A 57,671-nucleotide genomic window follows, 5' to 3' on the forward strand; every position below is an offset into this window, starting at 1 on the left:
TAAAAAAATAGGAAGGTTTAAAGCCTTCCTAAATTTAATTAACTCAATTTTAATTATCAAACAATTTTTGAAATTTAGTTGTAACCTTCTGTTTGTTCTAATAAAGGATTTCTACCAATCATATCTACTGTAATAGGAAGTTTTAATAAATAACTTTTTGATGATGAAATATAATCGTTGTTATCATATACAAAGCTATCTCCAGCTCTACGTAAATCCCACCATCTTTTACCTTCACCAATAAACTCTTTGTAACGCTCTTCTAAAATTGCATTAGCATTGTCGACTTTTGAACCATTTATATATCCGTGAGTAGCTGATACATAATTATCTCCATATGCTCTTGCTCTAATTTGGTTAATTTCACCCGAAGGATCTTCTCCTAAATGATTTTTTGCTTCAGCTAATAATAATAGTACATCTGCATATCTATAAATAGGTGTATCACTTTCAAAAATTCTTCCACCTGTTCCATCTTCATCACCTAAAAATTTATTAAATATAGCTCCAAAGTAATTTGCAGCATCATAATTTGGATATCCTGCACCATCATTATCATTTGAATATAGGTAAATAAAATTGGTTGCTTTACGACTGTCATCATTATCATCTAATAACACCAACGTTTTTTCTGATGGACCGTATCTATTAGCACCACCTACAGTTGCTCCATTCATTGAATTTCCTTTATCATCAAAGTTTGGATAAATTTCAGTTGATCTACCAACCATATTATTAAAAAAGTTAGTAGCTTCGTTTTCTTTATATTGAATAGCAAAGATGAATTCATTATTATTTTCATTTCCACTACCCCATAAGTTTTCGTAACTGCTTTCTAAAGTAATACCCATAGAAGCAATTTGTTGAAGTGCAGTTTTTGCAGCTGTAAAATCTGCATTACCACCTCCTAGTACATTTCCAGACCAGATATAAACATCTCCTTTTAATGCTAAGGTTGCTGCTTTAGACCAATATACTCTGCTTCCTAACCAAAAACTATTGTCTGATCCGAAAAGCCTTAAAGACTCTTCTATATCAGATTTTATAAGAGTCATAACTTCTGCTTCTGGAGATCTAGCTTTACCTAAGTTTGATGGATCTACAGTTGTTAAAGGTTCTAATACAATTGGTACATCTCCCCAAGTTTTTGTTAATGTGTAATAATAGAATGCTCTAAGTCCATAAGCTTGACCTAATAAATGATTCTTTTCGCTTTCATTAACAAAATCTACTTTTGGCACGTTAATTATAAAATCGTTTAATCTGTGTAGTCTTGTATAAAACCCTCCCCAAGCTCCAAAAGGCGCTGTAGTTGCGTTAAAATTAGACTCAATAAAACTAACATTAGATGGAGACTCAAAAGTTACACCACCCCAAATATCACTTCTTAATTCTCCCAACATCCATAACGCACTGTTACTCCCTCTTAAGGTACCATATAGACCGGTATGTCCTGCTTTTGCGCCCGTTTCTGTATTCCAAAAACCTGCGGCTGTTAATTCACTAGGGCTAAATAATTCAAGTTCACTTTCACAAGAACTAAAAATAACCGTAGCTAATAGTATGTAAATATATTTTTTCATTTTATTTAATTTTAGAATATTAAGTTAAGACCTAATGTTACTGTTCTAGGCATAGGGAATTCTCCATATTGAAAACCACCTACTTCAGGTGAATCACCTGAATAACTTTTAAAGTAATGTAGATTACTTCCTGTTACATACACATTAAGTTTTTGCACAACATCATTAAAATATTTTGTTGGTACACTATAACTAAATGTAATTTCTCTAAGAGCTAAATAATCCCCTTTTTCCCAAAAACGACTACTTGCTGTTCCTCCTCTATAAATATTACTTTGTGCATCTACAAATATAAAACGTGGTAAATCTGTATCAGTATTAGTAGGTGACCAAGAGTTTAATACTTCAATTGGTTGGTTTAAGTTACCTTGCGTTTGTGCCAAACCTTTTCCTCTAATATGATTATGAACCATATGACCAGTAGCAAAATCTGTTTTAATGAATAAGTTAAAGTTTTTATAACTTACACTTGATGTTAAACCACCAATTAAAGTTGGTGTAGCTCTACCAATTATTTTTCTATCTAAACTATTAATTACATTATCACCATTTTGATCTACCCAAGCAACATCTCCTGGAAAACGTTGAGTTGGATTACGTAATAATTCATCTACTCTAGATGCGTGTGCATCAACAGCAGCTTGATCTGCATAAATATAATCTTGCTCGTATGCTACAATATAATCGTTTATACGTTTCCCTTCTTGTAACCCTCCAACATATTCATTTTGTCCTGTTTTAGGGTTGTAAATTTCTGTACCACCTTGTCTGTTTAAATCAAAATCATTGTCAGGTAGTTTAATTGCGTAATTTTTGTTAGTAGAAAATGAAGCTCCTATATTCCAAGTGATTTCTTCTTTTCTAATTACATCGGCATTTACTTCCAATTCGAAACCTTTATTTCTTAGCGTTCCATTGTTTGTTAATATACCACTAAACCCTGTCCAGTATGGTAAGGTTAAATTTGCTAATTTCCCTTTAACATCTCTTGAATATACATCTGTAATAAAGTTAAGTCTGCCGTCTAAAAATGATATATCTAAACCAGCATTAAAAGTTGTTGAACTTTCCCAAACAAGGTTTAAAGTAGGTAATCCTGTATTTGCATAACCTGTTTGACCATTATAAACACCTTGCGATCCATAAGATCCAAAAACACCATAATTACTAAGTACATCTTGGTTTCCGTTAGAACCATAACTTAATCTTGGTTTTAATTTAGAAACAAATTTGCTAATTGGTGAGTCTTGTATAAAGTCTTCGTTATGAGCATTCCACCCAACAGATAAACTTGGGAAAACTTCAAATTTTTCATTTCCAATTCTAGAAGTACCATCACGTCTAAAAGTTGCAGATAAAAGATATCTACTATCAAAATCATATAATAATCTACCAAAAGTAGATACCAGTGCATATTCTGTTTCAAAACTATATGCATCAGTTGGCTCCGCACCAGCGTTTAATGTTTCAATTAAATCTGTAGGTGAACCCTTTGTTGCAGCACTTGAATAAAATTTATTTTCTTTAAAATACTCTGCACCAACCAAGGCATTAAAACTATGATTTCCAATAGACTTAGTGTAATTTAATGTCCCTGTTAATTGAGTTACTAAATCTCTTCTTAAGCTAGTTGAAGCATTTCGTGATGTGTTTAATGGGTTTGTACTTGCCCCAGTAGTATATGCTCTATTAAAACTCTCGTTATGGTTGTTAATAGTAGTATGACTACCTTGCACAGATGCTTTTAAGTTTTCTAAAATATCCCAATCAAGACTAACTGTAGCAGCTAAACGTTGTTCTAAATTTTTTCTAATAAACTTATCTTGATAGTATAATGGGTTTCCAAAACCTTGATTTGTTCCTGGACTTAAAATATCAGATAATGTACCGTCTAGATTATTATCATACGTTCTAGAAGTTGGTGCTTGCCCTTGAAATCTTCTAAACACAGTATCATCTCCTCCAAGTGGACTTAAACTTAAATTAGAGTGAGAATATAAAACACTAGAGTTAACTTATACATTCTTTACAACCTCATAAGATCCAGTAAATTTACCTGAATATCTTTTAAATCCAGAACCTAGAATTAATCCGTCGTTATCTAATATACCTAAACCAAGGTAATAAGTACCTTTTTCATTACCGCCATCAAAAGATAAATAATGATCTTTAGATGCACTGTCTTGGTAAATATTTTTACTTACATCGTTATCTAAGTATAAAATTTCTTTGCCTGGGTTTAGCGGGTCAGCTACAGTTTTCCAACCTGGCTGATTTAATAAATATTGATTATCAGCAGTTAAAAACTGAGTTGTAAATGCTGAAGTTGTTGTGTTATTTCCAGTTGAAAAAGCAGTTGCTCCATTATTTAAAAACCCTGAATCAAAATTTGTTCTTCCAGTTACTTCAGTATAATTAGCTACAGCTTGTCTGTTGTAAGTAATAAAGTCCGCTGCACCTAAATATTCCATATCAGCCCTTTCGTGGTTTACACTATACTTATATTTATAAGAAATAGAAGATCTACCTACTTTACCTGTTTTTGTTGTTACTAAAATAACACCATTTGCAGATCTAGCTCCATAAATAGCAGTTGCCGCAGCATCTTTTAATACTTCAATAGATTCAATATCATCAGCATTTAAAGCGTAAAACGATCCTGGAACACCATCAATTAAAATTAAAGGAGAACCTCCTCCACCAAATGTTGTTCCTCCACGTAAAATAATAGAAGGTGTAGAACCTGGTTGACCAGTATTGTTGGTAACTCGTAAACCAGCAACTTGCCCTTGTAAAGCTGTTGCCGCGTTTGACCGTGTCGAAGTCTCTAACACTTGTGTGTCAAGCTTTGAAATAGAAGTTGTTAGTGTGGTTCTAGCTTGTGAACCATATCCAGTTACAATTACCTCGTCTAACACGTTAGAATCTTCGCTCAATGTAACATTAATTAATGTTGCATTAGCTACTTTAATTTCTTGTGTTTTATATCCTACGAAACTAAAAACAAGAACATCTCCTGTTTTAACATTTATAGAATAGTTTCCGTCAAAATCACTATTAACACCTGTCACTGTACCTTTAATTAGGACACTTGCTCCAGGCAGCGGTTGATTGCTGCTATCTGTGATTGTTCCACTTATGACCTTCTCTTGTCCTGTTGCGGATAAGCCATAGATCATAAAAACAAGCATTATAACATACTTTTAAATAATTTGTACTTCATAGTTAAGTTAGTTTTATGTATTACATAAGGCAATATTATAATAAAATATTTAAATTTCCAAAGAAAAAAATGCATATGTATAACATAATAAAATTATTAGATTGTTTTTATAATGGTTTTAGTATAGATTATAAAATACTGTATATTATAGTTTATAAAGTTTTTGATATATTTTGTCAATAAATTTAAAATGCATAATATTGCATATGTAATACATAATACTTTTTTATTATATGGAAGTGAATAATTTAATAGCAGCTACATATGCACCTATGCATATTGATGGTTCCTTGAATGTTAATATTATTAAATCTTATAGCGAATTTTTGATAAAAAATAAAGTTGAAGGAGTTTTTATGAATGGCTCCACTGGAGATTTTGTTTCATTAACTACAGAGGAGCGGAAACAAATTACACTAGCATGGTCAAAAACTAAATCCTCAAATTTATATTTAATAGATCACGTAGGAGATCCTAGTTTAAAAGTAGCTAAGGATTTAGCTGCACATGCTTCTAACAAAGTTGATGCTATAGCAGTACTAGCACCATTTTACTTTAAGTTAAATAGTGTACAAAAGTTAGTAGAATATTGTAAAGAAGTAGCAGCAAGTGCTCCAAATTTACCTTTTTATTATTATCATATACCATTATTGAGCGGTGCTAATTTAAATATGTTAGAATTTTTAAAATTAGCTTCTAATCAAATTCCAAATTTAAAAGGTATTAAGTTTACAAATAACAACTTAATTGATTATTTACAGTGTAAAAATTTCCAAGGTGGTAAATACAATATTTTATTTGGATTTGATGAAATTTTTATTTCAAGCTTATCGTTAGGTGCTACAGGATGGGTTGGAAGTACTTACAATCATATAGCTCCAATTTATTATAAGATTAAAGAGCTGTTTGAATTTGGAAAAATCGCAGAAGCTTCAGAACTGCAATCTAAAGCTATTCGGTTTGTTCAAATACTAGATGAAAAAGGAGGTTTTAATGGAGTTGGAAAGGGGTTTATGAAAACTTTAGGGATTGATTGTGGTCCAAGTAGGTTTCCACACAGTACTCCAACTAAAAAAGTTTATGAAGAAATTAAGTATGAACTTGATCAATTAGGAATATTGGATTATTTAAGTAAATAACGTTTTAAATTTTCAAGTTAATTTTAAAAAACGAGAGGTCTATTTGGTGTTGGATGCAACTAAATAAACCTCTCGTTTTTATTGAAAATTCTTAGTTTAAATACATTTTAAAAATCTTCAAAAAATAAATTAATTTTTAAATTGATTAACGTATAATATTAGTAAAAGTGTTATAGTGTATTTTGTTATGGCTTCATTAATTATTTATAATAGTTAACTGCAAATAATATCAATTTCAAAATAAAAGAAAATATAACAGTTAAGATTTAAAGGTGGCGTTTAAAACCCTATCAAAATGAGGTTCTAAATGTTGTCTCATACCTTTTCTAAACCCTTTTAAATTGTCTTCTTTTAAATAATTTAGAAGCTCCCTATGAGTAACAAATTTTTTAGAGTATTTATAACTATCATAGTTTTTTAATTTGTGCTCATGAAAATACTGAAATACAGGTAGTAGTAAATTTTGAAATCTTTGTAATGTGTTATTTCCAGACATTTCATATAGTTTTCCATGGAAAGCAATTTCGGCATCTAAACTAAATATTGCGGTATCAGTATTGTCTTTTTCCATTTGTGTAACAATAGCATCTAGTTCAATCAAATCCTCTTCGGTTTTTCTTTCAAATAATAATTCAATCATTCCCATTTCTAGAATTAAACGAAGTTCAAATATGTCTTTTAACATTTCTGCTCCAAGTAAATTTGAATCTAGTGCTTTTTCAATATTTAAAATTATGTCAGGTTCTGTCAAAACCATGCCTTTATGTTTTTTAGACTCAATAATACCAATGGTTCTAAGCCTTAAAAGTGCCTCTCTTACCACTGTTCTACTTACTCCTAAAGCTTCGGCAAATTCCAATTCTTTTGGAATAGAATCACCTATTTTCAGTTTATTTTCTTTAAAAAAATCTATTAGGCGTATTTCAACTTTATCAACTAATGATAAATTTTTTAAGGGTTCTAATTTTGTTAAATATTTCATTAAATATAAATTGGTGAGTATGAATTTGTTTGAATTCAAAAGCAACAGCTAATGTAATAACAAAAATTCAAAAATAATAATTTTAGTTTCTTTCAAATATATATAAAAAAAACTATATTTGTATTATGTTATACATAAAAAAATGAAAAAATATTCAAATTTATATAAAGATACATTATTGAAAAATGTTATTCCTTTTTGGGAAAAAAACTCAATTGATACGGTTAATGGAGGTTATTTTACTTGTTTAGATGATGAAGGTAAAGTTTATGATTCCGATAAATTTATGTGGCTTCAAGGAAGGCAAGCTTGGTTATTTTCTATGCTCTATAATAAAGTTGAAAAAAATAATAAATGGCTTGAAATAGCTAAAATTGGTGTTGATTTTATATGTAAACATGGGATGGATAGTAATGGTAATTTTTATTTTTCAACTACTTGTGATGGTAAACCATTAGTGCAACCATACAACATTTTTTCAGATTGTTTTGCCGCAATGGCTTTTAGTCAATATGCGATAGCTACAGGAGATGAGAAAATAAAAGAACTTGCAAAACAAACTTATAGAAACATATTAAAAAAGAAAAAAAATCCAAAAGGGGTATATGAAAAAACAACCAATGCAAGACCTTTAAAAAATTTTGCGTTACCTATGATCTTATCTAATTTAGTTTTAGAATTAGAAGATGTTTTAGAAAAAGAAGAAGTTGAAGACACAATAGATTTTAGTATTCGAGAGGTTATGGATGTTTTTAGAGATAAAAACTCTGGTTTAATCTATGAATTTGTTGGCTTAGATGGAACACATGAAGATAGTTTTAATGGGCGTCTTTTAAATCCAGGACATGGTATAGAAGCTATGTGGTTTATGATAGATATTGGTGTTAGAAGGAATGATGATAATTTAATTAAAAAGGCTACAGATACAATTTTAAAAATTTTAGAATATAGTTGGGATACAAAGTATGGAGGAATCTTTTATTTTATGGATGCCTATGGCAAACCTCCACAACAATTAGAATGGGATCAAAAATTATGGTGGGTTCATTTAGAAACATTAGTGGCGCTTAGTAAAGCTTATGAACATACTAGAAGAGAAGAATTAATAACTTGGTATGAAAAAGTACATGATTATACTTGGTCACATTTTTCTGATTCAAAAAATGGAGAATGGTTTGGATATTTAAATAGACAAGGAGAAGTTTTATTAAATTTAAAAGGAGGTAAATGGAAAGGATGTTTTCATGTTCCTAGAGCTATGTTTCAATGTTGGAAATCATTTGAAAAAATTGAAACATCAATTAAAACAAATAAATAGCAGTGTGATTTTACGCAGTATTTAAAAATTAATTTAGCTTTTAAAAAAACTAAAACATTTAAAAATGGAATCTAAAATTAGGCCATATATTTTAGCAGAAACAAATTGGAAATTTGTTAAAAATGAGAATTTTAAAGTTGCTGTTTTACCTTGGGGTGCTACAGAAGCTCATAATTATCATTTGCCATATGCTACAGATAATTTTCAAGCTACATATATTGCTGAAGAAGCAGCTAAAATTGTTTGGGAAAATAATGAAAAAGTAATTGTTTTACCTACAATTCCTTTTGGTGTAAATACTGGACAAATGGATATTTCGTTATGTATAAATATGAACCCATCTACACAATATGCAATTTTAAAAGATATTGTTCAAGTCTTAAATAATCAAAATATTGAAAAGTTGGTAATTGTAAATTCACATGGAGGAAACAACTTTAAACAAATTATTAGAGAACTAAGTTTAGAATTTCCAAAAGTATTTATATGCTCACTAAATTGGTGGCAAGTCGAAAATGCAAATAAATATTTTGAAACCCCAGGTGACCATGCAGGTGAATTAGAAACATCAGTAATGTTGCATATTAAACCAAACTTAACACTGCCTCTTGAACAAGCAGGAAACGGAAATGAAAAAAAGTTTAAAATTGTTGGACTAAGAGAAGGGTGGGTGTCTGCTCAAAGACAATGGGGTAAAATAAGTAACGACACTGGAGTTGGAAACCCTCAAAAAGCAACTAAAGAGAAAGGAGCTAAATTTTTAAAAATTGTAACTCAAAAAGTAGCAAATTTTTTAGAAGAACTTTCAAAAACTGATTTAGATAAAATGTATGAATAATTTAATATGTATAAAACTTTTAAAATGAATAAAATATCCTTACTACTAATTTCAATATGCTTATTGAGTTGTAATTTAAAAAAGCAAAATGAAACACATAAAGAAGAAATTGAAAAGGAAACATTAGTATTTCAAGATTTATTTAATGCTTCTATGAATGAAAATGTAGAATGTTATAGAATTCCTTCAATTGTTACTGCTCCAAATGGAGATTTAATTGCTTCAATAGATGAGCGAGTTCCTGGTTGTGGAGATTTAAAATGGAGTAAAGACATTAATATTATTGTTAGAAGAAGTTCTGATAATGGTAAAACTTGGTCTGAAATTGAAACTGTTGTAGATTTTCCCTATGGAAAATCAGCCTCAGACCCTTCTATGATTGTTGATAGTGTTACCAATGAAATATTTCTTTTTTATAATTATATGGATTTAGATGCTGAAAAAGACATCTATTATTTACATGTTGTAAAAAGCTCCGATAATGGTAAAACTTGGAGTGACCCAACTGATATTACAAGTCAAATTGCAAAACCTGAATGGCATAATGATTTTAAATTTATAACTTCAGGCAGAGGAATTCAAACCAAAACAGGTAAATTATTGCATACAATGGTAAATTTAAATAGTGGACTGCACGTATTTGGAAGTGATGATCACGGAAAAACTTGGTATTTTATTGATGTGCCTATTCAACCAGCAGATGAATCTAAAATAATAGAACTTGCAGACGGAACTTTAATGATAAATGCCAGAGTAAATGGAAAAGGTCTACGTTATGTGCATACTTCAACAGATGAAGGCCTAACTTGGCAAACCAACGCAGCCCCAGAATTAATTGACCCAGGTTGTAATGCCAGTATTATTCGCTATACTGCTATTGAAGATGGTTATAAAAAAAACAGATTACTTTTTTCAAATGCAAAAATGGAAAAAGGAAGAAAAAATATGACCGTTAGAATAAGTTACGATGAAGGAAAAACTTGGAGCGAAGGAAAAACTATTTATGCTGGCTCATCTGCTTATTCATCTCTAACCATTCTAAAAAATGGAGATATAGGGTTGTTTTTTGAACAAGATGAATATACCAAAAATCCATTTGTAAGTTTTTCTTTAGAATGGCTAACCGATGGAAAAGATACTTTAAGTCCATAAATTTTAATAATCCATTGTTTTTAAATTATAAAAAGCATAGGTCATGAATTCAAAAAAAATGAAATACTTTATTGTTATTTTGGCTTTTGTTATTTCATCCATTTGTAAAAGTCAAACTATTAAAGTAGCCTGTATTGGAGATAGTGTTACATATGGCTATGGTATAGAAAATAGAGAAAATAATAGCTATCCAGCTCAATTACAACAATTATTAGGTGCTAATTATAAAGTAGCTAATTTTGGTTTTTCTGGAGCTACTATGTTAAAAAAAGGCCACAAACCATATTGGGATAAAGAAGTTTTTAAAAAATCATTAGAATTTGAACCAACTATTGTAATTATACATTTAGGATTAAACGACCAAGGGAATAACAATTGGCCACAACATAAAAAAGAGTTTGAAAGCGATTATTTAGATATGATTGCTACCTATAAAAATCTCCCTTCCAAACCGACTGTTATTATTTGTAAAATGACTCCTACTTTTTCTGGACATCATTGGTTTGAAGAAGGAATGAGAGAAAGTTTTAAAGAAATTCAAACTAAAATTGAACAGATTGCTGTTAAAGCTAATGTTAAAGTTATTGATTTACACGAACCCTTATATCGTTTTCCTGAATATTTTCCAGATGATTTGCATCCGACAAAAGAAGGTGCTAAAATAATTGCAAAAAAAGTTTATAGTGCTATTTCAGGTAATTATAGCGGTTTAAAAGTGCCTTTATTATATGGTGAAAACATGGTATTACAGAGAAATAAAACTATAAATTTCCAAGGAACAGCCAATTATAATGATAAGATCACGATTGAATTTAACAACAAAGTAAAAACGACAATAACTGACTTTAATGGAAATTGGAAATTAGCTTATGAGCCAATGCAAGCAGGTGGTCCATTTCCTTTAAAAATTACTTCACCAAACACCTCAAAAAGTATTGAAAAAGTATTTGTTGGTGAAGTTTGGCTAGCTTCTGGACAATCTAATATGGATTTTAAGGTGCAATCAATGGAAAGTGCTGCAACGGTTTTAAAAGATTCTTTAAATAAAAATGTTTTCTTGTTTTCAATGGATGGAAAAGCTTTGTCTAGTCAGAAATTTACAGAAGATGAACTTTTAAATTGCAATGCAACCAATTATTTTGAATCATCTGGCTGGCAAAAAACAACAACTAAAAATCTTGAAAATTTTTCAGCAGTTGCATATACCTTTGCTTATAATCTTCAAAAAAAAATAAATATTCCAGTTGGTATTATTTGCAATGCTATTGGCGGCTCTCCCATTCAAAGTTGGATTAGCAGAGAAACTATGGAGCAAACACATGCAACAGTAGATTTGCTAAACGATACACATTTAAATCCGCTTGTTGATAGCTGGGTTGCTAAAAGAATTGTGTTAAATATGAAGAACGAAAAAAATACAAACATAAAAGCAAGACATCCTTATCAACCTACCACCTTATTTGATGCTGGAATAATGCCTATTAAGAATTATGGAATAAAAGGTGTTATTTGGTATCAAGGTGAATCGAATGCAGAACAACCTGAATTACATTCCAACTTGTTTAAATTATTAGTAAAAGATTGGCGGTTTCATTTTAAAAATCCTGAATTACCTTTTTATTTTGTACAATTAAGCAGTATTGAAAGACCAACTTGGGGAGCATTTAGAGATTCACAAAGAAGATTATTAGAAATACCAAATACAGGAATGGCTGTTTCTTTAGATGTTGGCAATAAAACAGATGTACATCCAAAAAAGAAATGGGTTGTAGGTGAACGCTTGTCAAAAATTGCACTTCATAAAAATTATAATTTCTCAAACGAATTTTCAGGACCACTACTCGATTTTGTAAATGTAAAAGGAAACAAATTACAGGTTTATTTTAAACATGCCGAAGGATTAACAACTTCAAATGGAGAAAAAGTAACCGATATTTTTATTGCTAATTCAGAGAAGTTATTTGTGCCTGCAAAAGCTAAAATTAATAAAAATATATTAGAAGTTTGGTCTTCAGAAATTAAAAATCCGAGGTATGTAAAATATGGCTATACACCATTTACAAAAGGAAACTTAATAAATAAACAAGGTTTACCAGCATCTACATTCTCAAATCTAGTAGAATAATCTAAAATTAAATAAAATGAAATTTAAATCTTTTTTTTTAGTATCAGTTTTACTAGTCACAAGTACTATTTTTGCACAAAAATTTGAAAATTTAGCACAAACTCCACCAATGGGATGGAATAGTTGGAACAGTTTTCAATGTGAAAATGTAAATGAAACAGTAATTAAAGAAATGGCAGATGCCATGGTTGAAAATGGCTTAAAAAATGCTGGTTATGAATATATTGTAATTGATGATTGCTGGCAGATTGGGCGTGATAAAGATGGTTATATTATTGTAGATAAAGAAAAATTTCCTTCTGGAATTAAAAGTTTAGCAGATTATATTCACTCAAAAGGACTAAAATTTGGGATTTATTCAGATGCTGGAACAAAAACCTGTGCTGGTCGCCCTGGAAGTAAAGGCTTTGAATTAGAAGATGCAAAAACGTATGCTAAATGGGATGTGGATTATTTAAAGTATGATTGGTGTTTTACTGAAGGCCAAGATGCTAAAATTTCTTATAAAAAAATGCGTGATGCTTTATATAAAGCTGGCAGACCAATTGTTTTTAGTATGTGCGAGTGGGGCGAAAACAAACCTTGGGAATGGGCAAAAAACGTAGGACATTTATGGAGAACTACACTAGATATTGATATGAAAGGTAGATTTGATGGAGATGTTTGGGACAATCATATCGGTTGGACAAATATTGTAGATATGCAGGTTGGATTAGAAAAATATGCCGGACCAGGACACTGGAACGATCCCGATATGTTAGCTGTTGGAAATAATGATATGCCACAAAATGAAGCCAGAGCCCATTTTAGTATGTGGTGCATGTTAGCAGCTCCGCTTATGGCAGGAAACGATTTAAGAGCAATGTCTATAAACGATCAAGATATTTTAACAAATAAAGCTTTAATTGCTGTAAATCAAGATATTTTAGGTAAACAAGGCTTTAAGATTGAAGATTTTGGAAATTTTGAAATTTGGCAAAAACCCTTAGAAAATGGTGATATTGCAATTTGTTTGTTTAATAGAGACATTACTAATAAAAAATATAAAGTAAATTGGTCTACCATTAAAATTAAAGGTTTTTCTGGTAATTATCAGGTAAAAGATCTTTGGAAAGATAAAGTTATTGGATCTAGTAACAAAGAATTTACTATAGAAATACCTAGCAGAGATGTTGTTGTTTTTAGATTAATTAGAACATAAGATTCTCTCAGCATGCGTCTTTTTTTATTCAACTTTTTGTTTATAGTTATTGGTAGCTTCGGAACTATATTTAGTTTAAATACTTGTACAACAATTGAATCTGATAGTACAACTTTACAAGTAAAATATCCAATTATTCCATCGCCTCAAGAAATTAGTTATGGTGAAACTGAAATTTCTTTTAAAACTATTACATTTTCAAATACAGTTTTTGAATCTGAAACGAACAAATTAGTTGCTTTTTTTAAAGAAAATGGTATTGAAGTATCTAATAATGGTTTAAAAATTAACTTCATTAAACAAAACATTGCGAAAAACAATAGTGAAGAAGCTTACAAAATTCAAATAAATTCAGAAATTACAATAACTGCAAATACTGGAAAGGGTGCATTTTATGCCATTCAAACTTTAAAACAAATTTTCAGGAAAAATAACAATAAAGGTGAATTCCCTACACTAACTATTACCGATTGGCCAGCATTTAAAATTCGTGGATTTATGCATGATACTGGAAGAAACTTTCAGTCAGTTGCACAATTAAAAGAGCAAATAGAAGTCCTTTCAAACTATAAATACAATATTTTTCATTGGCATTTAACAGACGATCCTGCGTGGAGATTGGAAAGTAAATTATATCCGCAATTGCAAGATGAAAATGCAACAACCAGACAAAAAGGAAAGTTTTACACACAAGAAGATTTTAAAGAAATTGTGGCTTTTTGTAAAGAAAGACATATTACTGTAATTCCAGAGTTTGATATACCAGGGCATTCTAGAGCCTTTAGAACAGCCTTAGGTTTTGAATCTATGCGAGACAAACAAGCATTACCTGTTTTATTAGCTCTTTTTAAAGAATTAATGAGTTTAACAACTCCAGAAGATATGCCATATATTCATATTGGAACCGATGAAGTACGTAATAAAGAAGAGTATGTTTCAAAAGCGTTTATTTTAGAAATTATGAACTTTATCAAACCCAACAATAGAGAATTAATTGTTTGGAAAGAAGGTATTGAAATAGCCGAAGATTCAACATCAATAAATCAACTTTGGGCACAACATGCACCTAGAAAAGGACATCGATTTATAGATTCTAGAGCAAATTACATCAATCATTTAGATCCATTTGCAGGAATGTCTCGCTTATTTTTTCAGCAACCCTGTAGGCAACCACAAGGAGATAAAATTGCTTTAGGCGGCATTTTATGTGCGTGGCCAGATAATAATGTAGCACATGAAAGAGACATTTTAAAACAAAACCCTATATATCCATCAATGGTATTTTATTCGGATGCTATTTGGAAAGGACGTACAAAAAATTACAAAGAGTATTGGGCAAAATTACCAAAACAACACACAAAAGAGTTTAACGATTTTAAACAGTTTGAAGAAAAAGTAATTGCGCATAGAGATTTATTTTTTGAAGGAAAGGAATTTCCTTATGTAGCACAGACTAATATTAATTGGAAAATTATTGGTCCTTTTAACCATCATGGAGATTTTAACACTACTTTTGAAGTAGAAAACAACATAAAATTGGGCTACAAAACTGAAGGTAAAACTTTTACTTGGAACGATTCTATTGTTGGCGGTACTATTCATTTAAAACATTTTTTCGGATTTCCATCATTTACAGATAAAAATAGTGGAACGTATTATGCATATTCAGAAATTTATTCGCCAAAAGATCAAGTTCAAGATTTCTGGATTGGTTTTCAAGGTTGGTCGCGTTCTGGAGGAAGACGTATTGGTCCATTTCCAAATATTGGAAAGTGGCATACCACCAATCCTAAAATTTGGGTAAACAAACAAGAAATTGAACCTCCCGTTTGGAAACAACCAAATTTAGCAACCAAAACTGATGAAATACCATTTATAGATGAAGATTATTTTTATAGAAATCCTACTAAAGTAAATCTTAAAAAAGGATGGAATACCATATTATTAAAAATTCCTCACGGAGAAAACTCTTGGAAATGGATGTTTACTTGTATTCCCATTAATATTAATGAATTGGGTATTAAGGAAGTAAAGGATTTAAAATTTAGAACAAATTAATAAATTATTTTATGAAAAAATACATTCTCCTATTAGTTGTTTTTTGTTTAACAATTAACAGTTATTCTCAAAAAAAATATTCAGAACATTATTACAAAAGGTATGAACTTTTTAAAAGTGAAGCTGATACAAAAAATGAGATCGTTTTTTTAGGAAACAGTATTACGGAGGGTGGCGACTGGAAAGGTCTATTTCCAACTATAAATGCTGTAAACCGTGGAATTAGCGGAGACGTAACCGATGGTATTTTAAATAGATTAGATGAAGTACTTTCTTCTCAACCTAAAAAAATATTCATACTGATTGGAACAAACGATTTGGCAAGAGGGAACAATACGAAGCATGTAATTGAAAATTGCAAAAAAATAATTGAACATATTCTTCAAAACTCTATAGAAACTGAGTTATATATTCAAAGTTTATTGCCTGTAAATCCAATGATTGGAGAAAAATTTTATGGACATAAAAATAAACAACAAGAAATTAAACAAGTTAATTCACATTTAAAAAGTTTAGCAAATACATTTAATTTGGTTTATATAAACCTTTATAAGTCATTTAGAAATTCTAAAGGTTTTTTAAAGCCTAAATTTACTTATGATGGATTACATTTATCGGATAAAGGGTATAAAAAATGGAGAAATAAAATAAGAAAACATGTACTATAGATGAATTTTAATAAATGTTATATGTTGTACATAATACATTTTTTGATATATTTGTATTTCATCTAAATAAATATAAAAGAGTTACTTAGAATATGAGATTGCCAAAGATTTTTACAAGTTTAGTATTTAGCATATTTTTAATGTCAATATGTAATTCTCAAACACAAAATATATTTTCATTTACCAATGAAATAGATATTCCAAATACTAAAGGTTTAAATGGCTCTTTTATAGGAGTGCATAATGATGTATTAATACTTGCCGGAGGAACCAATTACCCTGATAAACCTGTATGGGAAGATGGCGTTAAAAAATGGTATGATGTAATTTATGTTTTAGAGAAAACAGTAGATGCTTCTAAATGGTATAAAGTATCTTTAAAACTTCCTAGACCATTGGCTAATGGAGTTTCAATCACTACATCAAAAGGAGTTTTATGTATTGGAGGTGATAATGAAAAAGGAATTTATAACGAAGTGTTTTTTCTTAAGTGGAATAAAGAAAGGAAAACGGTTGAAATAGAATTTTTACCTCCAATGCCCATTCCTTTGTCAAATATGGGAGGAAGTGTTGTTGGAGACTTGGTTTATCTTGTAGGTGGGCAACAGTTAAAAGATCAAAAATCTACATCAAAATTTCTTTCTTTTAGCTTGTCTTCTTCTATTATTAAAAAAGCATATACATGGGAAATACTTCCAAATTTTCCTGGAAAAGGTAGGATCCAGCCTGTGGTAGTAGGGCAAAGTAATGGACATCAAAATTGCTTGTATGTTTTTAGTGGGTTATATGTAAATCCTACAGCAAAAACTAAGTATGAAATGTTATCTGATGTGTATGAATATGATCCTCATAAAATTAAATGGACAAAGAAAAAATCAATTCCAAGTAATTTAACCCCAGGAATAAAAAAAGGTTATTTAGCTGCTGCGCCTGCAATTAAAAATGGAGATTCGCATATTCTTATTTTTGGAGGTGCTGGAGGAGAAAGGCAATTCTTATCAGAAAGAATATCAATAATAGAAGAAATAAACACATTAAAAGAAAATAAAGATCAAACTTTAGAAAATAAATTACAACAACTTGAAATCAAATCTAAAGAACTTTTAAAAAACACCTCATTTTCTAAAACAATTTGGGTTTATCACACCATTACCGATACTTGGGTAAAGAAGGGTGAATTAGATGATGAAACTCAAATTGTAACACAAGCTGTAAAATGGAGAAATAATATTATAATTCCTGGAGGTGAAATAAGCCCTGGAATTAGAACCAATAAAGTTAAAGTTTTAACTTTTAAACCTTATAAAGCTAGTTTTGGTATAGTAAATTATCTTACTTTAATACTCTATTTATCTTTGATGATTTTTATGGGGTGGTTTTTTTCACGAAGAAATAATACCACTAACGATTATTTTTTAGGAGGAGGACGTATACCTTGGTGGGCAGCTGGGTTAAGTATTTATGCAACTATGCTAAGCGCAATAACTTATTTATCGCAACCAGCACTTGCCTATTCATTTGATTGGCAAGCTTATTTAGGTTATTTTTCAATTTTATTAATTGTACCCATAATTATAACTTTTTATCTACCATTTTTTAGAAAGCTGAATTTAACTACAGCTTATGAATATCTTGAAAAAAGATTTAATGTAACGATAAGAATTTTTAGTAGCTCAACATTTGTTTTATTTCAATTAGTAAGAATGGGAGTTGTTGTTTACTTACCAGCTCTAGCATTGTCAACTGTAATGGGTATGGATATTTATTTAGCAATAATTGTAATGGGTGTTTTGGCAATACTCTATACTTATATGGGGGGGATTGAAGCTGTTATTTGGACAGATGTTGTACAAGTTATAGTGCTAATTTTAGGGTTAATTGCAGGGTTGGTATTTATTGTTATTGAAGTTGGCGATATTGGCTATATTTTTAAAGTGGCGGTTGAAGATAGCAAGTTTAAAATGATTGATTTTAGATTTAGTTTTACTGAAATTGTTACTTGGTCTCTTTTTTTAGGTTCATTTGCTTTAAATTTTTCATCTTATACAACAGATCAAGCAGTAGTTCAGCGATATATGACAACCTCTAATGAAAAAGAGGCTAGAAAAAGTATATGGTTAAATGGTATCATTGCAATACCTTTTGGAATATTAATTTTTGGAATGGGAACTTTTTTATATGTATATTTTAAAGAGCACCCAGAGTTTTTAACAGTTGGAATGCAAAACGATAGTGTTTTTCCATTATTTATAACAAATCATTTACCTCCAGGAGTTGCAGGGTTAGTTATTGCTGGAATATTTTCAGCATCAATGTCTAGTTTAGATAGTAGTATGCATACGGTATCAACAGTAGTTACTATTGATTATTATAAGCGATTTTCAAAATCATATTCAGACAGTAAAGGGTTAATATTAGCAAAATATATTACGCTAATTGTTGGTGTTTTTGGAACAGTAATAGCTTGTTTAATGGCTGCTTTTCCAGTAAAATCAATATTTTTCTTTTTTCAAGAAATAATTGGGCTATTTGGAAGTGCAATTTCCGGGATATTTATCTTAGGGATTTTTATAAAAAAATCAAACTGGATAGGCGCCTTAATTGGAGCAGTATTGAGCATTATAGTATTAGTAATAATTAAATATAATACCCCTTTAAATTTCTATATTTATCCATTAATAGCTATACCTACTTGTGTTATTACTGGTTTTATGTTTAGTTTATTTTTTCCAATTAAACAAAATAATATTAGTAATTTAGTTTATCAAAAAAATGTGAAATAGAATAAGGAATCACATGAAGAATAAGTATTTTATCATCTTATTATTTTTTTTATTAATTGCTTGTGAAACAAAAAATAACAAACAACAATCTAATTCGGAAAATGATTTAGAAATAGAAAATAAAAATCATCCTTCAGAAAGCCCTATAATGGGATGGGCAAGTTGGAATAATTATAGGGTAAATATTAGTGAAGATATCATAAAATCTCAAGCAGATGCCATGGTAACATCTGGACTTAAGGATATTGGATATACTTATATTAATATTGATGATGGGTTTTTTGGAGGTAGAGACAAAAATGGAAATGTATTAGCCCATAAGAAAAGATTTCCAAATGGGATGAAATCACTTGCGAGTTATATTAAATCAAAAGGGTTAAAAGCAGGTATCTATTCTGATGCAGGTATAAACACTTGTGCTTCATACTGGGATAAAGATACTATTGGTGTTGGTATGGGACTTTATGGACATGATAAGCAAGATTTAAATTTATATTTAAAAGAATGGAATTATGATTTTATAAAGATAGATTGGTGTGGTGGTGATTGGTTAGGACTTGATGAACAAAGTAGATATACAGAAATAGGGAACATTATAAAATCAATAAAACCAAATGCTATTTATAATATATGTAGGTGGAAATTTCCAGGTAAATGGGTGTCTCAAATAGCTGATTCTTGGAGAATTTCAGGTGATATTGATAATAATTTTGAATCAATTTTAAATATAATTGATTTAAATGCTGATTTGTGGATGTATAGTTCGAAAGGACATTATAATGATATGGATATGTTACAAATTGGTAGAGGGATGACTTATGAAGAAGATAAAGCTCATTTTTCTATGTGGTGTTTAATGCATTCTCCTTTATTGTTGGGAAATGATTTAACTCAAATGTCTGAAAAAACTATTAAAATAATTACAAACGAAGAAATTATTGCGCTTAATCAAAGCTCATTTGTTTATCAAGCAAGGAGAATTATTGATTATGGTGAATTAGAAGTTTGGGCTAAACCACTAATTTCTACAGTTAGCGGTCATGTTGCTGTTGGCTTATTAAATAGATCTAATACAATGGATACTATTTCTTTTAATTTAAATTCGATAGGAATTGATGCTTCAAAAGGATATTTAACAAAAGATTTATGGACAAAAAAAGAATATTCAAGATCAATAAAAGAACAAATTAAAATGGAAGTGCCTTCTCATGGTATTGTAGTGTTAAAAATAGAAGGAGAGTCACTTCCTTTTAATGTCTTTCAATTTAAAGATAAAAAGAATATACCTTAAAATAAAATCATTTTAAGGTATACTCATATTTCAAAATTGCAGCATTATCAAATGTCTATTCTGAAATTACAAAGGTTTGAAGCATATTTTTACTTAAAGCATTTGGAACTTCTGAAATAAGAGCATATTTTCCTTTTTCTAGAGTAGCTGTAAAATAGCCTATACTACCAGCGGGCATATCATTAACGCCTCCTAAAAAAGTAATATGAGATGGGGCAGGTTCTATTAAGCCTTCTGGATTAGCCCAATTCATCCAATGCTCTAACTTATCTATATCTGCGTTTTCTTCTAATTTTACAAGATGTATATCATGTCCTACAAAATTTTCATGTACAATTTGATCTTTAAAGTAAACTGAAAAAGTATGTTTACCCGAACTAATGGTGTCGTTAATAACTATTCCATCTGTACTAGAAATATTAATTGAAATGTCAGCTTTAGGTTCTTTATAACCAGAATCATTATTTGTTACAACAAGATCTTTAGTCATACCCATTGAGGTATGAAATACACCATTTTCCATTTTTACATAACATTCAATAATGTATTTGCCTTGCTTTAAATTTAAATTGGTAATACTCACTTGATTTGGTGATAATAGACCAGATCCACCAACAAATATAACATCATTAAACCATTCTGGAAGTTTTGAAAACTCAGCATAACCTTCTTCTGTTTTTCCTTCCATTATTAGTTTCATAGCATTATCAAATACAGGTGCTATAAAATTTTCAGCATCTTCTGAAGTCTTCCCTTCAGGATATTTATCAATAAGAAAAAAGTGTGTTTGAGGAGATGAATTTTTATAACGAAATGTATTCCAGCCAGAAGAAATTGTATCTGGCATTTGAAAATCCATATTTTCAGTTAAAATTTCTACTACTTTTTCTTTTTCAATTTTTTCTTTTTCAATATTCGTTTCAGATTGTTTTTTGTCAGTTTTACAGGAATAAATTAACAAAAAAACAGGTAAAATGAAAATTGACAAAATAACAAAGTTATAAGCGTTCTTGTAATTTTTAAATGGTTTCATAATATTAAATATTTAGTTAGTAGTAAATACTTTTAGGTACAACGAACTCTTTCAAGTAATTTTTAAGAGTTTTTATAAATAAAGTATTTTTGTTACTAAATATAGTAAAATTTTAAACTTAGTAAAATTCCCAGTTTAAACCTTTCTTAATAATTGTTGATTTTAGATTTTTTCTATTGATAAAATAAAAAGCTTTTTGTTTGATTTTAAGCTGATTATAATCAATCATTTAATTGAGGAATCTCATTGTGTTATAGAACTTATTACCTTTCTTTTGTGTTAATATTTTGATTTTCCCATATTAACTTTTGGTTTCAACAGATTTTAAATCAACTAAATTTATGATTTTATGAGACAGCTAAAAATAATGAAACAGCTTACAACTAGAGAGGCTGCCTCATTAGATAAATATTTACAAGAAATAGCAAAAATAAATTTGATTTCTCCTGAAGAGGAGGTGAAACTAGCGCAAAAAATTAAATTAGGAGATAATAAAGCTGTAGATCAATTAGTAAAAGCTAATTTACGTTTTGTAGTTTCGGTTGCAAAACAATACCAAAATCAAGGTTTAACACTTCCAGACCTTATTAATGAAGGTAATTTAGGGCTGTTAAAAGCAGCTAAAAGATTTGATGAAACACGTGGGTTTAAATTTATTTCTTATGCGGTTTGGTGGATACGTCAATCAATTTTACAAGCTTTGGCAGAACAATCTAGGATTATAAGACTGCCATTAAACAAAATAGGTTCGTTAAATAAAATTAATAAAACAGTTGCAATATTAGAACAAAAGCATCAACGGCAAGCCTCTTTAGATGAAATTTCTGAACAATTAAATATTTCGTTAAAAGAAGTAAAAAAATCATTAAAGCACTCAAAACGTCATTTGTCACTAGACGCACCTTTAATTGAAGGTGAATTTCATAATTTATATGATGTTTTAATTATTGGAAAATATCCCAATCCTGATAAGGCATTATTACATGAGTCTTTAAAGGTTGAAATCAAACGAATTTTAAAAACCCTAAAACCAAGAGAAGCTTCAATTGTAAGGTTGTATTTTGGTTTAGGAGGAGAAAGAGCTATGACACTTGATGAAATTGGAATAACCTTAAAATTGACTCGTGAACGAGTTCGTCAAATCAAAGAAAAATCCATTAGAAGACTTAAAAATCTAAACAGATGCCATATTTTAAAAGCATACTTAGAATAGTTGTTATTTAAATTCTTATTTCAAAATAAAAATAAATACTTTCAAGTATATTTGTAACTATGAATGGAATTGTTACAAAATCTACCGGAAGTTGGTATACTGTTTTTACTGATGGTGGAAGTATAATTGATTGTAGATTAAAAGGAAAGTTTAGAATTAAAGGGATTAAAAGCACCAATCCTGTGGCGGTTGGAGACCATGTAAATTTTGAGTTTGAAGAAGGAAAAGAAACAGGAGTAATTAATGAAATTTTTGATCGGAAAAATTACATCATTCGTAAATCTGTAAATCTTTCCAAACAAGTACATATCATTGCAGCAAATATAGATATTGCTTTTTTGTTAGTTACTATAGATAATCCACCAACTTTTACAGGGTTTATAGATCGTTTTTTGGCAACTGCTGAAGCATACAATATTCCAGTGGTTTTATTGTTTAATAAATTGGATATTTATAATGACGAAGAGCTAGAAAAACTAGCAATGTTAGACGCTATTTATTCAGATATTGGTTATGCTTGCATTCCAATATCTTCAACTAAAAACATTAATATCGATAAGGTAAAAGAATTAATGAAAGGTAAAACAACAATGTTCTCAGGGCATTCTGGTGTTGGAAAATCTACCTTAATAAATGCCATTGAGCCTTCTTTAGATTTAAAAACAGCTCAAATTTCAAAGCAGCATAAACAAGGAATGCACACCACAACTTTTGCAGAAATGTTTCAGCTAAGTTTTGGAGGATTTATAATTGACACTCCAGGTATAAAAGGTTTTGGAGTGGTAGATTTTAAACCTGAAGAAATTACCGACTATTTTCCTGAATTTTTTAAGCTGAAATCTAAATGTAAATTTAACAATTGCTTGCATATTAACGAACCAAAATGCGCAATCAAAGCGGCATTAGAAACAGGTGAAATTAGCGGTTCTAGATACAATAGTTATTTGCAAATGGTTGAAGGAGATGAAGAAAATTATAGAACAGATATTTATAGTTAATAAATGAAAGCAGTTATACAAAGAGTTTTAGAAGCTTCAGTAACAATTGATGGAGAAGCTGTTAGTAAAATTGAAAAAGGTCTCCTTATTTTAATTGGTATAATTGAAGAAGATACTCAGGAGGATATTAATTGGTTAACAAAAAAAATTACAAACCTCCGTATTTTTAATGATGAAAACGGTGTAATGAATAAGTCTTTAAAAGATGTTGATGGAGAGGCCATATTGGTTAGCCAATTTACGTTGCAAGCAAGCACCAAAAAAGGAAATAGACCTTCGTATATTAAAGCGGCAAAGCCAGATATTGCGATCCCATTATATGAAGAATTCATTTCTAAATTTGAACTTGAATTTGGGAAAAAAGTAGGGACGGGTAAATTTGGTGCAGATATGAAAGTTTCTTTAATAAATGATGGTCCTGTAACTATTATTATTGATTCAAAAATAAAAGAATAATAAAAATGAGATTTATCAGGCTTTAATTTGATTTTTTTTTGTTTTTTTATAAAAATTTAATGCTATGAAGAACCTAAGAATAGCCCCATTCTTTATACTACTTTTTACCAACTTTATCTATTCACAAGAATATAATTTTAACATTTCTGAAATACCATCGAGTCTTAAAAAAGATGCAAATTCTGTAATAAGGTTTGAGAATTTTTCTATAAATATTGAATCGCAAAGAAAGATGACTGTTACTACAAAAAAAGCTGTAACTGTATTCAATAAACTGGGAGATAAAAATAAATATGTAACTGTTAATTATGATTCCAATACAAAAATTAAAGATATTAAAATATTAATTTTTGATGCTTTAGGAAATGAAATAAAAAAAGTTAAAAATAAAGAGTATAAAGATGTGAGTCAAGTAGATGGAGGTACGTTGTATGCAGATAGTAGAATGCTATATTATGAACATGTTCCAACTTCTTATCCTTACACAATATTTTATGAAACAGAAATTGAAACTTTTAATACAGCCTTTATTCCTAGGTGGTATCCTATTAATAATTTCTTTACAGGTGTACAATTAAGTACTTTTAAAATTAAGCATTCAGCAAACTTAACAATCAATTTTATTGAGAGTAATTTTACAAATTTTAATGTTTTAGTTGCAAAAGAAAAGGAGTTGGTTACTTATAAAATTGAGAATGTAAAACCTATAAGGTACGAACCATTAATTCCCTCTTTAAGAAAAATGTTTCCAAATGTTAAAGTGGTTTCAAATCAATTTTTTGTTGAAGGGATTTTAGGAGAAGCTTCAAATTGGAAAGAGTTAGGGAAGTGGGAATATGATAATTTGTATAAAAATGTAAGTGTTGTTCCAACTTCAACTAAAGAAAAAGTTTTAAAGTTAGTTGAAGGCATAGAAGATCCAATTGAAAAAGCTAAACTTATTTATCAATATGTGCAAGATAAAACTAGGTATATAAGTGTACAAGTTGGTATAGGAGGTTTAAGACCAATGTTGGCAAGTGATGTAGATAAATTGGGTTATGGAGATTGTAAGGCATTAACTAATTATACTAAATCGTTATTAGATATTGTAGGTGTAGAGTCTTATTTTACAGAGCTTTACGGTGGGTTTGATAAAATGGATATGGATTTTAAAACACCAAGTATTCAAGGAAACCATGTAATATTGAATATACCTAACGAAGGTAATGATATTTGGTTAGAGTGTACAAATCAAAAAGTACCCTTTGGCTATATCGCTAATTTTACAGATGATAGAGATGTTATTGTTGTGAAACCAGAAGGTGGTGTATTAAAAAGAACAAAAAAATACAGTACAAAAGATAATTTACAATTCACAAAAGGAGCATTTGAAATCAATGAGTTGGGTGAGATTCAGGCAAAAGTTAGAATAGAAGCTTCAGGAACCCAATATAATAACCATTTATTTAGATATGATGGAGAGCATCAAAAAGAGTTAGATTTATTGGTGAAAAAATATTTTTCAAATATTAATAATATGAATATTTCAAAAATAGAAGTCAATAATAATAAGGAAGAAGCAAGGTATGAGGAGGATATAGAATTTTCTGCGGCTAATTATGGAGTGCTAACAAATCAACAAATGTTAATTTCTATCAATGCCTTTAATAAAAATACAAGTATACCAAAAAGAGTGAGAGATAGAAAATTACCCGTAGAAATATCAAGAGGTTTTCTTGATATAGATGAGGTTGTAATTAAACTTCCAGTAAATTTTAAAGTAGAATATCTGCCACAAGATGTTGAAGTAAAATCAAAATTTGGAATGTATTCAGTTGTCATAAAAAAAATAAATTCCAATACATATCTGTATAAAAGAAAGCTTCAAGTAAATGAAGGTAAATATGAAAAAGAAGACTATGAACTGTATAGAGATTTTAGAAAAAATATTAAAAAACACGATAATTCAAAAATAGTTTTAATTAAATAATACATTATGAAAAAGGTTTTATTGATACTTTTTGTGGTTTTTACAACAAGTACTTTAAGTTCTCAAAATTATAAATTTGGAGAAGTTTCAAAAGAAGAATTACAAGAGAAAGTTTACCCATTAGACTCTTCAGCGAATGCTGCGATTTTATATAAAGAAAGAAAAACTTCATTTGAATATGTTCCTAATGAAGGGTTTAATGTGATTACACAAGTTTTTTTAAGATTAAAAATATACAATAAAGAAGGTTTTGATTGGGCAACTAATAAAATTAGTTACTACAATTCTTCTAACGGAAGAGAAAAAATAAGTGGTTTAAAAGCCATTACCTATAACCTAGAAAAAAATAAAATTGTAGAAACAAAGCTGAATAGAAAAGATGTTTTTGATGAAGAGCTTAATAAATATTGGTCGCAGCAAAAGTTTACAATGCCCAATATTAAAGAAGGAAGTGTGATTGAATGGAGGTATAAATTAATTTCGCCTTTTAAAAGAATAGATGATGTGCAATTTCAATACGGCATTCCAGTTAAAAAAATGAATGCTTCAGTTGAAATTCCTGAATATTTTATCTATAAAAAGCAGTTCAAAGGATACTATCCTGTTTTTGCAAAAACTGAAACAAAAAGTAGGTCAATAAACTTTACTGAAAAAGAAAGAGATGTTAGAGACATTAATTCAAGAGCAACTTTTTCAAATGTAAAAATTGATTTACTTTCAAATTTGGAAACTTATGAAGTTTCTAACGTGCCAGCTTTAATTGAAGAAGCTTATGTAAATAATATTGAAAACTATAAAACTGCGATTCAATACGAATATTCTGAATTGCATTGGCCAAGACAACCTATTAAATATTATTCACATTCTTGGGAAGATGTAACCAAAACTATTTATAACAATTATAATTTTGGTTCTGAAATATATAAAAGTAATCATTATTCTGACGATTTAGCTGTTATTTTAGCCGCTGCTAAAACGGATTCAGAAAAAATTATAGGAATTTTTGAATTGGTTAAACAAAAAGTTAAGTGGAATAAATATAATGGGATTACTAAATTTAATGGGACAAGACAAGCTTATAAAGAAGCTGTTGGAAATGTTTTTGATATTAATTTAAATTTGGTTTCTATGCTAAATAAAGCTGGTTTAAAAGCTAATCCAGTAATACTAAGTACAAGAGCCCATGGAATTTCTTTTTTCCCAACAATTGATGGGTTTAACTATGTTATAGCAGCTGTTGAATTGCCAGAAGGTTTAGTGTTGTTAGATGCTACAGAACAATATAGCACTCCAAACATTTTACCTTTTAGAACTTTAAATGGAGAAGGCAGACTAATTAGAGATGATGGAAGCTCAGAAACCGTAAGTTTAAACCCTGTAAAGCCTGCAGGAATTGTAACTGTTTTAAAAGTTGAAATTGATGAAGAAGGTACTATAGAAGGGCAAAATAGAACTAATTATTTAAATCATCAAGCACTAAGTTATAGAGAAAAATATGCTGCGATTGATAATGATGATATTGTTGTGAAATTAGAAGAGAAAAAAGGAGGGTTAGAAATTTCCGATTTTGAATTGTCTGGTAAAAAGGAAACTTACAAGCCTGTGATGGAAACTTATAAATTTTATTCCGAAAATTCAATAGATGTTGTAGGTGATAAAATATTTTTTAAACCATTATTTTTTGAAGCAACAACTACATCTCCGTTTAAGTTAAAGAAAAGAGAATATCCAATCAATTTTGGAACAACCTCATCATCTAAAACTTTGGTTAATATTACAATTCCTGAGGGTTATGTTATAGAATCTGTTCCTGAGAGTATTAATGTAAAATTACCAAATAACTATGGGTCTTATAGATATCATATTTCTACTAGTGGAAATGTGATTAATGTAAATTCTCAATTTAAAATTAATACAATAAACTATCCTGTAGTGAATTACGATGAAATGAAAGAGTTTTATAAAATGATTATTGCTAAAAATTTAGAGCAAGTAGTACTTAAAAAAGAATCTTAATTTCGTTAAAAAATCCTTAAAATAGATTTATTTTAGTAGTAATGTTTTAAAATATAGTATTATTGTGCTTATTAATAATTATTATAAATAAAACTAAAAAAATGAAAAAAACAGGGATTTTATTATTGGTAGTAACTTTTGTAAGTATGTCATTTACAAATCCAATTCAAAAATATAATGTTGATGTTGAGAATTCTAAAATTACTTGGAAAGGTTATAAGCCAACAGGTTCACATGAAGGAACAATTAAATTACAATCTGGAAGTTTAATAAAAGCAGGAGGGGTTATAAGTGAAGGAGTTTTTACAGCAGATATGACCTCAATTAAAGATGCAGATGGAAGTGCTAGGTTAGAAGGACATTTAAAATCAGCTGATTTTTTTGAAGTTGAAACATTTCCTACAGCAACATTTAAAATTTCAAACGTTACAACAAATGACACAAGCAATAAAGCGTGGATTACTGGTGAAATGACTATCAAAGGAATTACAAAAGAGATTAAATTTCCTGCTACTATTTCAAATTCAGACGAAACAATAACTATTACTAGTGAAACATTTCAAATAAATAGAGCGGAATTTAATGTTAAATATAAATCGAAAACTTTTTTTAACGATCTTAAAGATAAGTTTGTAAATGATGAATTTGACTTGCAAGTTACCATAGTTGCAAAAAAATAAAATTATCTGAAGAACATAAAAAAAGTCCAAATTTTAATTTGGACTTTTTTTATGTTAATTTCAAAATACTCGTTTTTTTTGTAGAAGTCATTACAAAAGTACTTTGAACATTAGCCACAGAGTCTAATACGGAAAGCTTATTTTTTAAAAAGTTTTGATACGTATTCATATCTTTCACTATTATTTTTAATAAATAATCATAATTTCCAGCTACATGAAAACATTCAACTACTTCATCAATTTTATGAATGGCAAGTTCAAATTTTGTAATTAAATCTTTAGAATGTACCAATAAAGTAACTTGACAAAATACTTCTACATGAAATCCAATTTTTTCTTTATTTAAAATAGCAACATATTTTTCAATATAACCATTTTTCTCTAACCTTTTTATACGTTCGTAGGTTGGGGTTTGTGTCAATCCAATTTTTAGGGCAATTTCTTTAATATTTGCTTTAGAATTTTGTTGTAGTAAGTTTAGTATTTTTTTATCTAGGTCGTCTAAATGGGTCATAATCAGTAATTTTTGCTAAAAATAATTAAAATATTTACTTTAAAAAGTGATATTTTCTAAAAACATTATTTTTTATAGTAAATTAAACTAATATTAATATAATTTACAGTTTATTAAGTTGGTATGTTTTAATTTTATAAAATAAATTAAATAATCATGAGCAATAAACCAGCAAATAATATTCAAGATTTACAATATTTTGGAGAGTTTGGAGGCGTAAATCCTTCTATTTCAGATTCAGCAACCTATACCTTTTTACATGCCAAAACCATGTTAGATACTTTTGAAGGTCATGCAGAAGGTTGTTATTTATATTCGCGTCATACAAGCCCAAGTAATTTATATTTAAGCGAAGCTTTGGCAGCGATGGAATTTACTGAAACAGCTAATGTGGCTGCTTCAGGAATGGGTGCTATAACTTCTGTTTTTTTACAAGTTTGTGGAGCGGGAGATCATATTGTTTCAAGTAGAACTATTTATGGAGGTTCATATGCATTTCTTAAAAACTTTGCTCCAAAGTTAAATATAACAACATCTTTTGTTGATATTACTTCTTTAGAAAAGGTGGAGGCAGCAATTACCTCGTCAACAAAAATGATTTACTGTGAAGCGATTAGCAATCCTTTATTAGAAGTTGCTAATATTTCAGAATTGTCTAAAATAGCTAAAAAGCATAATATATTGCTTGTGGTAGATAATACATTTTCACCGCTAATTATTTCCCCACAAAAATTAGGTGCAGATGTTACAGTTCATAGTTTAACAAAATTCATAAATGGAACAAATGATACTGTTGGAGGTGTGGTATGTGGCACACAAGAGTTTATCAATAGTTTACGAAATGTAAATGACGGAGCTGCAATGTTATTAGGACCTGTAATGGATAGTTTAAGAGCTGCAAGTGTGCTAAAAAACTTGAGAACACTGCATATAAGAATAAAAAAACATAGTGAAAACGCATTGTATTTAGCAGAATATTTTGAAAAGGATGGACTGAAAGTTGTGTATCCAGGATTAAAAAGTCATAAAGACCACGAGTTGTTTAAAACAATGTATAATAAAGAATATGGTTTTGGAGGAATTATGACTGTAGATGTTGGCACTTTAGAAAAAGCAAATGAGTTAATGGAGCTTATGCAACATGATAACCTAGGCTATTTAGCAGTAAGCTTAGGTTTTTATAAAACATTATTTAGCGCACCAGGAACTAGTACTTCTTCTGAAATACCTGAAGAAGAGCAAAAAGAAATGGGATTATCAAATGGAATTATCCGATTTTCTATAGGTTTAGATAATGACATAGAACGTACTTATAGAGCTATGAGAAAATGTATGAAACAAGTTGGCGTACTATAGGTTTTACGCTAAAACAAATGAAAAGCCTAGCTCAAATTTGAGCTAGGCTTTTCATTTGCAAAAGCTTCTAATTTTACGTATTATTACAATCCTTAAAACTATACCGAAGTTCAATTATTTATTTTAAGTAATATTAAATGAAAAAATAAAGATAATAAGGTATAAAACTTAAATCAACCAAATGAAAGAAACCAATAATTTAACGGAAATAGATTTTGACGAACAAAAAATAATTGAAAATAAAGAGTTAAATATTTGGGAAGCATTAATTCCAATTTTTGCATTGGTATCTATGTTATTTTTTAATGTTTTTTTTGTGTATGGTGATGATGCTTTAAGTGGAAGTAATCAGTTTGTTTTACTATTAGGAGCTGCAGTTGCAGCAATTGTAGGATTTGCAAATAAGGTTTCTTATAAACGAATGATAGAGGAAGTAGCCGAAAATGTAAAATCTACTACTGGAGCAATTTTAATTTTACTTATGGTTGGTGCTTTAGCAGGTACTTGGTTAATAAGTGGTATTATACCTACAATGATTTACTATGGCTTACAAATTTTAAATCCAACCATATTTTTGGCGGCTTGCGTTATTATTTGTGCAATTATATCTGTTGCTACAGGTAGTTCTTGGACAACTTCAGCAACGGTAGGTATTGCATTAATTGGTATTGGTGAAACCTTGGGAGTATCTTTAGGGATGACTGCTGGAGCAGTACTTTCAGGAGCCTATTTTGGAGATAAAATGTCGCCACTTTCAGATACTACAAATTTAGCACCTGCTATGGCTGGTGCAGAACTATTCGATCATATCAAATATATGGCGTATACAACCATTCCATCTATTGTAGTTACGTTGGTAGTTTTTATTATTATTGGTTTAAATATTACAACCACAGGATCTGCTGATATTTCTGATAAATTAATGGCAATTGATGCGGCTTTTAATATAAGTCCTTGGTTGTTTATAGTTCCTTTAGCTGTTATTTTTTTAATTGTAAAAAAAACACCTCCATTAATTGCATTACTAATTGGTACCCTATTAGGAGCTGTTGCGGCTTTAATTGCGCAGCCTTCAATTGTTGCTAAAGTAGCTGGAGCAGATTCATTAACGTTTATTTCAGGTTATAAGGGGGTAATGAATGCAATAACTGTGGATTCAGCTGTGGAAACTACAAGTGCTGAATTAAATGATTTATTTAGTGCAGGTGGTATGCGAGGAATGTTAAATACTATTTGGCTAATTATTTGTGCTATGGTCTTTGGCGGTATTATGGATGCCATTGGAGCTTTGGCTAGAATTAGTAGTGCTATTTTAAATATGTTTGACTCCATATTTGGTTTATTTGCAAGTACTGTTTTTAGCTGTGTTACGTTAAATGCAACAGCTTCAGATCAATATTTAGCAATAGTAGTACCTGGTAAAATGTATGCAAAAGCTTATAAAGATAAAGGTTTGGCTCCTGAAAATTTAAGTAGAACCTTAGAAGATTCAGGAACTGTTACTTCAGTTCTAGTTCCTTGGAATACTTGTGGAGCTTATCAAAGTGGAGTTTTAGGTGTTCCAGTGATTGATTACGCTTTTTATGCAGTATTTAATTGGTTAAGCCCAATAACAACCTTAATTTTTGCTGCTTTCAGAATAAAAATTAAGCAATTAATTACTAAATAAAGAAGTTCCAAACCAAGCCAAATCGAACTGTTAAATCTCTATACGGATAATTAGGAGCTGAATAATAATTTCTTCCAGTAAAACTAGCATTTAAGTTTTCAACCTTTAAAAAGATTCTTGTTCTTTGCACTTGAGCATTTACAAAGAAATCTAATATAGGATAATTACCTATCTCTGTTTCGTTTTGTAAAACAAATTCGCTAATTAACGGATTGTAGGCATTTGATTTAAATGCTGTGAAATATTTAAAAGTAACTCCTGTTTGCAGGTATAAAGGTTTCTTTTTAAATAAGTAATTTGAGTAATATAAGGTGTTTCTAGTTACCAATTCTGGAACTCTAAAAAACGAATCTCCTTTTGAAACTTTTTGGTACATTACTGTGTTATCTATGGTAAATTTTCTAAATGTAAAATATTGATTGACCTTTACTTTAAGATAATTAAGGGTTTCTGATGCTTGTGTCGGTTTTGAATTTTCATCAAAATAAGTGTAGTTATCAATTAAGTTGTAACTTGCAAAAACGCTTCCGTATTTATTAATTTTAAATTCGGCTCCAACATTTTTAATTTCTTCATTTTTAAAATTATTTTGCCAGTTATAATTTTTATAATCACTTTGATATAACAGTGTATTAAGCTGAGGAGTTTTTGAAGTGATTTCAGCAAATCCTTTAAAATTATAAACACTATCTTTTTTAAACATTACCGCTGCTTTTATAGAATTTCCGTTTAAATCTCCCGAAATTATTGAGGTAGCATCTGCATTTAAATGAAACTTGCCATAATGTGTTTTCCATTCCGCCCCAACAGCAACACTATTACCTTTTAATTTATCTGAAATAGTATAATCATTAAAATATAAAATACTATTATAGTGGTAGTTATAATTAAAGTAGTTTGCCTTGGCTTTTAGTTTACCTACAGCGCTTGTATTTAATTCTAAATACAATTCATTATTCATTTTTTGATAAGAGGTATGGTCTATAATAGCGTTTGTGTAGGAATCTCCAAAATAATCAGTAGAGGTTTCTTGTTTAAACCTATAATGTGTAGTTTCATACAGTAGGCTATGTCCAATTTTTACGTTAAAAAGAGGTTTTTTAATTTTTTTAACAATTTTTATTGAATCTTGTATGGTTTCAGTTTTTGTTAGCGAATCAGTTTGAGCTATAATAATATTTGTTAACGTATCTTTTTTAACTAAAGCTTCTGTTTTTAAAATTTCTTTACTTGCAATAATTGAATCTTTTTCAATTGATGGTTTAGCTACTAAAGTAGAATCTATGGTTGCTAATGAATCAATTTTTAAACCTTCTATTTCAGATTTTTCGCCTTTCTTTTTTCTTTTCTTTTTCTTGGGTTTTTCTTGATTTGAAACGATGATCAAAGATTGATCAATAAAATAGCGTTTACCCTCAAATAAATTTTCACCTTCGGTAAAGTTAACTTCAAGCCTTCCTCTATCAATATAATTTGGATCGTTATTTTCAAAATAATCAATAGATTCTTCTGTTAATCCTCCATTTTCATTGTTTAATAAGTCATGAGACGAAAAATGACCTTTTAAATAATAGTTTTTATGGATAGAATGGTAATTAAATGTAGCTCTAAAATTTCCATGACTTGCTAGAGTGTTTCTATATTTTCCTAAAGATCTTAAACCTTTGTAAGCTAAAGAAAAATTCAATTGCCGAGAAGTATTCATGGTAATTAAAGCGTCTAAAACTTGTCCTTGTTCTAAACCCGTACGGTACATTAATTCAGTAGTTGGTGTAGGTACATAATAGTATTTAATATCTTCAGCCTTATAATAATTAAATTGTTTGGCATTCATTCCAATTTGAGGAAAAATAGAATTGTTTTGAAAATTATAACCCAATTTATTATAGGTTTGTCCTTGATTGTGAAATGGTAATAATTCAAAATTATCTTTACGTAAGTAATTAAATTTAAAATCTTTATTTAAGGTTAATGTAGTATCAACAACAGTTGTATCATTGTTAATGTTAAAAATCTTATAATCTTTATAAGACGTTTCTCCACTCAATTTAATTTTAACTTCATCTTTAAATTTAGTGCTGTCACTTTTAAATAAACCATTGTTCTTGTCAGGTCTAACTATTTGTGCTGAAACACTCAAAAAAGAAAGCCCTAATAATAGTATTAAAAATAATTTTTTCATATCATACATAAAGTAGCAAAGGTAAATTATTTGAACGAAAATAATAATAGTAAATTGCAAGGATAACTTTTATTAATTTTGGTTTTTTATTTTAAGGTATGGGATTGAAAAAATATTACTTAAAAAATTCTATTGAGGTTGGTACCGATGAAGCTGGTAGAGGTTGTTTGGCTGGTCCTGTTGTTGCAGCAGCAGTTATTTTACCAACTAATTTTAAACATCCATTGTTAAACGACTCAAAACAGCTAACAGAAAAACAACGCGAATTGTTAAGACCTTTTATTGAGCAACATGCTTTAGATTTTGGCGTAGCATTTATAAATGAAAAAAAGATAGATGAAATAAATATCCTTCAGGCTTCAATTTTAGCAATGCATAAATCCATTGAAAAATTAACAACTTTACCACAACATATTATTGTTGATGGAAATAAATTTAAGCCTTATAAAAATATACCTCATCAAACGGTAGTTAAAGGTGATGCCAAATATATGAGTATTGCAGCAGCTTCTGTTTTGGCAAAAACGTATAGAGATGAGTTTATGCAAAAAATAAATCTCGAATTTCCTCAATATAGTTGGGGTAAAAATAAAGGCTATCCAACCAAAGAACATCGTAACGCAATTAGAGAGTTTGGGGTTTCAAAATACCATAGAAAATCATTCAGATTATTGCCAGAGCAGCTAAAATTAGCATTGTAATTTCTTTAAAAGTGCTATTAAAATTTTACATTTGCCTACTTTAAAAATGCAAAAATGATAAAACGAACTAGAACTTCAATAACAAAATTTATAATTCATAAAGTTGGTAACAAATTTAACAGTGCTACCAATGTTTTTTCAGAAGATGTTATCACATTTGATGAAGAAAGTTACGAATTAATGAAACCTTTTTTATTAAAACCTTTTGGAAATATTGCAGAAAGTTATCGTTTTAATCATCATGCTAATATTGAGCTGAATGAAATCAATAACTATTCTACTGAAATTTTTAAAGATGAAAGTTCTTTTGTAGAAATTTCAAAGCATATTGTAAACCATTTATTTGAACAATCTAACTCTGCACAAATTAAAACAGGAGATGTAATTATTGCTCTTTTTGAAGATGTTGAGTATAAAGATGTTGTTACACAAGCTTTAGGTATTTTTAAAATTGAAAATAAAATAGATTTTTTTCAAACATTTATGGAAAAGGGAAGTTTGGATGTTTTTGTTCAAAAAGGAATTAGTACTAAAAGACTAGATAAAGGGTGTTTAATTATCAATTCTTCAGATGCTGAAGGAAGAGTTGTTTTAAGTGTAGATAATAATAATTACGATGCACAATATTGGATTAAAAATTTTTTGAATGTAAAATATGCCGATGATAACAATCAACATACACAAAATTACATTGAAATGTGTAAAGATTTCTCAGATGAAGTTATCAAAGAAGATTTTGGAGTGCACGAAAAAAGTAAGTTCTTAGCTAAAACAGTCGACTTTTTTAAAGAAAATGAAGATGTAAATATTCATGATTTTAAAGAGGAGGTTTTTGAAGAAGATGACAACCAAAAAGCATTGTTTGATGACTACAAGAAAAAGTTTGAAGAGATAAATGATGTTTTGGTAAGAAATCAATTTGCAATTTCTGATATTGTTTTAAAAAAACAAAAGCAAAAAATAAAAACGGAAATAAAATTAGATACCAATATTCAAATAAAACTAGACATTGATGCACCAGATGCTTCTAGCGAATATTTAGAAAAAGGGTATGATGAAGAGAAAAAAATGAAATTTTATAAAGTTTATTTTAATGAAGAAGATTAAATAAATTCTACCTCAAATAATTCTTTAAAGTTTTTTAAAATTTTTGTTTTCACTTCTTCTAAAGGTAATTTTTTATTCAATTCTGCCTCAATAGAAGTAACAGCTTTTCCTTTAATTCCACACGGAATTATATTGTCAAAATACCCCAAATTAGTGTTTACATTTAATGCAAAACCGTGCATTGTAACCCAACGACTAGTTCTAACTCCCATTGCACAAATTTTACGAGCAAATGGCGTTCCAACGTCTAACCAAACCCCAGTTTCTCCTTCACTTCGCTCACTTTGAATACCGTATTCAGCTAAGGTTTTAATAATAACTTCTTCTAAAAAACGCAGGTATTTATGGATATCAGTAAAAAAATTATCTAAATCTAAAATAGGGTAGCCCACAATTTGTCCAGGGCCATGATAAGTAATGTCTCCACCACGATTAATTTTATAAAATGTAGCTCCTTTTTTACTAAGTTGCTCTTCGTTTAATAACAAGTTACTCATATCGCCGCTCTTACCTAGCGTGTACACATGTGGGTGTTCCACAAATAAAAAGTAATTAGGAGTTTTATGGTTGGTATCGTTTCTCCTATTGTCAATTTTTAAATCAATTATACCTTGAAAAAGCTTTTCTTGATAGTCCCAAGTTTCTTTATAATCTTTTAAACCTAAATCTTGTAATATAACTTTTTGCATTAATTATTTGGATTGTTATTAATAATTAGGGCGGCAATAACGCCAGGGATCCATCCTAAACATGTTAAAATAAAAACAATAACAACAGAGCCACAACCTTTGTCAACTACTGCTAGAGGAGGGAAAATAATACAAAGTAATACTCTTAAACAACCCATAATTATTTTTTTTCAAAGTTCTTAAAATTATATGACGCATACAACGTTAATTTGTAACAACTAATTGTAATTAAAATGTATTTTTGTTAAATGTCTATCGAAGTTAAAAATATAACCAAGTTTTATAAAGATCAAAAAGCATTAAATAATGTTAGTTTTTCTATTAAAAGAGGTGAAATAATTGGTTTTTTAGGTCCAAATGGAGCTGGTAAATCTACTTTAATGAAAATAATAACTGGTTATATCAATTCTTTTGAAGGAGAAGTTTTAGTAAATGGATTCAATATTGTTTCGGATAAGATTAAAGCGCAAAAAAGTATTGGATATTTGCCTGAACACAATCCTCTTTATTTGGATATGTTTGTAAAAGAATACTTATTTTTTAATGCAGAAATTCATCAGGTTTCTAAAAATGAAGTGTCTAAAATTATTGAAAAAGTAGGTTTGTTACCTGAAGCACATAAAAAAATAAATCAACTTTCTAAAGGATACAAACAGCGTGTTGGTTTAGCGGCAGCTTTATTACATAATCCAGAGGTTTTAATTTTAGATGAACCCACAACAGGTTTAGATCCTAATCAATTAATTGAAATTAGAAATTTAATTAAAGAAGTAGGTAAAAATAAAACAGTGTTGTTTTCAACTCACATTATGCAAGAAGTTGAAGCTATTTGTGATCGGGTAGTTTTATTAAATAAAGGGGAAATAGTAGCCGATAAAAAGCTTAATGAATTAAAAGAAAGTAGTCATCAAATAGTGGAAGTTTCTTTTGATTTTAAAATTGAAAAACAATTTATTGAAAAAATACCTTTTATAATAGAAGTTAACAATTTACATGATACTACTTGGCAACTAATTTTTGATACTAAAAAAGATATGGGAGCCACCATATTTGATTTTGCTCAAGAATATGGATTGAAAATTGTACAATTAAATACTCGAAATAGAAATTTAGAAAGTTTATTTAGAGAATTAACCTCTTAACTAACTCAATTTAAAAAGAACTTCCTTTTCCTCTAATTCTTTTAAAAATTGATTGGTAATTTTTACTTTGGCTGATCGGCTTCGCAAATTAACTTTAATTTTTTCTTTAAGGTCAAATACTAGAAAATCAAGTGGAACGGTTCCTTCATTTTTTTTAATGATTTGTTGTAACTCTTCAATTCTTGTATTGTTCAACTCTTGAATATTAAGCTGTAGTAATAATTTTTTAGATTGTTTTTCCAATACATCTTGAAGAATTTTAATATCGGTAAATTTTATTCTTGGTTCTCCAATTTTGCCCTCTTTGTTTCTCCATCCTGGAGAGATATTTACTTTAATTTGTCTAAATGAATTTTCAGTTAAAAAGGGTTTAAAATTTAAATAGTCTTCTTTAAAAATTCTAAATTCAAAACTGTCATCAAAGTCTTGTACCACAAAAGAAGCCCATTCGTTGCCGTTTTGAGAAATTCGGTGTTGTACATCTGTTAAAATACCTGAAAATGTTAAATTTGATCCAACGTATTTTGATAAATCTTCCTTAAAAATACTTACTGAGCAATTGCAGAAATATTTAATTTCATTTTTAAAATCATCTAAAGGATGACCAGAAATATAAATACCAACGAGTTCTTTTTCTTTAGAAAGTTCTTCCATGACTCCCCATTTTTCTGCTTGTGGAATTTCTGGTTCTGGAAATTGAATTTCTGAAGCCTCACCAAATAGAGATACTTGTGCAGAATTTTTATTTTCTTGATATTTATTGCCATATCTAATTGCACGTTCAATAAAAGTTACGCCTTTTTCATCCAATTGATAATATTGAGCACGATGAACATTTTTAAAAGAATCAAATCCACCAGCCATAGCTAATCCATCAAATGCTTTTTTATTTGCGGCTCTTAAATCTACTCGTTTTGTTAAGTCAAAAATTGAAGTATATGAACCATTCTTTTTGCGTTCTTCAACAATAGCATCTACGGCTGCTGCACCAACCCCTTTTATGGCTCCCATACCAAAGCGTATTGCACCTTCTTTATTGACACCAAATTTGTAAAATGATTCGTTTACATCAGGTCCTAAAACAGGAATTCCAGCACGTTTACACTCTTCCATAAAGAAAGTAACTTGTTTAATGTCGTTCATATTATTAGATAATACTGACGCCATGTATTCTGCTGGGTAATGTGCTTTTAAATAAGCTGTTTGGTAAGCTATATAGGCATAGCAAGTAGAATGCGATTTATTAAAAGCATAAGCAGCAAAGGCTTCCCAATCTTTCCAAATCTTTTCTAAAACTTCTTCAGGATGGTTGTTTTTTTTACCACCTTCAATAAATTTAGGTTTTAGTTTTTCAAGCAGCGCAAATATTTTTTTACCCATAGCTTTACGCAGCATGTCTGCTTCACCTTTGGTAAAGTTTGCCAACTTTTGAGAAAGTAACATAACCTGTTCTTGATAAACGGTAATCCCATAAGTTTCCTTGAGATATTCTTCCATGTCAGGCAAATCGTAGGTAATTTCTTCTCTACCATGTTTTCTATCAATAAAGGAAGGAATATATTCCATTGGTCCAGGTCTGTACAAAGCGTTCATAGCAATTAAATCGGCAAACTCGGTTGGTTTTAACGATTTCATGTGTTTTTGCATTCCAACAGATTCGTATTGAAAAACACCAATGGTTTCACCTTTTTGAAACAGCTCGTAGGTTTTTTGGTCGTCTAAAGAAAACTCATCGGGTGTCAATTCCACTCCGTGAATTGCCTTTACAATTTTAACGGTATCTTTAATTAAGGTCAATGTTTTTAACCCTAAAAAGTCCATTTTAAGTAAACCAGCACTTTCAACAACGTTGTTGTCGAACTGGGTAACATACATGTCTGAATCTTTAGCAGTTGCAATAGGTATTAAGTTGGTAATTTCTTCAGGAGTAATGATAACCCCACATGCGTGAATTCCAGTATTTCTAACAGAACCTTCTAAGGCACAAGCTTGGGTTAATGTTTGACCTTCTAAATCATCGCCTTCTGCAATTCGTTTAAGTTCTTGAACATTTTCAAACTCTTCAGAGCGCAATCCTTTAATTTTATTTTTACTTTTTTCATCTACGCCAAAAATGTTTTGCAATTTCACACCTGGGATTAGTTTTGCAATTCTATCGGCTTCATGTAAAGGTAAATCTAGAGCTCTAGCGGTATCTCTTACCGAAGATTTTGCGGCCATGGTACCATAGGTAATAATTTGAGCAACTTGGCTGGCTCCGTACTTTTCTATCACAAAATCTATCACCTTTTGTCTACCTTCATCATCAAAATCAATATCAATATCGGGAAGTGATACACGATCTGGGTTTAAGAAACGCTCAAAAAGTAGGTCGTATTTAATTGGATCAATATTAGTAATCCAAAGACAGTAAGCAACAGCAGAGCCAGCTGCTGAGCCACGACCAGGTCCCACAGAAACTCCCATTTTTCGAGCTTCTAAAATAAAATCCCAAACGATTAAAAAATAACCAGGGTAACCTGTTTTTTCAATAATGGAAAGTTCAAAATCTAAACGTTCTTTAATGTCTTTATCAAAATTAGCACCATATCTTTTTTTAGCACCTTCAAAAGTTAGGTGTTTTAAATAGGCATTTTCCCCACGAACACCTCCATCAATTTCATCTTGCGGATCAATAAATTGTTGAGGAATATCAAATTTTGGTAATAATACATCTCTAGCGAGTGTATAGGTTTCAATTTTACTAACAATTTCCTCAATATTGGTAATTGCTTCAGGAACATCAACAAACAAGTCTTTCATTTGTTGTTGATTTTTAAAGTAGTATTCACTATTTGGAAGACCAAATCGGTATCCTCTTCCTTTTCCTTTTGGGGTGGCAATTTTTTCGCCGTCTTTTACACATAATAAAATATCATGTGCTTCAGACTCATCTTTAGAAGTGTAAAAAGTATTATTGGTGGCAATTAATTTTACGTTGTGTTTTTTAGAAAATTCAATTAACACATTATTAACATGATTTTCATTTTCTTGGTTATGGCGCATAATTTCTAAATAGAAATCATCTCCAAATTGTTCTTTCCACCACAGCAATGCTTCTTCAGCCTGATTTTCACCAACATTTAAAATCTTGCTTGGAATCTCTCCATATAAATTTCCTGAAAGTACTATTAAGTCTTCTTTGTATTGCTCAATAATTTTTTTATCAATTCTAGGTACGTAGTAAAATCCTTGAGTATGAGAAATGGAGGACATTTTAGCTAAATTATGATAGCCGTTTTTATTTTTTGCTAGGATGACTATTTGATATCCATTGTCTTTTCTAGTTTTGTCTAAATGATTTTCACAAACATTGAATTCACATCCTAAAATGGGGGTTAATAATTGTTTAGGTTGTTGTCCTTCTTCTAAATCATCATTAAACTTTTTAGCAGAAGAATTGTAAGAAAGAGCTTCTTTAATAAAGTTAAAAGCGCCCATCATATTACCGCTATCAGTTAAAGCAACAGCAGGCATATGGTACTTTACAGCAGAATTTATTAAATTGCTGATGCTGGAAGTAGATTGTAAAACAGAAAATTGTGAATGACAGTGCAAATGTGAAAAAGAAGCCTCTTTAAAATCTTTTATAACATCTTTAGAATGAGATGAAAGGTCAACCTTAGTTTCTGTCTTGGTTTTTAACTTTTTACTTTCTTTTTTTAAGTTTAGATGTTTTAAGCCAATAACATTGATTGTTGTTGGATTTTTAGCATTAAAGTTTTCAAAATAATCTGAAGGAACATCTAATTCTTCTTGGGTATAAACACGCTGTCTAATCAATTCTAAAAAACAACGAGTAGTTGCTTCAACATCAGCTGTAGCATTGTGGGCTTCAGCAAAAGGTTCATTAAAAAGGTGTTCATGCAATTCGGTAAGTGTAGGTAGTTTAAATTTACCTCCTCTACCTCCAGGAATTTGACAAAGAGCAGCGGTTGTTTCTGTACAAGTGTCTAAAATTGGTAATTCTAACAGGGTAGTTTCCAATTCTTTTCTAACATATTCACAGCCCATTACGTTAAGGTCAAAATTTACATTTTGACCAACAACAAATTTTGATTTAGAGAGCGCTTTATTAAAAAGATGTAATACTTTTTCTAAACGTTCACCTTTACTTTCAGCAAGTTCAGTTGAAATTCCATGTATTTGCTCAGCATCATACGGAATATTATAATCTTCAGGTTGAATCAAAAAGTCTTGTTGCTCAATTAATTCACCATATTCATTATGCAATTGCCAAGCAATTTGAACACATCTTGGCCAATTTTCTGTATCAGTAATTGGTGCATTCCAATTTTTTGGTAAACCAGTGGTTTCTGTGTCAAATATTAAAAACATGTGCTAGAATGTTAGGTGAAAAATGAGTTTTTAAAAATAGGAATTTAATAAGATTTTATATTTGTAATCAATGATTATTTATTAACAATCAGGTTTTATTTTTAGATGTTTAACAGAATTTAAGAAAGCTAAATGATATTGAATAAAATTGAAGAATATTTTAAAATTATCGCAATAACCATAGCTTTAAATTTAAACAATAAAATCCTAACATAGGTCATACTTTATAAAAAAAAGATGTCCTAATTTTAGCAATGCAAGTTAATGCAGATAAATGATAATGGAAAAACTTGATTTAAATAGCTATAAAAACCAAGGTCAAAACACGATAAATCACGAGGGAATTATTTCTAAGATTTCTAACGGAGTTTTAACAGTTTCGTTAAAAGGAAATATAAACTGTGAGGCTTGTAATGCAAAAGCAGCCTGTGGAGTTTCAGAATCAAATTCAAAAGAAATTGAAATTGAAACTAACAACTCTTCATTTCAACTAAATGAACAAGTTGAAGTTATTTTAGCGAAGCAATTAGGCTTAAAAGCAGTTTTTTGGGCGTATGTTTTTCCTTTTGTTTTAGTACTTGTTGTGCTATTTGTTTCTTCAAACTTTTTAAAAGAATGGCAAGCAGGTTTGATAGCCCTTTTTGTTTTGGCTCCTTACTATTTTACGCTTTATGTTTTAAAAAATTTATTTAAAAAAACATTTAAAGTTTCAATTTTAAAAAATAACTACTAATGACAGATTCAGTTTTATATAGTGTTTTGTTGTTGGCTTCTTTAGGAATTGTTGCGGCAGTAGTGCTGTATGTAGTTTCTAAAAAGTTTTACGTATATGAAAATCCACTAATTGCAGATGTTGATGAAATATTGCCAGGTGCAAATTGTGCAGGTTGCGGATCGCCTGGTTGTAAATCTTTTGCTGAAAAATTGGTAAATACAGAAGATATATCAGATATGTTTTGCCCTGTAGGAGGAAACGAGGTGATGAAACAAGTGGCAACTATATTGGGCAAAGAAGTAGCAGAAAAAGATCCAACTGTAGCAGTGTTACGTTGCCAAGGAAGTTGTGAAGTTCGTCCTAAAACAACTGAGTTTCAAGGACCTAGAACTTGTGCTATTTCTGCAATGATTTATAGTGGTGAAACAGACTGCCAATATGGATGTTTAGGAGACGGTGACTGTATTAAGGTATGTAAGTTTGATGCTATGTATATGGATGAAACTACAGGTTTACCAGTGATCATTACCGACAAATGTACAAGTTGTGGAGCTTGTGTTGAAGAATGTCCTCGCGATATTATTGAAATGAGACCACGTAATAAACGTGATTTAAAAGTGTTTGTAGGCTGTTTGAATGAAGATAAAGGAGGAATTGCAAAAAAATCCTGTGCGGTTGCTTGTATTGGTTGTTCTAAATGTGAAGATATTTGCCCAAAAGATGCCGTAGTTATGGTGAATAATTTAGCCTACATAGATCCTGTTTTATGTACACTATGTAGAAAATGTGTAGATATTTGCCCTACTCACTCTATTATTGAAACAAATTTCCCTCCTAAGAAACCAAAAAAAGTGGTAGCGAAAAAAAACCTTATAAAAAAAGAAGCAACTGTTGAACCCTTAAATGTAAAAACTGATGCTTAAAACATTTCCAAAAGGAGGAATTCATCCTCCAGAAAATAAAATTACTGCAGAAAAAAGAATTAGAAGAATGACCGTTCCTAAGGTGGTTTATGTGCCAATAGCGCAACATATTGGAATTCCTTCTGAAATTATCGTAGAGAAAAAAGATAAAGTTGAAATTGGTCAGGTAATTGCAAAATCTGGTGGATTTGTTTCTTCAAATATTCATTCTCCTGTTGCAGGTATAGTGACTAAATTAGATATGATTATTGACACAAGTGGTTATAAAAAACAATGCATAGTGATTAGAACTGATGTTAAAAACGAATCTAATTTTGAAGAAAAAGACTATCCTTTAAAGTCGCAAATTGATATGGCTCCTAAAGCTATTTTACAGCGTATTTCAGATTTTGGAATTGTTGGTTTAGGAGGCGCAACTTTTCCATCTCATGTTAAATTAAATGTAAAAGAAGGTGTAAAGTTAGATTGTTTATTAATTAACGGTGTTGAATGTGAACCTTATTTAACTGCTGATCATAGATTAATGCTCGAAAAGGCAGATGAAATTGTTGTTGGTATTAAAATTTTGTTAGTTGCCTTAAATATAAATAAAGCAATTATTGGCATTGAAAATAATAAGAAAGATGCTATTAAATTATTTAAAGAACTTACCAAAAATGAATCTAATATTCAGGTAGCTGCTTTGCAAGTAAAATACCCTCAAGGTGGAGAAAAACAATTAGTGAAAGCAATTTTAGGAAGAGAAGTTCCAAAAAATGGATTGCCTTTAGATGTGGGTGTTATTGTTCATAATGTTGGAACTATTTTTGCCATTTATGAAGCCGTTCAATACAATAAACCTTTAACTGAACGTGTAGTAACAGTTACAGGTAAAAAATTAGAAAATCCTTCAAATTTTTGGGTGAAAATAGGAACTCCAATTACCGACTTAGTTACAGAGGTTGGAGGTTTGCCTGAAGGTACTCGAAAATTGGTTAACGGAGGGCCAATGATGGGGAAAGCTATTAAAAATACCGATGTACCGGTTACAAAAGGAACTTCAGGTATTTTAGTTATTTCAGAAGAGGAAGCAAGTAGAGGTGAGGCAAAAAATTGTATTCGTTGCGGCGAATGTGTTTTTGTGTGTCCTATGGGGTTGGAACCTCATTTGTTAATGAATCTTACAGAAAAAGGATTTTATGAAAAAGCTTCAAATGAAGATATTATGACCTGTATTGAATGTGGTTCGTGTAGCTATGTATGTCCTTCGCATAGACCCTTGCTAGATTATATTCGCTTTGGAAAAAACATTGTCAAAAAATTACAAACCGCTAAAAATTAAAAATGAGTACACAACCAATTATTATATCGGCTTCACCTCATGTGCATTCAGATAGAACTTCAAAAAAATTAATGTACGATGTTGTGATTGCTTTAATTCCAGCATTTTTAGTTTCGTTATATGTGTTTGGAATTCGTGCTTTTATTGTTACAGCAGTAGCCATAATTTCTTGTTTATTATTTGAGTATTTAATTCAAAAATATTTAATGAAGACTAAAGTTACTATTGGTGATGGTTCAGCTTTGTTAACAGGAATTTTATTGGCTTTTAACTTACCTTCAGGGCTTCCAATTTGGATGATAGTTATAGGTAGTTTAGTGGCAATTGGAATTGCAAAATTGTCTTTTGGGGGGCTAGGGTTTAACATTTTTAACCCAGCTTTAGTTGGGAGAGTATTTTTATTGGTTTCATTTCCAGTACAAATGACAATGTGGCCTACTGCAGTTGAAAATAATACGACTATTGCAGATGCTGTTACAGGGGCAACTCCTTTAGGGGTGATTAAAGAAGGGTTGATGTTTGGAGATACCATGTCAACCATTGCAACAAAAATCCCTTCAACAGTTGAGTTATTTTTAGGGTTAACAGGTGGTTCAATTGGTGAAATGTCTGCATTAGCATTGTTGATAGGAGGAGTGTACTTAATTGTTAGAAAAGTTATTACTTGGCATATTCCAATAACTATGTTGGTGACTATGGCAGTAATGACTGGTATTTTTTGGATGGTAAATCCTGAACAATACGCAAACCCCTTAATTCATATTTTATCAGGTGGAGCATTGCTAGGAGCATTTTTTATGGCAACAGATTTAGTTACTAGTCCTGTGACCAAAAAAGGAATGATAGTTTTTGCTATTGGTATTGCAGTTATAACTGTTGTAATTAGATTGTTTGGTGCTTATCCTGAGGGTGTTTCATTTGCAATTTTAATTATGAATGCTTTTGTGCCTTTAATTAATACCTATTTTAAACCTAGACGATTTGGTTCAAAAATTAAATCTAAAATTGTGTAATCATGAGTAAAAAGAAAGATACATTTTTAAATATGGTAGTATCCTTATTTGTAATTACCATAGTTGCAGGGTTTTCTTTGGGTTTTGTGAACGACTTAACAGTGGGGCCTAAAGCTAAAGCTAAGCTTGAAAAAAAGGTGAATGCATTAAAACTAGTACTACCAACATTCGATAACAATCCGGTTGATGATATTCTATTGGTACAATCTGAATTAGCAAAAGATAGCATTGAAATGTATCCTGCATTTTCTGAAAATAAATTTGTAGGAGCAGCTGTAATTGGTTCAACTGAAAAAGGGTTTAGTGGATTGATAAAAATTATGGTCGGTTTTAATGAAGGAGGAAACATTAAAAATATTGAAGTTTTAGAGCAAAAGGAAACTCCAGGCTTAGGTACCAAAATGAAAGATGAAAAGTTTTTGGCTCAATTTAGAGAAAAAAATCCTTCAAACTTTAATATAAAAGTAACCAAAGATGGTGGAGAAATTGATGCCTTAACAGGGGCTACAATTACTTCGCGTGCTTTTGGCGAAGCAGTTCAAATGGCTTATGATGAATTTGTTGACAATAAGGATTCATTAAAAAAATCAAAAAAATAAGATTTATGGCTGAAAAAATGAATCAAACTCAAAATTTCTTAAAAGGAATTGTAAAGGAAAATCCAGTTTTTGTAATGCTCTTAGGAATGTGTCCAACATTAGGGGTTACCTCATCTGCGTTTAATGGTTTAGGAATGGGTGTTGCTACGTTATTTGTATTACTAATGTCTAATATTGTTGTTTCATTAGTAAAATCACAAATACCAAGTAAAGTTCGTATCCCAGCATTTATAATAATTATAGCTTCATTTGTAACTATTGTTGAAATGGTGTTAGAAGCATTTATACCATTTTTATATGAACAATTAGGAATTTTTATTCCATTAATTGTGGTAAACTGCTTAATATTAGGAAGAGCAGAGGCATTTGCTTCAAAAAACAACTTAATGTCTTCCATATTAGATGCATTAGGAATGGGATTAGGTTTTGTAATTGCATTGACAATGTTAGGTGCTGTGCGCGAAATTTTAGGAAGTGGGAGTTTATTTGAACTAAAATTTGTTTCTGAAAACGCCAACACCTTTATTTTGTTTATTCTGCCTCCTGGAGCATTTATAGCCTTGGCATATTTAACAGTTTTATTCAATAAAATTTCAATCAAAACTTCATAAAAATGGATTATATTATTATACTTATTGCAGCTGTTTTTGTAAATAACATTGTATTATCACAGTTTTTAGGAATTTGCCCTTTTCTTGGAGTTTCTAATAAAGTTTCAACATCTGTAGGGATGTCGGGTGCTGTATTGTTTGTAATGACCATAGCAACTATGGCAACTTACTTACTACATCAATATATTTTAGTCCCTGCTGGGTTAGACTATTTAAGAACCATTACATTTATACTAGTAATTGCAGCATTGGTGCAAATGGTTGAAATTATTTTGAAAAAAGTAAGTCCACCTTTATACCAAGCATTAGGTGTGTTTTTACCTTTAATTACCACAAACTGTGCTGTTTTAGGTGTAGCAATTTTAGCTTTAGGATTAGAAGGCGGAAGCTTGTTAAAAGCAGTGTTTTTTGCAGTAGCAAATTCAATAGGTTTTGCATTAGCATTAATTGTATTTGCAAGTATTAGAGAGTATTTAGAATTGGCAAACATTCCTAAAGGAATGAAAGGTGTTCCAATAAATTTATTAGTAGCAGGATTATTATCGTTAGCTTTTTTAGGATTTACAGGTTTAGTTTAAAATATACTGAACGATAGCGTGTTATTTAAAAATATCTAACTATATTTGCAAACTCAAAATTAATAACCAAGGTCGAGAACCTTAAAAATTAAAACAAAATGCCAGTAAAAATTAGATTACAAAGACACGGTAAAAAAGGAAAACCATTTTATTGGATTGTAGCTGCAGATGCACGCTCAAAAAGAGATGGTAAATACTTAGAAAAAATTGGGACTTATAATCCTAATACAAATCCAGCTTCTATTGATTTAGATGTAGATGGTGCCGTAAAATGGTTGCAAAATGGTGCACAACCAACTGACACAGCAAAAGCAATTTTATCTTATAAAGGTGCAATGCTTAAAAATCACTTAGCAGGTGGTGTTAGAAAGGGAGCTTTAACAGAAGAGCAAGCAGAAGAAAAATTCCAAGCTTGGTTAGATGAAAAAACTGCTAAAATCAATGCTAAAAAAGAAGGTTTAACTAAAGCTGAAGCTGATGCGAAAGCAAAAGCATTAGCTGCTGAAGCTAAAATTAACGAAGAACGTGCTGCTGCTGCTAAAGAAGTAGAAGAAGCTGCAATTAAAGCTGAGGCAGATGCAAAAGCTGCTGCTAAAGCTGTAGAAGAAGTTGTTGAGGAGCAGGCTCCAGAAACAATTGATGATGCTCAAGCTGCTGCATCTGAAGAAGGAAAAGCAGAGTAACTAGTTATTTATCGATAATGCGTAAAGAAGATTGTTTTTATTTAGGCAAAATCGTAAGAAAACATAGTTTTAAAGGTGAAGTTGTTGTCAAACTAGACACTGACGAACCTGAATTGTATCAAAATTTGGAATCAGTATTTGTTGCTTTAGGCAATAATCTGGTTCCTTTTTTTATAGAAGAAAGTCTACTTCAAAAAGGAAATCAATTACGTATTAGGTTTGAAGATGTTGCTAATGAAGATGATGCGGACGCTATTATAGGTTCAGAATTATATTTGCCTTTAGAATTTCTTCCTAAGTTAAAAGGAAATAAATTCTATTTTCACGAAATTATTGGTTTTGATATAGAAGATGTTAATTATGGTTATGTTGGAGTTGTAAAAGGAGTAAATGATAGTTCTGCACAACCGTTGTTTGAAATTAACTCGAATGGAGTAGATGTGTTTATTCCAATGATTGACAACTTTATTAAAAAAGTGGATAGAGAAAACAACAAGATTATTGTTGAAACTCCAGAAGGTTTAATAGATTTGTATTTAAACCAATAAAAAATAGAGAGGTGGCCGAGTGGTCGAAGGCGCACGCCTGGAAAGTGTGTATACTCCAAAAGGGTATCGAGGGTTCGAATCCCTTCCTCTCTGCGAAAATGAACACAAATTGAATCAAAACACAGCAAACCATAGGTTTTACGGGGTTTTGAATTTTAGGAGTTAACAGATATATTGATTTAAATTCATTAAATAAGTCAACAAATCGGTCAACAAATAAAAAAAGTAAATTTGTTGACCGAATTATTGCTGTAGATACTGTAAATACTGATAAAATGTATTTTTAAAAACGGTGAAACAGTACATAATTTAATGAGAATAAGGTAGGATTTGGTCAACAAATCTTATACATTTGTTACTAGGGCCAATATCCATAGTTGATTTGACTTTCGTCTTTAAAAAAAGTTAAACTTAAAAAGACGACAACTATGAAAACCCAAAACACTTTTTCAATCCTAATTTGGATTAATGCTTCACGTGCCAAAAATAACGAAGCGGATTTATTCGCAAGAATTACGGTTAATCAGAAACGAGTTAATATTAGCCTAAAAAGAAAAGTTCTTTTAGAATCTTGGGATAAATCTAAATCCAAAATTAAAGGAAACAGTCAAGAGGCTAGAGTTATCAATAATTATATTGACCAAACACAAGCTTCAATCTTCAAAGCATACCAGGAATTAGTTAATGAAAGAAAATTAATAACAGCTGAAGCTATTAAAGCTCGATTTTTAGGAACCGACCAACAATATTATTCGCTTCAAAATATTATTGATTATCATAATACTAATTTTGCTCACAAGTTAAATAAAGCCACACTTGGCCTTTATAAAACTACCCAGAGTTATTTAATGGAGTTCGTACTGAAAGAATACAAAACTTCAGATATTTACTTGAGAGACCTAAATTATTCATTTGTTGTGCAATTTGACAATTTCTTAAGAGGCTATAAACTTTCAAGAAATAAGAAAAGAATAGGTAATAATACCATCATAAAACACATTCAACGCTTAAGAAAAATGGTAACTATGGCCTTTCATATGGAATGGATAGAAAGAGACCCATTTGTTAAATATAAACCTTCATTTATTAAAAAGGAACGTGAGTTTTTATCAAAAAAAGAACTTGAAAGTATTGAAAACTATAGCACAGATATTGAACGTTTAGATTTAGTAAAGGATCTTTTTATTTTTAGCAGCTACACAGGTATTGCATATGTTGATATTATGAAGCTTAAAAAAGACAATGTGGTTTTTGGGATTGATGGTAATAAATGGATAATTACCAAAAGACAAAAAACAAATACACCAGTGAAAATACCAATACTAGACCAAGCTCAATACTTAATTGATAAATACAGAAATAATGAAAGAGCAGCTCTAAATGGTACCGTTTTTCCTGCGTTATCAAATCAAAAATTAAATAGTTATTTAAAAGAAATAGCAGATGCTTGTAAGATTAAAAAGAACCTAACATTTCATATGGCGCGCCATACATTTGCAACTACAGTAACGCTAACAAATGGCGTTCCAATTGAAACCGTTTCTAAAATTTTAGGACACACAAAAATTGCTACAACTCAAATTTATGCTAGAGTAATTGAAAGAAAAGTAAGTGATGATATGAATGCTTTAAAAGTGTTATTAAATACCAAATCAGAGCAAGGTTCAGAAGTAGTTCAGAAGAAATCTAACAGCTAACTAATTTATAGTTTTTTTTTTATTTTTAAATGCTTAAAAAAATTGAAAAACCTATATGAAAAAAACTACTATTGCCTTTAATAGGTATAAAAAATCTATTGTATTAATTGAAAAATCTAATTTAAAAGATCTAACAATTTTAAAACAAGGTATTGTACTTTCAAGAACGTGTCTAAATGAATTTAGCACACTTGTAAGGACTAAAAAATTCCCTTCAAAAAAAGAAGAAATAACATTTTTTAAATATCAAAAACCGTATGTAGAAGGGAGACTCCAGTACTTTAAATGGTTACATAATTATTTACTTGAAAAACCAATTTCTGGTAACTCAAAACAACAGAAGTACATTAGCAATGAACTTGATAGGTTAGATAGCAGAAAATGGAAACAGTTGGAATTTGTAAAGTATTATAGGTTAAAAGAAGATAAACTAGACCACCTTTATTTTTTAAGAGATATCGAACAATTAGATTTATTTATCGATAGCTCGCATCACTTTAAAGATCCGGAATTTACAACCAGTCACGATTACCTTGTATCAAAAATTATTGCACACGATTTATTAATTGCATTTTTTTCTAACGAGTTGAAAATACTTAAAAACAAGAAATCAAATGATGTAGTTATCGAAGAGGTTAAACCAGCCATTTTAAGAGATCTAAATTGGACAGGAACTAAAACGGATTTAGTTGAATTAATTTTCGCTTTAAAAGAGTCAGGTGTTTTAAGAAATGGAAGAGCAGAACTAAAAAAAATTAAAAATGTAATTGAACTACTTTTTGAAATTGAATTAGGTAATATTTATAAAGTTTTTGAGCAAATTAAAGCTAGAGAGAAAGATCAAACAAAATTTATAGATTCTTTAAAAATTGGACTCATTAATAGAATTGAATCTAATTAAAGTATTGTTGTTAAATTACTGTTTTAGTGTTGGTTATGGTTTTTATATGTTCTATAATAAATAGGACTACCTAACGACTACCTAAAATTGAAAAAAAGAGATGATTTTTTATTAAAAAATCATCTCTTTTTATTTATAAACATACCTTTTTATTGAAATTGAATCCAGTGTGATTATAAATTCTAACTTTTTTTAAAATTCAAAGTTTTTAAACTCTTGTCATTCAGTAAGTTAAAATTTTTAAAATGTTAAATTTTTTAGGTACTACCTAATGACTACCTAAAGATTCTCAATAGAACTTTTAAGCTTTGTAGCACGAAAGTCAAATCGCTATAAACAATTATTAATTTAAAAAATACTTAATCAATGCCAACACAAATTATAACAACTGATGATTTAAGAGAGTTTAAAATTGAACTATTAGATGACATTAAAAGTTTACTTCAAAAAACGACTGCTGCACCTCAAAAAAAATATTTAAAATCAGCAGAATTAATGAAAATATTGAAAGTAAGTCCGGGAACACTTCAAACTTTAAGAATTAACGGAACACTACCGTACACAAAAATTGGAGGGATCATTTTCTACGATGCAGAAGAAATTGAAAACGTAATGAAAGAAAACAGTATTCATAACAAATTTTAAGAATAACGTCATTCTGAACCTGTTCAGAATCTTACTATTTAGAGCCTATGAATTACATAAAACATCTCAACGGTATCTTTCATCAATTTTCAAAAGATACTCGTTTAAATCCAACACATATTAGCCTATATATTGCTTTATTTCAGATTTGGAATTACAATCGATTTCCAGATGAATTTTATATAAATCGAGAAGAAGTTATGAAGTTTTCTAAAATCGGTTCTAACACAACATATCATCGTTGTATTAAAGAGTTAAGTCATTGGAAATACATTATTTATAGTCCTTCTCACAATCCGTTTAAAGGCAGTAAAGTGAAGTTGTTTAATTTCAGTACAAGTGATAAGCAAGATTTGTATTTAGACTCTACCATAAATGAACAAGCGCTGGTATCTAATATAAACATTAATAAACATACTATAAACATAAATAAACCTCTCTCTCTAAAAAAGGTTTTCAATTTTTTTAAAAAAAAGGATTGGTCAGAAAAAGAAGCAGAAAAATTTTTCAATTACTACGAATCTGTAGGATGGAAAAAAGGAAACAATCCAATTGAAAATTGGCAAGCTGCAGCAGAGAGTTGGATGTTAAAAATAGACGAATTTACTATTTCAAAACGAAAAGAATCAAAAACAAATCAAAACACAGATTTACCACTTGACCATTTTCAAGACAACCTCCACACCAACCAAAACAAAAACTATAACGAACCTTTATAAGATTCTGTCATTTCTGCGTAGGCAGGAATCTCATCATTTGGAAAATAAAAACTATGAAACCACAACCACACATAAAAATCGAAGGAATATCAAAATTCCAAATAGGAGAAATAAGAAACAACACAGTCCATTACGATTTTGAAAAAATAAAAACCTACCTCAACATCAAAGGTCACATACTATTCGGTAAAAATTTCAAAATCTACAATGAAGACGAACCTCTACTTTTCAAACTATGCAATTACTTTATCCAGGATCATTATAGTTGTGCACAAATGGGAATAGACACCAATAAAGGATTATTACTATCTGGCCCAGTAGGTTGTGGAAAAACATCACTAATGAAATTACTTTTACATCTAGCGCCACACAAAACTAATTACGAACTCATTCCCTCCAGGAATATTGTTTTCAATTTCAATGCAAAAGGTTATGCTGTTTTTGAAAAATACAATCAAACTCAAAACTATTGTTTCGATGATTTAGGAGTAGAACCAACAGGTAGCCACTACGCAAAAGAGTGCAATGTATTAGGTGAAATCTTGCTCTCTCGTTACGATTTATTTATGCGTAATCCTGAACGCAGTCAGAAGGTGTTAACCCACATAACCACGAACCTCAACGCGCAAGAAATTGAAAAACGTTACGGAAACAGGGTGAGAAGCAGAATGAGAACAATGTTTAATTTAATTAGCTTTGATGAAAACTCAATTGATAAAAGAAAATAACTTTTTATTCGTCACCCTGAACTTGGTTCAGGGTCCCACCAATTATATTAGGTTGTTTGTTGTGGAATGAAAAAACAAAACCCACTTCAAGAGAAGTGGGTTAAAAAAAATTGCTATGAAAAAGATTAGGCCTATGAAAACCTAAGACTCAAATATAGTATTATCTTCCTAAAAATAAAAAAAAACATTTTTCTATTTTGTAGTATTAAACAAAATCAAACTACCTTAAAAAGTAGTTAATATAATGCGTTAACTTATTTGCAATGCCATTGCATTAAATAATTTATATATTTGCTACAATGAAATTTATAGCATTCATATTTTCAATTTATATTCTCGCACTTAATTTTGCACCTTGTGTAGATAATAGTGAAATTGATGATAATGTTAAAACAGAAATTTCACAAACTAATGGTGACGAGCATCAACATCAAGATTCAGATTTATGCTCCCCTTTTTGTATGTGTCATTGTTGTCATATTAATGTAATACAGTTTCAATTCACTTATACAAAACTTGATGTAAATAATTATTATACTCAAAATTTCTTCTACCTAAACGGTTTAGAAACAAATTATTCTACTTCTATTTTACAGCCTCCAAGGGCATAATTCAGTTTTATCTAGGATAATTATATCCAATTTTGAACCTTTAAAGGTTCTTTTCAACTCGAGTAATTCTAATTTTATTAGAAGAATTGAATCAAAAAGTTTAACTGAATTAACACCTTTTCTATGATTAATAAAATCATTGATTTTTCAATCAATAACAAATTTATAATTGGTTTGCTTACGCTTACCATTATTGGAGCAGGTATATGGAGTATGACCCAAGTACCCATCGATGCTGTTCCAGATATTACCAATAACCAAGTACAGGTTATTACACAAGCCCCAAATTTAGGTACAGAAGATATTGAACAAATTGTAACCTACCCAATTGAAGTCGCAATGAGCAACCTTCCAAATGTACAGGAAATTAGATCTATTTCTCGTTTTGGTTTATCGGTTGTTACTATTGTGTTCGACGATGATATGGGAACATATTTACCTCGACAATTAGTAGCAGAAAAACTAAACGAAGTTAAAGAACAAATTCCTGCAGGTTTTGGTGAACCATCAATGGGACCTATTTCAACTGGATTAGGAGAGATTTACCAGTATACATTAAAAGTAGCACCAGAGTTTAAAGACAAATATAGTATTGCAGACCTACGTTCTATGCAAGATTGGATTGTACAGCGACAAATGGCTATGGTAGAAGGTGTGGTTGAAGTAAATGCCATTGGTGGTAAAATTAAACAATACGAAGTGGCTGTTGATCCAAACGATTTAAACGCTATTGGTTTAACTATTACAGATGTATTTAATGCACTTGAAGCTAACAATCAAAATACAGGTGGTGCTTACATTGAAAAAAACCATCAAGCAAATTTTATTCGTGGAGAAGGCTTGGTGCGTAGTTTAGAAGACATTAAAAAAATAACAGTCAAAAACGTTAATAATATTCCAGTAACTATTGGTGATATTGCGACAGTTCAATTTGGTGCTGCAATTCGCTATGGTGCATTAACACAAGATGGAGAAGGTGAAGTTGTTGGTGGTTTAGTAATGATGCTTAAAGGCGCTAATTCCAATAATGTTATCAACAATGTAAAAGAACGAATGGCTCAAATAGAAAAGTCATTACCTGAAGGAATCATCATTCAGCCATTATTAGATCGAAGTAAATTAATTGGCGAAACAACATCTACAGTGTCAAACAACCTTGTTGAAGGAGCTTTAATTGTAATATTTGTACTTATTTTCTTATTAGGTAATTGGCGAGGTGGTTTAATAGTAGCTTCAACAATTCCATTATCATTATTATTTGCATTTATATTGATGAATGTATTTGATGTTTGGGCAAATTTAATGAGTTTGGGAGCTATTGATTTCGGGATTATTGTAGATGGTGCTGTAATTATTGTGGAGAGTACAGTATTCTTAATTACATCCCAAATATTAAAAAAGAAGAGTCTTACAGCAAAAGAACGTGACAAAGTAGCTTCTAATGCTTCTAAAAAGATGATGAATGCTGCATTTTTTGGTCAGCTCATTATTCTTATTGTTTTTCTTCCAATTTTGGCTTTACAAGGTATTGAGGGAAAAATGTTCAAACCAATGGCTATGACTTTCATTTTCGCTATGATTGGAGCGATGGTGCTTTGTCTTACCTACGTGCCAATGATGTCTGCACTAGTGTTAAGAGCTCCGAAAAACAATAAAAAATCTTATGGAGATAAATTTGTACAATGGGTAGAAGACAAATACCAACCTTTATTGGAAAGAGCATTACAAAAAGGAAAGTGGATTATAGGTAGTGCAGTTGTGCTATTCGCAATTGCAGTTTTTATGTTTACAAAAATGGGTGGTGAGTTCATTCCGCAGCTTGATGAAGGGGATATTGCATTTCACGCCATATTAAAACCAGGAAGTTCACTTACAGAAACCATTGAAACAACTACAAAAATAGAGCAAATTGTAAAAGCTAAATTTCCGGAAGTTGAAAAAATAGTTAGTCGTATTGGTGTAGCTGAAATTCCAACAGACCCAATGCCAATGGATTTAGCAGATGTTTTTGTAATTCTAAAGCCTAAAAGTGAGTGGACCACAACAACTTCAAAAGATGAATTGATAGAGATGATGAAAGAAGCTGTTGAAATAGTTCCAGGTGTTAATTATGAGTTTACCCAGCCTATTGAAATGCGTTTTAATGAATTACTTGAAGGTGTGCGTGAAGATATTGCCATAAAATTATATGGGGAAGACATTGACATCTTATCCCAAAAAGCCGAAGAAATATCTAAAATTATTGCAGGTACAGAAGGTATTGGTGATATGAAAGCGGAAGCCACAACAGGTTTACCACAAATGACTATTAATTACAATAGAAATAAATTAGCACAATACGGACTTCATATAAATACCTTAAATCAAACAGTACAATCAGCATTTGCAGGTGGTATAGCAGGTGTTATTTTTGAAGGTGAAAAACGTTTTGATTTAGTAGTTCGTTTAAATTCTCAAAACCGAAAAGATATTTCAGATGTCCAAAACTTGTACATCAACCTACCTTCGGGAACTCAAATTCCACTGCGTGAAATAGCTGATGTAAGTTATAAAGCAGGACCAATGCAAATTAGTAGAGATAACACAAACAGAAGAACTTATGTAGGTGTAAATGTTAGAGGTCGCGATGTAAAATCATTAGTAAATGAAATAAAATCAAAATTAGATGCACAATTAGAATTACCATCTGGTTATTTCATTCGTTATGGTGGTGCTTTTGAGAATTTGGAACGTGCAAGTAACCGATTACAAACGGTTGTACCTATTGCACTATTGCTAATATTTGTGTTAATTTATTTTGCATTGAAATCATTGCCACAAACTTTAATGATTTACATAGCTATTCCTATGGCAACCATTGGTGGTGTTGTAGCTTTATGGTTACGTGATATGCCATTTAGTATTTCAGCAGGT

47 protein-coding genes and 1 tRNA gene (1 of these 48 running past the window's edge) are annotated in these 57,671 nt (G+C 30.0%); 38 read left to right on the forward strand and 10 right to left on the reverse strand.

What is annotated here, in order from left to right; translation table 11 throughout:
* Nucleotides 1-74: 74 nt before the first annotated feature.
* The 3 genes from Q0714_RS12415 to Q0714_RS12425 form a co-directional block, all read right to left on the reverse strand.
* A complete protein-coding gene (locus Q0714_RS12415) occupies nt 75-1,583 on the reverse strand; it encodes a RagB/SusD family nutrient uptake outer membrane protein (RefSeq protein ID WP_298265523.1) in 1,509 nt (502 codons plus the stop codon).
* Between the two features lie 11 nt (nt 1,584-1,594).
* The gene (locus Q0714_RS12420; protein ID WP_298265525.1) at nt 1,595-3,532 is read right to left on the reverse strand and encodes a SusC/RagA family TonB-linked outer membrane protein; all 1,938 of its coding nucleotides are present in this window, start codon (nt 3,530-3,532) and stop codon (nt 1,595-1,597) included.
* Between the two features lie 66 nt (nt 3,533-3,598).
* Nucleotides 3,599-4,774, reverse strand: coding sequence for a carboxypeptidase-like regulatory domain-containing protein (locus Q0714_RS12425; RefSeq protein ID WP_298265526.1), 1,176 nt, complete (start codon nt 4,772-4,774; stop codon nt 3,599-3,601).
* A 265-nt stretch (nt 4,775-5,039) separates the two neighbouring features.
* Between Q0714_RS12425 and Q0714_RS12430 the strand changes: the two genes are divergently transcribed.
* Nucleotides 5,040-5,945: a dihydrodipicolinate synthase family protein gene (locus tag Q0714_RS12430; protein WP_298265528.1), complete on the forward strand. Its 906-nt coding sequence runs from the start codon at nt 5,040-5,042 to the stop codon at nt 5,943-5,945.
* Between the two features lie 259 nt (nt 5,946-6,204).
* Here the strand turns inward: Q0714_RS12430 and Q0714_RS12435 are convergent, their stop codons facing one another.
* Nucleotides 6,205-6,927: a FadR/GntR family transcriptional regulator gene (locus Q0714_RS12435; RefSeq protein WP_298265530.1), complete on the reverse strand. Its 723-nt coding sequence runs from the start codon at nt 6,925-6,927 to the stop codon at nt 6,205-6,207.
* Between the two features lie 142 nt (nt 6,928-7,069).
* Between Q0714_RS12435 and Q0714_RS12440 the strand changes: the two genes are divergently transcribed.
* The 9 genes from Q0714_RS12440 to Q0714_RS12480 all read left to right on the forward strand — a co-directional run bounded on the left by Q0714_RS12440 (nt 7,070) and on the right by Q0714_RS12480 (nt 20,361).
* A complete protein-coding gene (locus Q0714_RS12440; RefSeq protein WP_298265532.1) occupies nt 7,070-8,245 on the forward strand; it encodes an AGE family epimerase/isomerase in 1,176 nt (391 codons plus the stop codon).
* Nucleotides 8,246-8,309: 64 nt separating this feature from the next.
* Nucleotides 8,310-9,083, forward strand: a complete 774-nt coding sequence (locus Q0714_RS12445) for a creatininase family protein (RefSeq protein ID WP_298265535.1) — start codon at nt 8,310-8,312, stop codon at nt 9,081-9,083.
* Nucleotides 9,084-9,107: 24 nt separating this feature from the next.
* Nucleotides 9,108-10,235, forward strand: coding sequence for an exo-alpha-sialidase (locus Q0714_RS12450; RefSeq protein ID WP_298265537.1), 1,128 nt, complete (start codon nt 9,108-9,110; stop codon nt 10,233-10,235).
* Between the two features lie 43 nt (nt 10,236-10,278).
* On the forward strand, nt 10,279-12,360 hold the full coding sequence (locus Q0714_RS12455; protein WP_298265539.1) for a GDSL-type esterase/lipase family protein: 2,082 nt from the start codon (nt 10,279-10,281) through the stop codon (nt 12,358-12,360).
* Between the two features lie 16 nt (nt 12,361-12,376).
* Nucleotides 12,377-13,561, forward strand: coding sequence for a glycoside hydrolase family 27 protein (locus Q0714_RS12460; RefSeq protein WP_298265541.1), 1,185 nt, complete (start codon nt 12,377-12,379; stop codon nt 13,559-13,561).
* A 12-nt stretch (nt 13,562-13,573) separates the two neighbouring features.
* Nucleotides 13,574-15,619: a beta-N-acetylhexosaminidase gene (locus Q0714_RS12465; protein WP_298265543.1), complete on the forward strand. Its 2,046-nt coding sequence runs from the start codon at nt 13,574-13,576 to the stop codon at nt 15,617-15,619.
* A gap of 11 nt (nt 15,620-15,630) precedes the next feature.
* Complete coding sequence (locus tag Q0714_RS12470; protein ID WP_298265545.1) at nt 15,631-16,287, forward strand: GDSL-type esterase/lipase family protein; 657 nt, start codon at nt 15,631-15,633, stop codon at nt 16,285-16,287.
* A gap of 140 nt (nt 16,288-16,427) precedes the next feature.
* Entirely contained in the window at nt 16,428-19,070 is a 2,643-nt protein-coding gene (locus tag Q0714_RS12475) for a sodium/solute symporter (RefSeq protein ID WP_298265547.1), read from the forward strand.
* Nucleotides 19,071-19,083: 13 nt separating this feature from the next.
* A complete protein-coding gene (locus Q0714_RS12480) occupies nt 19,084-20,361 on the forward strand; it encodes a glycoside hydrolase family 27 protein (RefSeq protein ID WP_298265550.1) in 1,278 nt (425 codons plus the stop codon).
* Between the two features lie 55 nt (nt 20,362-20,416).
* Here the strand turns inward: Q0714_RS12480 and Q0714_RS12485 are convergent, their stop codons facing one another.
* Complete coding sequence (locus tag Q0714_RS12485; RefSeq protein WP_298265552.1) at nt 20,417-21,394, reverse strand: hypothetical protein; 978 nt, start codon at nt 21,392-21,394, stop codon at nt 20,417-20,419.
* Between the two features lie 349 nt (nt 21,395-21,743).
* Between Q0714_RS12485 and Q0714_RS12490 the strand changes: the two genes are divergently transcribed.
* The 6 genes from Q0714_RS12490 to Q0714_RS12515 all read left to right on the forward strand — a co-directional run bounded on the left by Q0714_RS12490 (nt 21,744) and on the right by Q0714_RS12515 (nt 28,729).
* A complete protein-coding gene (locus Q0714_RS12490; RefSeq protein ID WP_298265554.1) occupies nt 21,744-22,607 on the forward strand; it encodes an RNA polymerase sigma factor RpoD/SigA in 864 nt (287 codons plus the stop codon).
* A 59-nt stretch (nt 22,608-22,666) separates the two neighbouring features.
* Entirely contained in the window at nt 22,667-23,605 is a 939-nt protein-coding gene (gene rsgA / locus Q0714_RS12495) for a ribosome small subunit-dependent GTPase A (RefSeq protein WP_298265556.1), read from the forward strand.
* Between the two features lie 3 nt (nt 23,606-23,608).
* Nucleotides 23,609-24,061, forward strand: coding sequence for a D-aminoacyl-tRNA deacylase (gene dtd / locus Q0714_RS12500; protein WP_298265558.1), 453 nt, complete (start codon nt 23,609-23,611; stop codon nt 24,059-24,061).
* 64 nt (nt 24,062-24,125) lie between these two features.
* Entirely contained in the window at nt 24,126-26,033 is a 1,908-nt protein-coding gene (locus Q0714_RS12505) for a DUF3857 domain-containing protein (protein WP_298265560.1), read from the forward strand.
* Between the two features lie 6 nt (nt 26,034-26,039).
* On the forward strand, nt 26,040-28,049 hold the full coding sequence (locus tag Q0714_RS12510; RefSeq protein ID WP_298265562.1) for a transglutaminase: 2,010 nt from the start codon (nt 26,040-26,042) through the stop codon (nt 28,047-28,049).
* A 101-nt stretch (nt 28,050-28,150) separates the two neighbouring features.
* The gene (locus Q0714_RS12515) at nt 28,151-28,729 is read left to right on the forward strand and encodes a YceI family protein (protein WP_298265564.1); all 579 of its coding nucleotides are present in this window, start codon (nt 28,151-28,153) and stop codon (nt 28,727-28,729) included.
* Nucleotides 28,730-28,778: 49 nt separating this feature from the next.
* Here the strand turns inward: Q0714_RS12515 and Q0714_RS12520 are convergent, their stop codons facing one another.
* Nucleotides 28,779-29,243, reverse strand: a complete 465-nt coding sequence (locus Q0714_RS12520) for an Lrp/AsnC family transcriptional regulator (protein ID WP_298265566.1) — start codon at nt 29,241-29,243, stop codon at nt 28,779-28,781.
* A gap of 156 nt (nt 29,244-29,399) precedes the next feature.
* Here Q0714_RS12520 and Q0714_RS12525 point away from each other — a divergent pair, with 156 nt between their 5' ends.
* Nucleotides 29,400-30,599, forward strand: coding sequence for an aminotransferase class I/II-fold pyridoxal phosphate-dependent enzyme (locus Q0714_RS12525; RefSeq protein WP_298265568.1), 1,200 nt, complete (start codon nt 29,400-29,402; stop codon nt 30,597-30,599).
* Nucleotides 30,600-30,780: 181 nt separating this feature from the next.
* Nucleotides 30,781-32,268 (forward strand): Na+/H+ antiporter NhaC, encoded by a 1,488-nt coding sequence (nhaC, locus tag Q0714_RS12530; protein ID WP_298265570.1) that lies wholly within the window; start codon nt 30,781-30,783, stop codon nt 32,266-32,268.
* Here nhaC and Q0714_RS12535 read toward each other — a convergent pair.
* Entirely contained in the window at nt 32,261-34,450 is a 2,190-nt protein-coding gene (locus tag Q0714_RS12535; protein WP_298265572.1) for a putative porin, read from the reverse strand. The genes nhaC and Q0714_RS12535 overlap by 8 nt on opposite strands.
* A gap of 98 nt (nt 34,451-34,548) precedes the next feature.
* Between Q0714_RS12535 and Q0714_RS12540 the strand changes: the two genes are divergently transcribed.
* Nucleotides 34,549-35,151 (forward strand): ribonuclease HII, encoded by a 603-nt coding sequence (locus Q0714_RS12540; protein ID WP_298265574.1) that lies wholly within the window; start codon nt 34,549-34,551, stop codon nt 35,149-35,151.
* A 54-nt stretch (nt 35,152-35,205) separates the two neighbouring features.
* Complete coding sequence (locus tag Q0714_RS12545; RefSeq protein WP_298265576.1) at nt 35,206-36,258, forward strand: nucleoid-associated protein; 1,053 nt, start codon at nt 35,206-35,208, stop codon at nt 36,256-36,258.
* Here Q0714_RS12545 and lipB read toward each other — a convergent pair.
* Nucleotides 36,255-36,947, reverse strand: coding sequence for a lipoyl(octanoyl) transferase LipB (lipB, locus tag Q0714_RS12550; RefSeq protein WP_298265578.1), 693 nt, complete (start codon nt 36,945-36,947; stop codon nt 36,255-36,257). The two genes, Q0714_RS12545 and lipB, sit on opposite strands and share 4 nt — an antisense overlap.
* Nucleotides 36,947-37,105: a YqaE/Pmp3 family membrane protein gene (locus tag Q0714_RS12555; RefSeq protein WP_298265580.1), complete on the reverse strand. Its 159-nt coding sequence runs from the start codon at nt 37,103-37,105 to the stop codon at nt 36,947-36,949. The genes lipB and Q0714_RS12555 overlap by 1 nt, the downstream gene beginning before the upstream one ends.
* 90 nt (nt 37,106-37,195) lie before the next feature.
* Here Q0714_RS12555 and gldA point away from each other — a divergent pair, with 90 nt between their 5' ends.
* Nucleotides 37,196-38,089: a gliding motility-associated ABC transporter ATP-binding subunit GldA gene (gene gldA / locus Q0714_RS12560; RefSeq protein ID WP_298265582.1), complete on the forward strand. Its 894-nt coding sequence runs from the start codon at nt 37,196-37,198 to the stop codon at nt 38,087-38,089.
* On the opposite strand, the gene dnaE is transcribed toward gldA, so the two are convergent.
* Entirely contained in the window at nt 38,090-42,466 is a 4,377-nt protein-coding gene (gene dnaE, locus Q0714_RS12565) for a DNA polymerase III subunit alpha (RefSeq protein WP_298265584.1), read from the reverse strand.
* Nucleotides 42,467-42,746: 280 nt separating this feature from the next.
* Between dnaE and Q0714_RS12570 the strand changes: the two genes are divergently transcribed.
* The 17 genes from Q0714_RS12570 to Q0714_RS12650 all read left to right on the forward strand — a co-directional run.
* On the forward strand, nt 42,747-43,199 hold the full coding sequence (locus Q0714_RS12570) for a SoxR reducing system RseC family protein (RefSeq protein ID WP_298265586.1): 453 nt from the start codon (nt 42,747-42,749) through the stop codon (nt 43,197-43,199).
* Entirely contained in the window at nt 43,199-44,104 is a 906-nt protein-coding gene (locus Q0714_RS12575) for a Fe-S cluster domain-containing protein (protein ID WP_298265588.1), read from the forward strand. The genes Q0714_RS12570 and Q0714_RS12575 overlap by 1 nt, the downstream gene beginning before the upstream one ends.
* Nucleotides 44,097-45,425: an electron transport complex subunit RsxC gene (gene rsxC, locus Q0714_RS12580; RefSeq protein WP_298265590.1), complete on the forward strand. Its 1,329-nt coding sequence runs from the start codon at nt 44,097-44,099 to the stop codon at nt 45,423-45,425. Before Q0714_RS12575 ends, rsxC begins: the two co-directional genes overlap by 8 nt.
* 2 nt (nt 45,426-45,427) lie before the next feature.
* A complete protein-coding gene (locus Q0714_RS12585) occupies nt 45,428-46,438 on the forward strand; it encodes an RnfABCDGE type electron transport complex subunit D (RefSeq protein WP_298265592.1) in 1,011 nt (336 codons plus the stop codon).
* A gap of 2 nt (nt 46,439-46,440) precedes the next feature.
* Nucleotides 46,441-47,037 carry an RnfABCDGE type electron transport complex subunit G gene (locus tag Q0714_RS12590; RefSeq protein ID WP_298265594.1) on the forward strand — a complete coding sequence of 199 codons (597 nt, stop codon included), beginning with the start codon at nt 46,441-46,443 and terminating at the stop codon, nt 47,035-47,037.
* Between the two features lie 5 nt (nt 47,038-47,042).
* Entirely contained in the window at nt 47,043-47,648 is a 606-nt protein-coding gene (locus Q0714_RS12595) for an RnfABCDGE type electron transport complex subunit E (RefSeq protein ID WP_298265596.1), read from the forward strand.
* 2 nt (nt 47,649-47,650) lie between these two features.
* A complete protein-coding gene (locus Q0714_RS12600) occupies nt 47,651-48,226 on the forward strand; it encodes an RnfABCDGE type electron transport complex subunit A (RefSeq protein ID WP_298265598.1) in 576 nt (191 codons plus the stop codon).
* Between the two features lie 98 nt (nt 48,227-48,324).
* Nucleotides 48,325-48,909, forward strand: a complete 585-nt coding sequence (locus Q0714_RS12605) for a 30S ribosomal protein S16 (RefSeq protein WP_298265600.1) — start codon at nt 48,325-48,327, stop codon at nt 48,907-48,909.
* A gap of 17 nt (nt 48,910-48,926) precedes the next feature.
* Nucleotides 48,927-49,457, forward strand: a complete 531-nt coding sequence (rimM, locus tag Q0714_RS12610; protein WP_298265602.1) for a ribosome maturation factor RimM — start codon at nt 48,927-48,929, stop codon at nt 49,455-49,457.
* 5 nt (nt 49,458-49,462) lie between these two features.
* Nucleotides 49,463-49,550, forward strand: a tRNA-Ser gene (locus Q0714_RS12615).
* 335 nt (nt 49,551-49,885) lie between these two features.
* Nucleotides 49,886-51,154 (forward strand): site-specific integrase, encoded by a 1,269-nt coding sequence (locus tag Q0714_RS12620; RefSeq protein WP_240241941.1) that lies wholly within the window; start codon nt 49,886-49,888, stop codon nt 51,152-51,154.
* Nucleotides 51,155-51,209: 55 nt separating this feature from the next.
* Nucleotides 51,210-52,055: an RteC domain-containing protein gene (locus Q0714_RS12625; RefSeq protein WP_090119993.1), complete on the forward strand. Its 846-nt coding sequence runs from the start codon at nt 51,210-51,212 to the stop codon at nt 52,053-52,055.
* 366 nt (nt 52,056-52,421) lie between these two features.
* Nucleotides 52,422-52,700, forward strand: a complete 279-nt coding sequence (locus tag Q0714_RS12630; protein ID WP_090119995.1) for a helix-turn-helix domain-containing protein — start codon at nt 52,422-52,424, stop codon at nt 52,698-52,700.
* A 47-nt stretch (nt 52,701-52,747) separates the two neighbouring features.
* Nucleotides 52,748-53,419, forward strand: a complete 672-nt coding sequence (locus tag Q0714_RS12635; protein WP_240241939.1) for a hypothetical protein — start codon at nt 52,748-52,750, stop codon at nt 53,417-53,419.
* Nucleotides 53,420-53,694: 275 nt separating this feature from the next.
* Nucleotides 53,695-54,147: a hypothetical protein gene (locus tag Q0714_RS12640; protein ID WP_363317307.1), complete on the forward strand. Its 453-nt coding sequence runs from the start codon at nt 53,695-53,697 to the stop codon at nt 54,145-54,147.
* Nucleotides 54,148-54,446: 299 nt separating this feature from the next.
* Entirely contained in the window at nt 54,447-54,758 is a 312-nt protein-coding gene (locus Q0714_RS12645; RefSeq protein ID WP_298265612.1) for a DUF6660 family protein, read from the forward strand.
* Nucleotides 54,759-54,881: 123 nt separating this feature from the next.
* Nucleotides 54,882-57,671: the 5' portion of a CusA/CzcA family heavy metal efflux RND transporter gene (locus Q0714_RS12650; protein WP_298265614.1), read on the forward strand. Its footprint extends 1,545 nt past the window's final position; the window shows 2,790 of its 4,335 coding nt (coding positions 1-2,790); its start codon is at nt 54,882-54,884; its stop codon lies beyond the right edge, outside the window.

Origin of the sequence: uncultured Lutibacter sp., assembly GCF_947493565.1 — a bacterium.
In the GTDB taxonomy this organism is placed as follows: Bacteria; Bacteroidota; Bacteroidia; order Flavobacteriales; family Flavobacteriaceae; genus Lutibacter; species Lutibacter aestuarii.

What these genes read in the sequence shown, in the direction of transcription:
- Q0714_RS12415 (WP_298265523.1), bottom strand. Translation starts at nt 1,583, where the DNA reads ATGAAAAAATATATTTACATACTATTAGCTACGGTTATTTTTAGTTCT.
- Q0714_RS12425 (WP_298265526.1), bottom strand. Translation starts at nt 4,774, where the DNA reads ATGCTTGTTTTTATGATCTATGGCTTATCCGCAACAGGACAAGAGAAG.
- Q0714_RS12430 (WP_298265528.1), top strand. Translation starts at nt 5,040, where the DNA reads ATGGAAGTGAATAATTTAATAGCAGCTACATATGCACCTATGCATATT.
- Q0714_RS12435 (WP_298265530.1), bottom strand. Translation starts at nt 6,927, where the DNA reads ATGAAATATTTAACAAAATTAGAACCCTTAAAAAATTTATCATTAGTT.
- Q0714_RS12440 (WP_298265532.1), top strand. Translation starts at nt 7,070, where the DNA reads ATGAAAAAATATTCAAATTTATATAAAGATACATTATTGAAAAATGTT.
- Q0714_RS12445 (WP_298265535.1), top strand. Translation starts at nt 8,310, where the DNA reads ATGGAATCTAAAATTAGGCCATATATTTTAGCAGAAACAAATTGGAAA.
- Q0714_RS12450 (WP_298265537.1), top strand. Translation starts at nt 9,108, where the DNA reads ATGAATAAAATATCCTTACTACTAATTTCAATATGCTTATTGAGTTGT.
- Q0714_RS12455 (WP_298265539.1), top strand. Translation starts at nt 10,279, where the DNA reads ATGAATTCAAAAAAAATGAAATACTTTATTGTTATTTTGGCTTTTGTT.
- Q0714_RS12460 (WP_298265541.1), top strand. Translation starts at nt 12,377, where the DNA reads ATGAAATTTAAATCTTTTTTTTTAGTATCAGTTTTACTAGTCACAAGT.
- Q0714_RS12465 (WP_298265543.1), top strand. Translation starts at nt 13,574, where the DNA reads ATGCGTCTTTTTTTATTCAACTTTTTGTTTATAGTTATTGGTAGCTTC.
- Q0714_RS12470 (WP_298265545.1), top strand. Translation starts at nt 15,631, where the DNA reads ATGAAAAAATACATTCTCCTATTAGTTGTTTTTTGTTTAACAATTAAC.
- Q0714_RS12475 (WP_298265547.1), top strand. Translation starts at nt 16,428, where the DNA reads ATGTCAATATGTAATTCTCAAACACAAAATATATTTTCATTTACCAAT.
- Q0714_RS12480 (WP_298265550.1), top strand. Translation starts at nt 19,084, where the DNA reads ATGAAGAATAAGTATTTTATCATCTTATTATTTTTTTTATTAATTGCT.
- Q0714_RS12485 (WP_298265552.1), bottom strand. Translation starts at nt 21,394, where the DNA reads ATGAAACCATTTAAAAATTACAAGAACGCTTATAACTTTGTTATTTTG.
- Q0714_RS12490 (WP_298265554.1), top strand. Translation starts at nt 21,744, where the DNA reads ATGAGACAGCTAAAAATAATGAAACAGCTTACAACTAGAGAGGCTGCC.
- rsgA (WP_298265556.1), top strand. Translation starts at nt 22,667, where the DNA reads ATGAATGGAATTGTTACAAAATCTACCGGAAGTTGGTATACTGTTTTT.
- dtd (WP_298265558.1), top strand. Translation starts at nt 23,609, where the DNA reads ATGAAAGCAGTTATACAAAGAGTTTTAGAAGCTTCAGTAACAATTGAT.
- Q0714_RS12505 (WP_298265560.1), top strand. Translation starts at nt 24,126, where the DNA reads ATGAAGAACCTAAGAATAGCCCCATTCTTTATACTACTTTTTACCAAC.
- Q0714_RS12510 (WP_298265562.1), top strand. Translation starts at nt 26,040, where the DNA reads ATGAAAAAGGTTTTATTGATACTTTTTGTGGTTTTTACAACAAGTACT.
- Q0714_RS12515 (WP_298265564.1), top strand. Translation starts at nt 28,151, where the DNA reads ATGAAAAAAACAGGGATTTTATTATTGGTAGTAACTTTTGTAAGTATG.
- Q0714_RS12520 (WP_298265566.1), bottom strand. Translation starts at nt 29,243, where the DNA reads ATGACCCATTTAGACGACCTAGATAAAAAAATACTAAACTTACTACAA.
- Q0714_RS12525 (WP_298265568.1), top strand. Translation starts at nt 29,400, where the DNA reads ATGAGCAATAAACCAGCAAATAATATTCAAGATTTACAATATTTTGGA.
- nhaC (WP_298265570.1), top strand. Translation starts at nt 30,781, where the DNA reads ATGAAAGAAACCAATAATTTAACGGAAATAGATTTTGACGAACAAAAA.
- Q0714_RS12535 (WP_298265572.1), bottom strand. Translation starts at nt 34,450, where the DNA reads ATGAAAAAATTATTTTTAATACTATTATTAGGGCTTTCTTTTTTGAGT.
- Q0714_RS12540 (WP_298265574.1), top strand. Translation starts at nt 34,549, where the DNA reads ATGGGATTGAAAAAATATTACTTAAAAAATTCTATTGAGGTTGGTACC.
- Q0714_RS12545 (WP_298265576.1), top strand. Translation starts at nt 35,206, where the DNA reads ATGATAAAACGAACTAGAACTTCAATAACAAAATTTATAATTCATAAA.
- lipB (WP_298265578.1), bottom strand. Translation starts at nt 36,947, where the DNA reads ATGCAAAAAGTTATATTACAAGATTTAGGTTTAAAAGATTATAAAGAA.
- Q0714_RS12555 (WP_298265580.1), bottom strand. Translation starts at nt 37,105, where the DNA reads ATGGGTTGTTTAAGAGTATTACTTTGTATTATTTTCCCTCCTCTAGCA.
- gldA (WP_298265582.1), top strand. Translation starts at nt 37,196, where the DNA reads ATGTCTATCGAAGTTAAAAATATAACCAAGTTTTATAAAGATCAAAAA.
- dnaE (WP_298265584.1), bottom strand. Translation starts at nt 42,466, where the DNA reads ATGTTTTTAATATTTGACACAGAAACCACTGGTTTACCAAAAAATTGG.
- Q0714_RS12570 (WP_298265586.1), top strand. Translation starts at nt 42,747, where the DNA reads ATGGAAAAACTTGATTTAAATAGCTATAAAAACCAAGGTCAAAACACG.
- Q0714_RS12575 (WP_298265588.1), top strand. Translation starts at nt 43,199, where the DNA reads ATGACAGATTCAGTTTTATATAGTGTTTTGTTGTTGGCTTCTTTAGGA.
- rsxC (WP_298265590.1), top strand. Translation starts at nt 44,097, where the DNA reads ATGCTTAAAACATTTCCAAAAGGAGGAATTCATCCTCCAGAAAATAAA.
- Q0714_RS12585 (WP_298265592.1), top strand. Translation starts at nt 45,428, where the DNA reads ATGAGTACACAACCAATTATTATATCGGCTTCACCTCATGTGCATTCA.
- Q0714_RS12590 (WP_298265594.1), top strand. Translation starts at nt 46,441, where the DNA reads ATGAGTAAAAAGAAAGATACATTTTTAAATATGGTAGTATCCTTATTT.
- Q0714_RS12595 (WP_298265596.1), top strand. Translation starts at nt 47,043, where the DNA reads ATGGCTGAAAAAATGAATCAAACTCAAAATTTCTTAAAAGGAATTGTA.
- Q0714_RS12600 (WP_298265598.1), top strand. Translation starts at nt 47,651, where the DNA reads ATGGATTATATTATTATACTTATTGCAGCTGTTTTTGTAAATAACATT.
- Q0714_RS12605 (WP_298265600.1), top strand. Translation starts at nt 48,325, where the DNA reads ATGCCAGTAAAAATTAGATTACAAAGACACGGTAAAAAAGGAAAACCA.
- rimM (WP_298265602.1), top strand. Translation starts at nt 48,927, where the DNA reads ATGCGTAAAGAAGATTGTTTTTATTTAGGCAAAATCGTAAGAAAACAT.
- Q0714_RS12620 (WP_240241941.1), top strand. Translation starts at nt 49,886, where the DNA reads ATGAAAACCCAAAACACTTTTTCAATCCTAATTTGGATTAATGCTTCA.
- Q0714_RS12625 (WP_090119993.1), top strand. Translation starts at nt 51,210, where the DNA reads ATGAAAAAAACTACTATTGCCTTTAATAGGTATAAAAAATCTATTGTA.
- Q0714_RS12630 (WP_090119995.1), top strand. Translation starts at nt 52,422, where the DNA reads ATGCCAACACAAATTATAACAACTGATGATTTAAGAGAGTTTAAAATT.
- Q0714_RS12635 (WP_240241939.1), top strand. Translation starts at nt 52,748, where the DNA reads ATGAATTACATAAAACATCTCAACGGTATCTTTCATCAATTTTCAAAA.
- Q0714_RS12640 (WP_363317307.1), top strand. Translation starts at nt 53,695, where the DNA reads ATGGGAATAGACACCAATAAAGGATTATTACTATCTGGCCCAGTAGGT.
- Q0714_RS12645 (WP_298265612.1), top strand. Translation starts at nt 54,447, where the DNA reads ATGAAATTTATAGCATTCATATTTTCAATTTATATTCTCGCACTTAAT.